Annotated in this window: 51 protein-coding genes and 1 pseudogene (2 of these 52 running past the window's edge); 29 read left to right on the top strand and 23 right to left on the bottom strand. The window is 58.7% G+C overall.

Annotated elements, in window-relative coordinates; genetic code table 11:
* From FW764_RS02525 to FW764_RS02460, 14 genes are all read left to right on the top strand, one after another.
* On the top strand, nt 1-83 hold the final stretch of the coding sequence (locus FW764_RS02525; RefSeq protein WP_010210870.1) for an NAD(+) kinase. It extends 808 nt beyond the left edge of the window; the window shows 83 of its 891 coding nt (coding positions 809-891); the start codon falls outside the window, past its left edge; the stop codon is at nt 81-83.
* On the top strand, nt 83-1,054 hold the full coding sequence (locus FW764_RS02520; RefSeq protein WP_446432598.1) for a metallophosphoesterase: 972 nt from the start codon (nt 83-85) through the stop codon (nt 1,052-1,054). The genes FW764_RS02525 and FW764_RS02520 overlap by 1 nt, the downstream gene beginning before the upstream one ends.
* Before the next feature lie 38 nt (nt 1,055-1,092).
* Nucleotides 1,093-2,442: an ATP-binding protein gene (locus FW764_RS02515; RefSeq protein ID WP_446432597.1), complete on the top strand. Its 1,350-nt coding sequence runs from the start codon at nt 1,093-1,095 to the stop codon at nt 2,440-2,442.
* Nucleotides 2,442-2,927 (top strand): hypothetical protein, encoded by a 486-nt coding sequence (locus tag FW764_RS02510; RefSeq protein WP_446432596.1) that lies wholly within the window; start codon nt 2,442-2,444, stop codon nt 2,925-2,927. The genes FW764_RS02515 and FW764_RS02510 overlap by 1 nt, the downstream gene beginning before the upstream one ends.
* Nucleotides 2,927-3,850 carry a tetratricopeptide repeat protein gene (locus FW764_RS02505; protein WP_446432595.1) on the top strand — a complete coding sequence of 308 codons (924 nt, stop codon included), beginning with the start codon at nt 2,927-2,929 and terminating at the stop codon, nt 3,848-3,850. The genes FW764_RS02510 and FW764_RS02505 overlap by 1 nt, the downstream gene beginning before the upstream one ends.
* A 79-nt stretch (nt 3,851-3,929) precedes the next feature.
* Nucleotides 3,930-4,190 carry a YeaC family protein gene (locus FW764_RS02500; protein WP_017138108.1) on the top strand — a complete coding sequence of 87 codons (261 nt, stop codon included), beginning with the start codon at nt 3,930-3,932 and terminating at the stop codon, nt 4,188-4,190.
* The gene (locus FW764_RS02495; protein ID WP_446432594.1) at nt 4,187-5,017 is read left to right on the top strand and encodes a DUF2797 domain-containing protein; all 831 of its coding nucleotides are present in this window, start codon (nt 4,187-4,189) and stop codon (nt 5,015-5,017) included. The genes FW764_RS02500 and FW764_RS02495 overlap by 4 nt, the downstream gene beginning before the upstream one ends.
* Before the next feature lie 13 nt (nt 5,018-5,030).
* Nucleotides 5,031-7,688, top strand: a complete 2,658-nt coding sequence (pepN, locus tag FW764_RS02490; RefSeq protein WP_446432593.1) for an aminopeptidase N — start codon at nt 5,031-5,033, stop codon at nt 7,686-7,688.
* Between the two features lie 115 nt (nt 7,689-7,803).
* A complete protein-coding gene (locus tag FW764_RS02485) occupies nt 7,804-7,956 on the top strand; it encodes a hypothetical protein (protein WP_446432592.1) in 153 nt (50 codons plus the stop codon).
* A 106-nt stretch (nt 7,957-8,062) separates the two neighbouring features.
* Nucleotides 8,063-8,287, top strand: a complete 225-nt coding sequence (locus FW764_RS02480; protein ID WP_446432591.1) for a hypothetical protein — start codon at nt 8,063-8,065, stop codon at nt 8,285-8,287.
* 119 nt (nt 8,288-8,406) lie between these two features.
* Complete coding sequence (locus FW764_RS02475; protein WP_446432590.1) at nt 8,407-9,123, top strand: helix-turn-helix transcriptional regulator; 717 nt, start codon at nt 8,407-8,409, stop codon at nt 9,121-9,123.
* A gap of 51 nt (nt 9,124-9,174) precedes the next feature.
* Nucleotides 9,175-9,513, top strand: a complete 339-nt coding sequence (locus FW764_RS02470) for a nuclear transport factor 2 family protein (protein WP_446432589.1) — start codon at nt 9,175-9,177, stop codon at nt 9,511-9,513.
* A 15-nt stretch (nt 9,514-9,528) separates the two neighbouring features.
* The gene (gene zapE, locus FW764_RS02465) at nt 9,529-10,635 is read left to right on the top strand and encodes a cell division protein ZapE (protein ID WP_446432588.1); all 1,107 of its coding nucleotides are present in this window, start codon (nt 9,529-9,531) and stop codon (nt 10,633-10,635) included.
* Nucleotides 10,636-10,799: 164 nt separating this feature from the next.
* Nucleotides 10,800-11,291, top strand: coding sequence for a GNAT family N-acetyltransferase (locus FW764_RS02460; protein WP_446432587.1), 492 nt, complete (start codon nt 10,800-10,802; stop codon nt 11,289-11,291).
* Between the two features lie 114 nt (nt 11,292-11,405).
* Here FW764_RS02460 and FW764_RS02455 read toward each other — a convergent pair whose 3' ends face one another.
* The 4 genes from FW764_RS02455 to FW764_RS02440 form a co-directional block, all read right to left on the bottom strand.
* Nucleotides 11,406-11,627 (bottom strand): hypothetical protein, encoded by a 222-nt coding sequence (locus FW764_RS02455; protein WP_446432586.1) that lies wholly within the window; start codon nt 11,625-11,627, stop codon nt 11,406-11,408.
* 141 nt (nt 11,628-11,768) lie between these two features.
* On the bottom strand, nt 11,769-14,009 hold the full coding sequence (locus FW764_RS02450; RefSeq protein WP_446432585.1) for a TonB-dependent siderophore receptor: 2,241 nt from the start codon (nt 14,007-14,009) through the stop codon (nt 11,769-11,771).
* 128 nt (nt 14,010-14,137) lie between these two features.
* Entirely contained in the window at nt 14,138-15,880 is a 1,743-nt protein-coding gene (locus tag FW764_RS02445; RefSeq protein WP_446432584.1) for a phosphoethanolamine transferase CptA, read from the bottom strand.
* Between the two features lie 151 nt (nt 15,881-16,031).
* Nucleotides 16,032-16,208 carry a DUF6026 family protein gene (locus FW764_RS02440; protein ID WP_156795351.1) on the bottom strand — a complete coding sequence of 59 codons (177 nt, stop codon included), beginning with the start codon at nt 16,206-16,208 and terminating at the stop codon, nt 16,032-16,034.
* A 269-nt stretch (nt 16,209-16,477) separates the two neighbouring features.
* On the opposite strand from FW764_RS02440, the gene gnd reads away from it, so the two are divergent.
* Genes gnd through FW764_RS02425 form a run of 3 tightly spaced genes read left to right on the top strand, consistent with a single transcriptional unit; the run spans nt 16,478 to nt 19,802 of the window.
* Nucleotides 16,478-17,461 carry a phosphogluconate dehydrogenase (NAD(+)-dependent, decarboxylating) gene (gnd, locus tag FW764_RS02435; RefSeq protein WP_446432583.1) on the top strand — a complete coding sequence of 328 codons (984 nt, stop codon included), beginning with the start codon at nt 16,478-16,480 and terminating at the stop codon, nt 17,459-17,461.
* Nucleotides 17,458-18,981, top strand: a complete 1,524-nt coding sequence (gene zwf / locus FW764_RS02430) for a glucose-6-phosphate dehydrogenase (protein ID WP_446432582.1) — start codon at nt 17,458-17,460, stop codon at nt 18,979-18,981. The genes gnd and zwf overlap by 4 nt, the downstream gene beginning before the upstream one ends.
* Nucleotides 18,978-19,802, top strand: coding sequence for a Cof-type HAD-IIB family hydrolase (locus FW764_RS02425; protein ID WP_446432581.1), 825 nt, complete (start codon nt 18,978-18,980; stop codon nt 19,800-19,802). The genes zwf and FW764_RS02425 overlap by 4 nt, the downstream gene beginning before the upstream one ends.
* Nucleotides 19,803-19,892: 90 nt before the next feature.
* Here the strand turns inward: FW764_RS02425 and FW764_RS02420 are convergent, their stop codons facing one another.
* On the bottom strand, nt 19,893-20,153 hold the full coding sequence (locus FW764_RS02420) for a hypothetical protein (protein ID WP_446432580.1): 261 nt from the start codon (nt 20,151-20,153) through the stop codon (nt 19,893-19,895).
* A gap of 345 nt (nt 20,154-20,498) precedes the next feature.
* Between FW764_RS02420 and FW764_RS02415 the strand changes: the two genes are divergently transcribed.
* On the top strand, nt 20,499-21,824 hold the full coding sequence (locus FW764_RS02415; RefSeq protein ID WP_446432579.1) for a sigma 54-interacting transcriptional regulator: 1,326 nt from the start codon (nt 20,499-20,501) through the stop codon (nt 21,822-21,824).
* A gap of 117 nt (nt 21,825-21,941) precedes the next feature.
* Here FW764_RS02415 and FW764_RS02410 read toward each other — a convergent pair whose 3' ends face one another.
* The 7 genes from FW764_RS02410 to FW764_RS02380 form a co-directional block, all read right to left on the bottom strand.
* Nucleotides 21,942-23,252 (bottom strand): hypothetical protein, encoded by a 1,311-nt coding sequence (locus FW764_RS02410; RefSeq protein ID WP_446432578.1) that lies wholly within the window; start codon nt 23,250-23,252, stop codon nt 21,942-21,944.
* Nucleotides 23,253-23,301: 49 nt separating this feature from the next.
* The gene (locus FW764_RS02405) at nt 23,302-24,051 is read right to left on the bottom strand and encodes a hypothetical protein (protein WP_446432577.1); all 750 of its coding nucleotides are present in this window, start codon (nt 24,049-24,051) and stop codon (nt 23,302-23,304) included.
* 37 nt (nt 24,052-24,088) lie between these two features.
* Complete coding sequence (locus tag FW764_RS02400) at nt 24,089-24,766, bottom strand: C39 family peptidase (RefSeq protein WP_446432576.1); 678 nt, start codon at nt 24,764-24,766, stop codon at nt 24,089-24,091.
* 62 nt (nt 24,767-24,828) lie between these two features.
* On the bottom strand, nt 24,829-25,524 hold the full coding sequence (locus FW764_RS02395; RefSeq protein WP_446432575.1) for a heme utilization protein: 696 nt from the start codon (nt 25,522-25,524) through the stop codon (nt 24,829-24,831).
* Between the two features lie 67 nt (nt 25,525-25,591).
* The gene (locus tag FW764_RS02390; protein WP_446432574.1) at nt 25,592-26,155 is read right to left on the bottom strand and encodes an adhesin; all 564 of its coding nucleotides are present in this window, start codon (nt 26,153-26,155) and stop codon (nt 25,592-25,594) included.
* Complete coding sequence (locus FW764_RS02385) at nt 26,152-26,610, bottom strand: hypothetical protein (RefSeq protein ID WP_446432573.1); 459 nt, start codon at nt 26,608-26,610, stop codon at nt 26,152-26,154. Before FW764_RS02385 ends, FW764_RS02390 begins: the two co-directional genes overlap by 4 nt.
* A gap of 316 nt (nt 26,611-26,926) precedes the next feature.
* Entirely contained in the window at nt 26,927-27,922 is a 996-nt protein-coding gene (locus FW764_RS02380; protein WP_446432572.1) for a FecR family protein, read from the bottom strand.
* Nucleotides 27,923-28,074: 152 nt separating this feature from the next.
* On the opposite strand from FW764_RS02380, the gene FW764_RS02375 reads away from it, so the two are divergent.
* Nucleotides 28,075-28,344 (top strand): PepSY domain-containing protein, encoded by a 270-nt coding sequence (locus FW764_RS02375; RefSeq protein WP_446432571.1) that lies wholly within the window; start codon nt 28,075-28,077, stop codon nt 28,342-28,344.
* A gap of 19 nt (nt 28,345-28,363) precedes the next feature.
* Here FW764_RS02375 and FW764_RS02370 read toward each other — a convergent pair whose 3' ends face one another.
* On the bottom strand, nt 28,364-33,508 hold the full coding sequence (locus FW764_RS02370; protein WP_446432570.1) for a dermonecrotic toxin domain-containing protein: 5,145 nt from the start codon (nt 33,506-33,508) through the stop codon (nt 28,364-28,366).
* Nucleotides 33,509-33,677: 169 nt separating this feature from the next.
* Here FW764_RS02370 and FW764_RS02365 point away from each other — a divergent pair, with 169 nt between their 5' ends.
* Nucleotides 33,678-34,715: an Ldh family oxidoreductase gene (locus tag FW764_RS02365; RefSeq protein WP_446432569.1), complete on the top strand. Its 1,038-nt coding sequence runs from the start codon at nt 33,678-33,680 to the stop codon at nt 34,713-34,715.
* A gap of 32 nt (nt 34,716-34,747) precedes the next feature.
* On the opposite strand, the gene FW764_RS02360 is transcribed toward FW764_RS02365, so the two are convergent.
* A complete protein-coding gene (locus FW764_RS02360) occupies nt 34,748-35,068 on the bottom strand; it encodes a DUF883 family protein (protein WP_016979401.1) in 321 nt (106 codons plus the stop codon).
* A gap of 163 nt (nt 35,069-35,231) precedes the next feature.
* Here FW764_RS02360 and FW764_RS02355 point away from each other — a divergent pair, with 163 nt between their 5' ends.
* On the top strand, nt 35,232-35,486 hold the full coding sequence (locus tag FW764_RS02355; RefSeq protein ID WP_083358674.1) for a hypothetical protein: 255 nt from the start codon (nt 35,232-35,234) through the stop codon (nt 35,484-35,486).
* Here the strand turns inward: FW764_RS02355 and FW764_RS02350 are convergent.
* Nucleotides 35,479-36,378, bottom strand: coding sequence for a LysR substrate-binding domain-containing protein (locus FW764_RS02350; RefSeq protein ID WP_446432568.1), 900 nt, complete (start codon nt 36,376-36,378; stop codon nt 35,479-35,481). The genes FW764_RS02355 and FW764_RS02350 overlap by 8 nt on opposite strands.
* 90 nt (nt 36,379-36,468) lie before the next feature.
* Between FW764_RS02350 and FW764_RS02345 the strand changes: the two genes are divergently transcribed.
* The gene (locus FW764_RS02345; protein WP_446432567.1) at nt 36,469-37,395 is read left to right on the top strand and encodes a carbon-nitrogen hydrolase family protein; all 927 of its coding nucleotides are present in this window, start codon (nt 36,469-36,471) and stop codon (nt 37,393-37,395) included.
* Nucleotides 37,396-37,440: 45 nt separating this feature from the next.
* On the opposite strand, the gene FW764_RS02340 is transcribed toward FW764_RS02345, so the two are convergent.
* Genes FW764_RS02340 through FW764_RS02330 form a run of 3 tightly spaced genes read right to left on the bottom strand, consistent with a single transcriptional unit; the run spans nt 37,441 to nt 39,900 of the window.
* On the bottom strand, nt 37,441-37,992 hold the full coding sequence (locus FW764_RS02340) for a GNAT family N-acetyltransferase (protein WP_446432566.1): 552 nt from the start codon (nt 37,990-37,992) through the stop codon (nt 37,441-37,443).
* A 5-nt stretch (nt 37,993-37,997) separates the two neighbouring features.
* Nucleotides 37,998-38,459, bottom strand: a complete 462-nt coding sequence (locus tag FW764_RS02335) for an LEA type 2 family protein (protein WP_446432565.1) — start codon at nt 38,457-38,459, stop codon at nt 37,998-38,000.
* Between the two features lie 13 nt (nt 38,460-38,472).
* A complete protein-coding gene (locus FW764_RS02330) occupies nt 38,473-39,900 on the bottom strand; it encodes a nucleobase:cation symporter-2 family protein (protein ID WP_446432564.1) in 1,428 nt (475 codons plus the stop codon).
* A 153-nt stretch (nt 39,901-40,053) separates the two neighbouring features.
* On the opposite strand from FW764_RS02330, the gene FW764_RS02325 reads away from it, so the two are divergent.
* Both FW764_RS02325 and FW764_RS02320 read left to right on the top strand, forming a co-directional pair.
* Nucleotides 40,054-40,221, top strand: a complete 168-nt coding sequence (locus tag FW764_RS02325; RefSeq protein WP_446432563.1) for a hypothetical protein — start codon at nt 40,054-40,056, stop codon at nt 40,219-40,221.
* A gap of 22 nt (nt 40,222-40,243) precedes the next feature.
* Nucleotides 40,244-40,447: pseudogene (locus tag FW764_RS02320) on the top strand (methyl-accepting chemotaxis protein); the annotation flags it as partial.
* Nucleotides 40,448-40,546: 99 nt separating this feature from the next.
* Here FW764_RS02320 and FW764_RS02315 read toward each other — a convergent pair.
* Together FW764_RS02315 and FW764_RS02310 are read right to left on the bottom strand one after the other, a co-directional pair.
* A complete protein-coding gene (locus tag FW764_RS02315; protein WP_446432562.1) occupies nt 40,547-42,244 on the bottom strand; it encodes a M10 family metallopeptidase C-terminal domain-containing protein in 1,698 nt (565 codons plus the stop codon).
* A 366-nt stretch (nt 42,245-42,610) separates the two neighbouring features.
* Nucleotides 42,611-43,726, bottom strand: coding sequence for a Gfo/Idh/MocA family protein (locus FW764_RS02310; protein ID WP_446432561.1), 1,116 nt, complete (start codon nt 43,724-43,726; stop codon nt 42,611-42,613).
* Nucleotides 43,727-44,084: 358 nt separating this feature from the next.
* Here FW764_RS02310 and FW764_RS02305 point away from each other — a divergent pair, with 358 nt between their 5' ends.
* Together FW764_RS02305 and FW764_RS02300 are read left to right on the top strand one after the other, a co-directional pair.
* The gene (locus FW764_RS02305; RefSeq protein WP_446432629.1) at nt 44,085-45,119 is read left to right on the top strand and encodes a WD40/YVTN/BNR-like repeat-containing protein; all 1,035 of its coding nucleotides are present in this window, start codon (nt 44,085-44,087) and stop codon (nt 45,117-45,119) included.
* A 16-nt stretch (nt 45,120-45,135) separates the two neighbouring features.
* A complete protein-coding gene (locus tag FW764_RS02300) occupies nt 45,136-47,511 on the top strand; it encodes an efflux RND transporter permease subunit (protein ID WP_446432560.1) in 2,376 nt (791 codons plus the stop codon).
* A 62-nt stretch (nt 47,512-47,573) separates the two neighbouring features.
* Here FW764_RS02300 and FW764_RS02295 read toward each other — a convergent pair whose 3' ends face one another.
* Nucleotides 47,574-52,052 (bottom strand): dermonecrotic toxin domain-containing protein, encoded by a 4,479-nt coding sequence (locus tag FW764_RS02295; RefSeq protein ID WP_446432559.1) that lies wholly within the window; start codon nt 52,050-52,052, stop codon nt 47,574-47,576.
* A gap of 874 nt (nt 52,053-52,926) precedes the next feature.
* On the opposite strand from FW764_RS02295, the gene FW764_RS02290 reads away from it, so the two are divergent.
* From FW764_RS02290 to FW764_RS02280, 3 genes are all read left to right on the top strand, one after another.
* Nucleotides 52,927-53,223 (top strand): DUF5629 family protein, encoded by a 297-nt coding sequence (locus FW764_RS02290; RefSeq protein WP_446432558.1) that lies wholly within the window; start codon nt 52,927-52,929, stop codon nt 53,221-53,223.
* On the top strand, nt 53,210-54,385 hold the full coding sequence (locus tag FW764_RS02285) for a lactonase family protein (RefSeq protein WP_446432557.1): 1,176 nt from the start codon (nt 53,210-53,212) through the stop codon (nt 54,383-54,385). Before FW764_RS02290 ends, FW764_RS02285 begins: the two co-directional genes overlap by 14 nt.
* 155 nt (nt 54,386-54,540) lie before the next feature.
* Nucleotides 54,541-54,720 carry a hypothetical protein gene (locus FW764_RS02280; protein WP_135310086.1) on the top strand — a complete coding sequence of 60 codons (180 nt, stop codon included), beginning with the start codon at nt 54,541-54,543 and terminating at the stop codon, nt 54,718-54,720.
* 63 nt (nt 54,721-54,783) lie between these two features.
* Here the strand turns inward: FW764_RS02280 and FW764_RS02275 are convergent, their stop codons facing one another.
* Together FW764_RS02275 and FW764_RS02270 are read right to left on the bottom strand one after the other, a co-directional pair.
* Complete coding sequence (locus FW764_RS02275) at nt 54,784-55,383, bottom strand: glutathione S-transferase (RefSeq protein ID WP_446432556.1); 600 nt, start codon at nt 55,381-55,383, stop codon at nt 54,784-54,786.
* Nucleotides 55,380-57,671, bottom strand: partial view of an AAA family ATPase gene (locus FW764_RS02270; protein WP_446432555.1) — the 3' portion only. Its footprint extends 1,347 nt past the window's final position; 2,292 of the gene's 3,639 nt are visible here — the last part of the coding sequence; its start codon lies beyond the right edge, outside the window — the gene reads right to left on this strand; its stop codon occupies nt 55,380-55,382. Before FW764_RS02270 ends, FW764_RS02275 begins: the two co-directional genes overlap by 4 nt.

The raw sequence follows: 57,671 nt of genomic DNA, 5'->3' as shown, positions 1-57,671 counted from the left end.
TCCACCCGCTGGATCACAACTACTACGAAGTGTGCCGCACCAAGCTGGGCTGGGGCAGCCGCTTGGGGGGTGGAGGCGACTGATGCTCGATCCCGCGCGCAGCTACGACTTGATTGGTGACGTGCACGGTTGCGCTCATACCCTTGAGCATTTGCTCGAACGGCTGGGCTACCACAAACAGGCTGGCACCTGGCGCCATCCGTCGCGAATGGCGGTGTTCCTCGGCGATATCATCGACCGTGGCCCACGCATTCGCGAGGCACTGCATATCGTCCACGACATGGCCGAGGCAGGCCAGGCGCTGTGCATCATGGGCAACCACGAGTTCAACGCGCTGGGCTGGAGCACACCCGCGCCGCCGGGCAGCGGCAAGCAGTTCGTGCGCGAGCACAACCCACGCCATGCGCGGTTGATCCACGAAACCTTGACCCAATTCGAACAGCACCCGGCTGACTGGCACGATTTTCTCGGCTGGTTCTATGACATGCCGCTGTTTGTCGACGCCGGGCGTTTTCGTGTGGTGCATGCGTGTTGGGACGAGGGCTTTATCCAGCCGCTGCGCGCGACGTTCCCGGATGGTTGCATCGACCAGCACTTCCTGCAGGCCGCCGCCGTGCCGGGCAGTTTCGCCTGCAACGCCTTCGACCGTCTGCTGCGTGGCACCGACATGCGCCTGCCGGATGGCTTGACGCTGACCGGCGGCGATGGACTGACGCGCTCATTCTTCCGCACCAAATTCTGGGAAGACGACCCGAAAACCTACGGCGACATCGTGTTCCAGCCCGATGCACTGCCGGAGCCGGTGGCGCGTACGCCACTGTCGTCGACTGAAAAAAACTCCCTGCTGCGCTATGGCGTCGACGAGCCGTTGCTGTTCGTCGGGCATTACTGGCGTAGCGGCAAACCGGCACCGATCCGCCCGAACCTGGCCTGCCTGGACTACAGCGCCGTGCTGTACGGCAAGCTGGTGGCCTACCGGCTGGATCAGGAAACCCAGCTGGATCCGCGCAAGTTTATGTGGGTCGATGTTGAGCGGTCGCAGGTGATCACATGAGCCTGCGCGTACCGTCACTGAACTTTTAAGGAAGCACCATGGATGATTCGACGTTCGACCAGTTGGAGGCCGCGCTGTCTGCGGCGCCCGGCAATGTCGCGCTGCTGACGCTGCTGCTCGGCGCCAGCCTTGAGCGCGGCGAGCATGAGCGCGGGCTTAAACTGCTGCCGGCCGACCTTGAACAGTGGGCCGACGCCGCGGCCCTTAAACTGGCCGCAGCGCAATTGTGTCTTGCCGCCGGCGATGCTGCGCGAGCCTTGCAACTGATTGAGGGCGAAGACCCTGCCGCGCGCCTGCTCAAGGCGCGCGCGCTGGCAGCGCTGGAGCGGCTCAAGGAGGCCCAGGTTGAATACCGCGCGGCGGTAGCCGCCAATCCGGCGCTGGAAGACATGGCGCTGTGGCGCCGGTTGAATGTGTCGGTGCTGGATTTTCCGGCAGCCGAAGGGCGGCCGCGTCTGCGCGTGATTTCCAATGACGATACTGACCAGAGCGAAGTGGTGCGCCTGCTGGTGCCGGAAAAGGAAACCCTGACCTTTGATGATATCGGTGGGCTGGATGAGCTGAAAAAGACCATCCACAAAAAGATCATCCTGCCGTATCAGAAACCCGGGCTGTTCCAGCGCTTTCGCAAAAAGGTCGGCGGCGGCGTGCTGCTGTACGGTCCACCCGGCTGCGGCAAGACGTTGTTGGCCCGTGCTACGGCCGGGGAGTGCAAGGCGACGTTTTTCAATGTGGCCATCTCCGATGTGCTGGACATGTACATCGGCGAGTCCGAGCGCAAGTTGCACGCGTTGTTCGAGCAGGCACGGGCACAGGCGCCTGCGGTGATGTTCTTCGATGAAGTCGAGGCGCTCGGCGGCAAACGTTCCAATACCCGCGAGTCGACGTCGTCAAAACTGGTCAGCCAGTTCCTGTCCGAGATGGACGGATTTAGCAATGACAACCACGGGGTGTTGATCCTCGCCGCGACCAACGTGCCGTGGTCGGTGGATTCGGCATTCCGTCGTCCCGGTCGCTTTGACCGCGTCCTGTTTGTACCGCCGCCGGACCGTGCGGCGCGCGAAAGCATGCTCCAGGTAATGATGAAAGGGCGGCCCATGGCCGATGACATTGACTTTGCCTTCCTGGCCAAGAACACCTCGGGCTTCTCGGGCGCGGACCTCAGCGAGTTGGTGGAAACCGCCGCCGATGAGGCGATTGAAGCCTCGATCGAGAGTGGCACCGAGCAGTCGATTTGCGACCGTCATTTCAAGGCTGCGTTGAAAGAAGTACGCGCCACCACCCTGGAATGGTTGACCACGGCGCGCAACTACGCGCGATATGCTAATGAAGGCAATCAATATGACGAGGTGTTGGCCTTCCTCGACAAACACGGGAAGGGTCGCTGATGGCGCAGTACGGTGGTTACCGCATCGAAGATGAACCGCGCCCGGGCGCCTTGGCCAAGTGGGCGGTTTCGCCGCTCTGGCCATTGCTGGGCCTGATGCTGGGCGGTGCCTGGCTGGGTTTACCATGGTTCGTGTTCAACTCGATTGCCGTGGGCAGCCCGACGCGCGTGCGCGAGTGGGTCCTGGCCGGTGTGGCACTGGTGGGCAGCGTGGTGATCGGGTTCGGCTTGCTGCAATTGGTAGGCTTTGGCTTTATCCAGTCCCAGGCCCAGATCCAATATGCCTTGTTGGTGCTGGTCGTATGGAAATTGAGCATTGGTTACCTGTTGTATATGCAGCAGAACGCGACCATCGAGATTTACCAGTACTACGGCGGCGTCCTTAGCCGTTTTGGTCTGCCATTGGCGTTGATTGGTGGCTTTGTGCTCAAGAGCATGGTGGTCAAGTGGGTGCCGAGCACCCTTTGGTATCTGGTGGTGAGCTGATGAATACCGATTACCTGCTGCAATTGGCCTATCAGCGCCTACAGGCTGATCACAATGACGGCGCCATCGATGCATTGCGCCAGCTGCTGGCCAGCGATCCGCATTCGGCTGAAGCCCACGCATTGCTGGCGATCTGCTTGATGAACATGCGGCGCGTGCATGCGGCTAAACGTGAAGTGCAACTGGCACTGGCGGCCGATGCGCAGATGCCGCTTGCCCACTACGCGGCCGCCCAAGTGGCGATTGCCCTGCGCAAATTCAGTCTGGCCCAGGAGCATCTGACCCAACTGCTGGATATGGAACCGCTCAACCCCATCAATTACCGCTGCCTGGCCGAGCTATATCAGTTGACCGGCCGCCTGGCGCAGAGTCGCGAGCCGTTAGAAAAAGCCCTCGAGCTGGCCCCTGACGATGCGTCCAATCTGGTCGCCATGGCGCAGTTTCATCGTGCCAGCGGCCATTGGGACCAGGCGCATCAATTCGCGCGCCAGGCGTTGCAGGCCGATCCGAGTAATGCGGGCGCGGTGGTGGTGCTTGGGCATTTGCTGCTGCGCGAAGGCGATATCAATGGCGCCCGCGACCATGCCATCTGGGCCCTGCAGGAAAACGCCACGAATGTCGCGGCGTTGCACCTGCTGACGGCAGTAAAAGCCCGCAGCAATGTGTTTCTCGGTGCCTGGTGGCGCTTCAACAGCTGGATGAACGAGCGCAGCGCCACCCGCGCTATTGTCCTGCTGCTGTTTATGTTCGTGGTCTATCGTGTGGTGGTCATCACCCTGGCGACCCAGGGTTACCCGCAAGTGGCCCAGATGATTGACTGGGTGTGGCTGGCGTTTGCGGCCTATACCTTCGCGGCACCGCAGATCTTCCGGCGCTTGCTGGAAAAGGAGCTGGCCCAGGTCAAGCTGTCCAAGGAATTCTGACGCGCCGGTATCGAGCCCGGCCGTCAATTGTCATTACTGTATTCGCTGAACCAGCGACCGTTATAAAGAGGTGCTGCACATGTCGTCCTTTGCTGAAATGATCGAAAACATCACCCCGGACATCTACGAAAGCCTCAAGCTCGCCGTGGAAATCGGCAAGTGGTCCGATGGCCGCAAGCTCACCGCCGAGCAGCGTGAACTGTCCCTGCAAGCGGTAATCGCCTGGGAAATCCAGAACCTGCCCGAAGAGCAGCGTACCGGCTATATGGGCCCGCAGGAATGCGCGTCGAAGTCGGCGCCAGTGCCGAATATCCTGTTCAAGTCGGATGCGATCCATTGATTGAAATTGGTCGCGGTGCAGTCAGCAAAATGTCGGCGCAACTCGGTGAGCCGACCGTTCAATATGCGTTTCGTCTGGGCGATACCGAAGTGCCGGTCAACCCGTTGATCGGCACTCATGTGCGCCTGGAATACCTCGGCGCCATCCATTGCAGCCATTGCGGCCGCAAGACCAAAACCAGTTTCAGCCAGGGTTACTGCTACCCGTGCATGACCAAACTGGCCCAGTGTGACCTGTGCATCATGAGCCCCGAGCGTTGCCATTACGACGCCGGCACCTGCCGTGATCCGGGTTGGGGCGAAACATTCTGCATGACCGACCATGTGGTGTACCTGGCCAACTCTTCAGGCATCAAGGTCGGCATCACCCGTGCCACCCAATTGCCGACCCGTTGGTTGGACCAGGGCGCCAGCCAGGCGCTGCCGATCATGCGTGTTGCGACTCGTCAGCAATCGGGTTTCGTCGAAGACCTGTTCCGCAGCCAAGTGGCCGACAAGACCAACTGGCGCGCGCTGCTAAAGGGTGACGCACAATCGGTGGACCTTGCGCAGGTGCGCGATCAGCTGTTCGCCTCGTGCGCAGACGGCCTGCTGAGTTTGCAGGAACGCTTTGGCCTGCAGGCCATCCAACCGGTAACCGACATCGAACCGCTCGAAATCCGTTACCCGGTGGAGCAGTATCCCGCCAAGATCGTCAGCTTCAACCTGGACAAGAACCCGATTGCCGAAGGCACGCTGCTGGGGATCAAGGGCCAATACCTGATCTTCGACACCGGCGTTATCAACATTCGTAAGTACACGGCCTACCAGCTCGCCGTGCATCAGTAAAAGGATGCCACCCATGCGTACCGAACAACCGAAGATGATTTACCTGAAGGACTATCAGGCGCCGGATTACCTGATCGAAGAGACGCACCTGACCTTCGAGTTGTTCGAGGACCACAGCCTGGTCCACGCGCAGCTGGTGCTGCGCCGTAACCCCGAGCGGGGCGCTGGTTTGCCGCCGCTGGTGCTCGATGGCCAGCAGCTTGAGCTGTTGTCCGTGAACCTGGGCGACCGCGAACTGAGCGAAAACGACTACCAACTGACTGACAGCCACCTGACCCTGCACCCGACCAGCGCCACCTTCACGGTCGACACCAGCGTGCGTATTCACCCGGAAACCAACACCGCCCTGGAAGGCTTGTACAAATCCAGCGGCATGTTCTGCACCCAGTGCGAGGCCGAAGGGTTCCGCAAGATCACCTATTACCTCGACCGCCCGGACGTGATGAGCACGTTCACCACCACGGTGATCGCCGAGCAACACCGCTACCCCGTGCTGCTGTCCAACGGCAACCCGATTGCCAGCGGCCCAGGTGAAGACGGCCGCCACTGGGCGACTTGGGAAGACCCGTTCAAGAAACCCGCTTACCTGTTCGCGCTGGTCGCCGGTGATTTGTGGTGCGTTGAAGACACCTTCACCACCATGACCCAGCGTGAAGTCGCATTGCGCATTTATGTCGAGCCGGAAAATATCGACAAATGCCAGCACGCCATGAACAGCCTGAAAAAATCCATGCGCTGGGACGAAGAGACCTACGGCCGCGAGTATGACCTCGACATTTTCATGATCGTGGCGGTCAACGATTTCAACATGGGGGCCATGGAGAACAAGGGCCTCAATATCTTCAACTCCAGCGCCGTGCTGGCCCGCGCCGAAACCGCCACCGACGCCGCGCACCAGCGGGTCGAGGCCATTGTTGCCCACGAATACTTCCACAACTGGTCGGGCAACCGCGTGACCTGCCGCGACTGGTTCCAGCTGTCGTTGAAGGAAGGCTTCACCGTGTTTCGTGATTCCGGCTTTTCCGCCGACATGAACTCGGCCACGGTCAAGCGCATCCAGGATGTAGCGTACTTGCGTACTCACCAGTTCGCCGAAGACGCAGGTCCCATGGCGCACGCCGTGCGCCCGGACAGCTTCATCGAAATCTCCAATTTCTACACCCTGACCGTTTATGAAAAAGGCTCGGAAGTGGTCGGCATGATCCACACCTTGCTCGGCGCCGACGGCTTCCGCAAAGGCAGCGACCTGTACTTTGAGCGTCATGACGGCCAGGCCGTGACCTGTGATGATTTCATCAAGGCCATGGAAGACGCGAATGGTGCCGACCTGACCCAGTTCAAGCGCTGGTACAGCCAGGCCGGTACGCCACGCCTGGCGGTAAGCGAGTCCTACGACGCCGCAGCCAAGACCTACAGCCTTACCTTCCGCCAGAGCTGCCCGCAAACCCCGGACAAGGTTGAAAAACTGCCGTTTGTGATTCCGGTTGAGCTGGGCCTGCTGGACACGCAGGGCGCCGGTGTCGCCCTGCGCCTTGCCGGTGAAGCAACTGCTGGCGGTACGTCTCGGGTGATTTCGGTGACCGAGGCCGAGCAGACCTTCACCTTCGTTGATATCGCCGAACAGCCGTTGCCGTCCTTGCTGCGTGGTTTCTCGGCGCCAGTGAAACTGAGCTTCCCGTACAACCGCGATCAACTGATGTTCCTGATGCAGCACGACAGCGACGGCTTCAATCGCTGGGATGCTGGCCAACAACTGTCGGTGCAGGTGTTGCAGGAACTGATCGGCCAGTATCAGGCCGGGCAGCCGCTGAAGCTTGATCAGCGCCTGATCGACGCGCTGCGCACAGTGCTCAGCGATGAAAGCCTGGATCAGGCGATGGTCGCTGAAATGCTGTCGTTGCCGAGTGAAGCCTACTTGACCGAGATCAGCGAAGTGGCGGATGTCGACGCCATCCACGCAGCCCGTGAGTTTGCGCGCAAGCAATTGGCCGACAACCTCTACGAATCGCTGTGGCTGCGCTACCAGGCCAATCGCGAGCTGTCAGAGCAGACGCCCTACGTGGCGGAGGCTGAGCACTTTGCACGGCGTGCCTTGCAGAACATCGCCCTGTCGTACCTGATGCTCAGCGGCAAGCCTGAGGTGCTGACGGCGACGCTGGACCAATTCGATACCAGCGACAACATGACCGAGCGTCTGACCGCGCTGGCGGTATTGGTGAATTCGCCATTCGAGGCCGAGAAGGGCAAGGCGCTTGCGGTGTTTGCCGAAAACTTCAAGGACAACCCTTTGGTCATGGACCAGTGGTTCAGCGTACAGGCCGGCAGCAGCTTGCCGGGCGGGCTGGTGCGGGTCAAAGCGTTGATGGAACACCCGGCGTTCAACATCAAGAACCCGAACAAGGTGCGTGCACTCGTCGGCGCGTTTGCCGGACAGAACCTGATCAACTTCCACGCTGCGGATGGCTCGGGTTACCGTTTTCTCGCGGACCTGGTGATCCAGCTGAACGGGTTCAACCCGCAGATTGCCTCGCGCCAGTTGGCGCCATTGACTCGCTGGCGCAAATACGACACTGCGCGCCAGGCCTTGATGAAGGCGCAGTTGGAGCGCATTCGTGCCTGCGGTGAGCTGTCGACTGATGTGTTCGAGGTGGTCAGCAAAAGCCTTGCCTAAAAAGAGCTCTTGAAAAAACGGCCTACGGGCTAATGCCGATCAGTTAAGCCTTCTTGCTTGACCTTTGGCCGCAAGAAATCAAAATCCGATGCCTGTACTGGCATCGGATTTTTTTATGCATCTCGCTCGAGCCCTGGAACTGACTCATAACATCGCCTCCACTCCCAACGCCATTAAGGGATTGGATTCCTTGCTCGACCCTTCTCTGGTCGAGCAGGCACTTGAACAGGCAGGCGTGGCGACCCTGTGCAAGCGGCGTTTGCCCTAGGAAATGATGCTTTGGTGCGTGATCTCCATGGCGCCCAATTACTGGGTTACAACTTGTTGCGCTATCAGAGGCTGGAAATGAGTCGTCACTGTCGAGGAATTTACCCATGCGAAATGACTTTACCGCGTCCACCTGGGCGATCCTCGGGTTTATCAACAGCGTCTGGGCTGATCGTTCCGGGAACATCTTCAAACACCTGGCCGAGCTTCATGCTTTAGCCATGCATTATGCCCAGCCTCATCGACGGGAGGAGCGCGTTTATCCTTGTGCTATCAGACTCAAATCGCCGAACTCTCCCATCAGAAAGAAAAATGCCAGTCAGCTTGACTGACTGGTATTAGGCCTACGGGCCGTTTTTTTAGCTTCCGACAAGGGCTTCACTGCTGACATTTCCTGACAGTGCGCTCTGCTAAGCTGCCGCACATTTTACTTTCTTCAGGCGGGAACGAAGTGTCGCGTACGACTCGTTTACTGACGTTGCTCCAGGCCCTGCGAGGCAAAAAACGCCCGGTGACCGCCGCTGTTCTTGCGGCGCAACTGGAAGTGTCCGAGCGCACGCTGTACCGAGACATTGCCGAATTGACCGCCTTGGGCGCACCTATATTTGGCGAAGCGGGGGTGGGGTATGTAATGCGCAGCGGTTTGTTTCTGCCGCCATTGATGCTGAACGCCGAGGAAACCGAAGCGATTGTGCTCGGTTTGCGCTATGTGGACCAGCGTGGCGATGATGTGCTGAGTCGCGCTGCCGCCAACGCGTTGGCGAAAATAGCTGACGTGCTCGATCCTGCTGCTCAGGAGGCGTTGCGCAACCCGACGCTGCTGCCCGGTCCGCCCGGTTTCGGCTACCCGGAAAACCGTGTGCCGCTTAACGTGTTTCGCGACGCCATCCGCAACCAGTCCAAGCTGCATATCGACTACGCCGACGCCAGCCAAACCCAGAGCCAGCGCCTGATCTGGCCGTTGGCCCTGGGTTTTCTGAATGAGGTGCGCGTGATTGTGGCGTGGTGCGAATTACGCGGGGCCTATCGCACCTTTCGCACCGACCGCGTGGCCGCCGCCGACGCCCAGGGCGAACGTTATCCGGGGCGCCGCAGCGACTGGCTGCGGGCTTGGCGCAAAGTGATGGAACAGAATGAGTCCGGGCCGTTTACTCCTGACAAAAACTGACACGTTCCTGGCTTAGCATAGCGTTACAAATCACTGACAAGGAGCTGTGCCATGTCGAGCATGCCTGAACTGGCCCCGGCCATTGTGGCTTACATCGCTGCGACCAATACCTGTGATACCTCGGCCATTGCCCGTTGTTTTGCCGACGATGCGAATGTGTTCGATGAAGGCGAGCATCAAGTCGGTACGACCGCTATTGCCCGTTGGATAGAGGACACGGGGCGTCGTTACCAGCCACGGGTCGAAGTGCTCAATGTGCAGCTGCGTACCGGTAAGGTATTGGTCAGCAATGTGGTGTCCGGCAATTTCCCCGGCAGCCCGCTGGAGCTGCGCTACACGTTTCGCCTGAACGAGCAGGGTAAGATTTCACGCCTGGATATCTCCCTGTAGGCCATACTGGCGCGCATGACTTTCGACTCGCCTCTCGCCGCTTACCAACACGCCATCGCCCAGCAAGGTTTCGTCCCCGACGATGCCCAGCGCCGGGCGGTGCAAGCCTTGCAACACTGCCACGAAGCCTTGCACCAGGGTCGTTCACCGATCACCGGTGTTTACCTGTGGGGCCCGGTGGGGCGAGGTAAAACCTGGTTGATGGACCGGTTCTATCAAAGCCTGCGGGTGCCCGCGCGGCGCCAGCATTTCCATCACTTCATGGGCTGGGTGCATCAGCGCTCATTTCAGCTCAGCGGTATCCAAGACCCGCTGCAGGCCTTGGCCCGGGAGCTCGCTCGGGAAGTGCGTGTGTTGTGTTTCGACGAGCTGTTCGTGAATGACATCGGTGACGCGATTATCCTCGGCCGCTTATTCCAGGTAATGTTCGAGGAGGGTGTGGTGATGGTCTGCACCTCGAATCAGCCACCCGACCAGCTCTACGCCGGTGGCTTCAACCGCGAGCGCTTCGTGCCGGGCATCGCGGCGATCCAGAAGCATATGCAGGTGGTGGCGGTAGACGGCGTTGAGGATCACCGTTTGCACCCTGGCGCCGGTGTGCAGCGCTATTGGGTGAAGCAGCCGGGTGCACTCGCTACAGTGTTCAAGCAGTTGAGTGAAGGACAGTCGGTGAGCTATGGCCCGGTCAATGTCGGCTTTCGCGCGATTGTGGCAGTGCAGGCCAGCGACACGGTGTTTTGGTGTCGCTACTGTGATCTGTGCGAGCAGCCGCTGGCTGCCATGGACTTCATGCTGTTGTGCGACCGCTTCGATGCCATCGTGCTGGGTGAAGTGCCTGATTTGAGCGCACAAAAACGCCCCGCGCGCATCGCCCGTGGCACCGAAGATGCAGCCCAGCGCGTGGTGGCCGGTGATCGCGAGTTGCCGGAACTGTCGGTGCACGATGACAGTGTGCGGCGCTTCATCGCGCTGGTGGACGAGTGCTACGACCGCAAAGTGCCGTTGTTTATCGAGGCTCAAGTACCGCTGCAAAACCTCTACACCGAGGGCTATCTGGAGTTTGCATTCCGGCGTACCCTCAGCCGTTTGCAGGAGATGCAACTGCAGCGTTTCGGCGCGTAGGACACATCTATGAACCCGCCTGATGGCAGTCGTTGGCGCACTAAACCTTCGTGCTTTCAGTCGGGCATTTGTAGTTAATCTCCTTCATCTACTGCCGACTACGCGCTTACAATCGTTCCTTGTAAAGGGAGCTGATTCCCTTGTGGTCGTTATTGAGGAAGGAAATGGACACCCCAGACATCCTGGTGCTGCAAGCCAGCTACACCAACCCCGTGCATGCCGAGGCGATCGGCCTGGTGCTCAACCATTACGCCGAAGACCCGATGGGCGGCGGTCACACGTTGCCTGCCGACCTGCTGCAGCAACTGCCTGCCGAACTGGCCAAGCGCCCCCACGCTTTCAGCGTACTGGCGTTTGTCAACGGTGAGCCTGCAGGGCTGGTCAATTGCTTTGAAGGGTTCTCGACGTTCGCCTGCCGCCCGCTGGTCAACGTTCACGACGTGGTGGTGATGAATCAGTTTCGTGGCCTGGGGTTGAGTCAGAAAATGCTGCATAAGGTCGAGGAAATCGCTCGTCAGCGTGGTTGCTGCAAGATCACCCTAGAGGTGCTTGAGGGCAATGACGTGGCTCAGGCGGCGTATCGAAAGTTCGGTTTTGATGATTCGATCTTTGACCCGGCCCACGGGCGCATGCTGTTTTGGAATAAGCCGCTTTAGTCGCCGTACTTAATAAAGTTAGCGCAAAAAAAAGGCGCCATTAAATGGCGCCAAGTTAACCTTTGCCAACGGAGCGGAATGGCACAGGGGGATACGGATTAACTAACTATTAAATCAGCTGTTCGGTTGTGGCTCTGCGCTGGATTGTTCAGCCGTTACGGACTTCACGTTCTTGCCGTCGGCAATCGCTGTTGGGTCAGTGGTGCCGTGGGTCTTTTGCTGAATGAACGTGAAGTCGTTGTAGAACTGCTTAGAGCGCTCTGAGCCGCCTTCTGCAAAGGCGGCAACGGAGGTCAGGGTCATCAGGCTGGCAAGCATCAAGGTTGAGAGTTTCATGGCAGTGTTCCCATTAAGAGTGATAGGTGACTGATCGCTCCGTGATCCGATTCGTAGGGCGACTATGGCGCTATCTTATTAAGTGGGAATTAACGTGGAAGTGCCGCGAAGTTAACGTTTCTGTTAACTTCGGGTTTGTGGTTATAGCCGCCAATCCAAGGCGAGCGTGAGGGAACGTGGGTCGCCCCAATACACACCATTATAAAAACCGACACGCTCGTAATATTTTTTATCGAATAGATTATTGATGTTGATCGAGGCAGACACATGTTCGTCGAACTGATAGCGCGACATCAGGTTGACTACGGTGTAGGCCTGTTGAGTGATCTTCGTGCGCGTGGTGATCAGGCGGCCTTCAGCATTCCGCGTGCCGGTTGGCCGGTTGCTGAATTCATAGATGTCGCTCTGCCAATTCACTGCGCCGCCCACGGTCAGATTGTGCCATTCGCCCGGCAGTCGGTAGGCGCTGGAGAGCTTCAGCAGGTTAAGCGGCTGCTCGGTATTGTTGCGCTTGCCCGAGCCTTTCAACGCGTGGGTGTAGGTGTAGCCCGCAGTCACATTCCAATCGGGCATGATTTCACCGGCGGCTTCCAGCTCGAAACCTTTTACCTTGTTACCTTTGCCACCGGATTTGTAGTACTCCTCGCCCGTGATCGGGTTTGGCCGTACTGAGTCGTCCAGCTCTGCCACGTTGTCCTGGGTGCTCCAGAAGTACGCTGCTGCCAGGTTCAAACGCTCGTCCAACACGCTGCCCTTGAGGCCGACTTCATAGTTACTGCCCACTACAGGTTCCAGGTATTGCTTGCTGGCATCCCGCTTGCCCTGGGGCTTGAAGATATCGGTGTAACTTGCATAAACGGTGTATTGCGGCGTTATGTCGTAAAGCAGCCCAGCGTAGGGCGTCCACATATCGTTGTGGGTCTGGCGGGTCTTGTTGGCCTTGGTCAGTTGGTCGTTGGCATCATAGGCGGGTTCTGCGTTCTCCAGTTCCCAGCTGCCGTAACGGCTGCCGAGCACGGCGTGCAAACGCTCTGTCAGGCTCAGGCGCGTCGCCAGGTAGCCGGCTTTCTGCTGTTTTTTGCTGTGTTCACCCTTGAGCCCCGTGACGGTGTCGGGGAATTTGCCGATCCCGCCCATGTGTTTCCAGTCTGCAATGGTGCCGTACCCGGCAGGTGTATCGCCTCGGCGCATGAACGGCGAAACATCCCGTTGCGCGGCCTCGCCATACCCCATCATCAACTCGTGTTCACGGCCCAGCAGGCGGTAGCTGCCGGCAAGATTGAGGTCGATTGCCTCCATCCTGGAGGTGCCGAGCATATGACTGGACCAGGCGTACATACCGCTGCGATCCGCATTCGGGAAACCCTCGCCGCCGTAGTACACCTTACCGTCGGTGTCGCTTTGCCGATGGGTATAGGCTGCCTTCAGGTGCCAGTCACCTGCGAGCCGATGGTCCAGCGTCGCGAAGGTGGTCTTGTCCGTCAGCGGCCAGGAACTCCAATCGGCCGCCATGTTGGTGGAGCGTGACAGCTTGGCCTTGCCGCCCTGGCTGTTCCAGTAGGGCACGGTGCCCCAGGAAGTGCCTTGCACATGCTTGTCCTGGTAATCAAAGCCTACAGCCAGCACGGTATCGTCTGAAAGATCGCCCTCCAGAATGCCGTAGCCGACAGACCGCTGTAGCCCATAGTTGTCACGGAATGACTGGCTGTCGCGGTAGGCCAACACGGTGCGCCCGCGCAGTCGCCCGTCAAATGCCAGCGGGCCGCCCACATCCACGTAGCTGTAGTAGTTGTCATGGCTGCCACCGCTCACGCCGGTTTTTGCCTGCCATTGAGCGGTGGGGCGTTTGCGTACCATATTGACGGTGGCCGAGGGGTCGCCCGCACCGGTAGTTAAGCCCGTGGCGCCGCGTACCACTTCGATGTGGTCGTAGATGATGGTGTCTGAGTCCGACTTCATATAGCCGAAGGTATTGAGCATCCCGTCAATCTGGTAGTTGGTGATGGCGTAGCCACGGGACGAATAATAGACGCGGTCGGAGTCGTAGTGCTGGACGTTGACGCCGGTGGTCTGGCGTAACACCTCGGTCAGGGTATTGAGGTTGAAGTCATCCATTTGCTGACGGGTGATCACCGACACTGACTGCGGAGTTTCCTTGATGGACAGGTTGAGCTTGGTGGCGGTGCTCATCGACCCGGTGGTGTAGGCCCCGGTGTGCTCGGTGGCGGTGCCCAGGCCTTCGGCAGTGATGCTGGTAGCACCCAACTCAAGGGCTTTGGTCGGCGGGTGTTCGGGGGCGGTTTCGGCCAGCAGCACCGGGCTCAGAGCGGCGCCGAACAGGCCGAGGGTGAGGGTCATGGAACGCTTAAAAGGCGCTAACATTGCGGCAGACTCCTTGTCGTCTTTGAGGTCACCCGAAAAGGGATGGCCATGGCTCAAAGACGAAAGGAGGCGCGGAACTTTAGGCTTAAACGAGAATGATTGTTATCTTTGTGTTGCTGCGGCCCTTGTTACTTGGCCACTACTTCGGAGGCGCTCGGCTTTTTCGGCTTGAGCATGCTGAAATCAATCAAGCCTTTTTTCTGGCCTACGTAGGGGTCGCCAATCAGCAGCGGTCGCGGCTTGAAGCTGGCATTGACCAGGCTCTTGCTACGGTCCCATTCATCGAAACTCAAACCGGCCAAGTCAGCCCAAGTATGAATCAACTGAGAACTGATGGAGGCGCGTTGCAAGTCGCTGGCAAAGCTCCAGTCGTGGGTTTCACGCCACTTTGGTGAGGCATAAGCCATGAACGGAATCGTGTACATCGGTGCGGTCGGCTTGCCTTCATTACGCCCAAGGGTACTGTGGCCGACCGAGTCGTACACGTCCTCGCCATGGTCCGACAGGTAGAGCAGGAAGCCATTCGGGTCGGTCTTGGCGTAGTCCTTGATCAGGCTCGATACCACGAAGTCGTTGTACAGCACCGCGTTGTCGTAGCTGTTGTAGATCGGTAGCTGTTCATCGCTGATGCCGGCCGGTACGCCCTGGCGGTCGGTGAACTTGTCGAACGTTGGTGGGTAGCGGTACTGATAGCTCATGTGGGTGCCCAGCAGGTGCACCACGATGAACTTGCGCTCGGTGGGGTCGGCCAGCGCCTTGGCAAACGGCGCAAGCACGTCGCCGTCGTATTGGCGGGCGTTCTGGTTGCGGTTGTTATTGAGGTAAACCTGCTCGTCGGCCTGCTCGGAAAAAGTCGTGAGCATGGTGTTGCGCTTGGTCATTGTCTGCTGGTTGGTGATCCAGTAGGTCTTATAGCCCGCCTGTTTCATCACACTGACAATTGATGGCGTCTTGAGGTACAGGTCCGGGTTCTCTTCGTCGGCGAAGGTCAGTACCTGTTGTAGCGCCTCAATGGTGTAGGGCCGCGGAGTAATGACGTTATTGAACACTGCCAGTTGGTCGCGCAGCTTGTCCAATTCAGGGGTGGTGTTGCGCGGGTAGCCGTAGAGGCTCATGCGCTGGCGGTTGGTGGATTCGCCGATCACCAGCACCAGAGTGGACGGCTGGCCGGCCATGGTGTCCTTGAGGTTCTTCAAGGGCGGGATCTTGCTGGCACTGGTCAGCATGCCTTGCATGCTATTGAGCTGTTCGGTGTAGCGGCGGTAGGCGACGATCATCTGCCAAGGCACCGCAGGTTCGACGCGGCTTTCGAAGCCGTCGATGGCCAACTCCATGGTCGGGTTGGTCGCAATCTGTTTAACCAGCGGGTAACCGACAACGGCCAATACGATGGCGGTCGCTGCCAGTATCGCCTGCCCGCGCGGCAGGTATACCGGACGCAGACGGGACCACAGGAAAACCGCGAGGGCGGTATGGGCGATAAATGCCAGCACAATCCACCAGGCGAAATATTGCGTCGCGTATTCTCCGGCTTCAGAGATGTTCGACTCGAACATGATGAAGATGACGCTTTGCGAAAATTCTTGCTGGTAGATGAAGAAGTAACCCAGGCTGGCCATGGAGCAGGCCCACAGCACCACACCGATCAAGGCAGCAAGCACGCGTGTTTGGCGGGGGAAAAGCAACATCGGCGCCAACCAGAATGCACTCAGGAAGAACGCCTGGCGAAAGCCACTGAAACCGGAGGTTCCGGTCAATTGGATCAGGAGCTGGGTGATGCCTGAGAAATACCAGAAAAACAGAAACAACCAGCCAAGGCCCGCCCAATCAAAACCCTTCGCAGACGTGGTGCTGCGTTTGAACATCGCCATCCAGCGCTCCAACCCGATAATTACCAGTCGTCACGCAGGAGTGCGCGCAACAGCGGGCTACCACACGTGGGCGGCCCTATTCGGCGGGAGTATCGGGAGGAGAGTGTGAAAACTTCGTGAGTTATTCCTGAACGGTTTGTTCAGCTCACGTTCAGCAAAGGGCGGGCTGGGTGCCGGATGCTTGGCTGATTTGGGCTTGCAAGTGTGAGCGCAGGCGCAAGACTTCCTGTTGAAGCTGATCGCGCTCGTCTTTCAATTGGCGCAACTCATCGCGACGGATGCTGACGTAGAGGGTCTGTGGCGGGCGGGTCATCTGTGCTGTGCTCATTGCTTACCTCGCAAATAGCCGGTAGATCGCGATGCCGGAACGTTTTGAAGACGGTTCTGGCAACAGTCAGCGCAATTCTGAATTCTTTTTCGATTCAATGGAACTTTTTTATTTTTTATGGTCGCTGTGACTTTTTCGGCAGTGATGCTGAAACGATGGCTACTTTTTTGTCATGAAACTACCCGGATCCGCTCTGGACTAACCCTCATTAGCCTCATTGCGCTATAAACTATGCCACACATTTATTTAGTAGTTAGGAGCATCAGCACATGCAACTGGGGATTATCGGACTAGGCCGCATGGGCGGTAACATTGCGCGGCGCCTGATGCTCAATGGGCATACCACCGTTGTATACGACCGTAACGAAGCATTCGTAAAAGGCTTGAGCGAGGAGGGCGCCACCGGCGTTGCCGACTTGAAAGCCTTGGTAGCCGGGCTGCAAAAGCCACGTGCCGTGTGGGTGATGTTACCGGCAGGCGACCCTACCGAAAACACCGTCAATGAATTGGGTGAGCTGCTGGAAGACGGTGACGTAATCATCGACGGCGGCAACACCAACTATAAGGACGACGTGCGTCGTGCCAAGGCCCTGTCGGAAAAAGGCTTGCACTATGTCGACGTCGGCACTTCAGGCGGCGTCTGGGGCCTTGAGCGCGGCTATTGCATGATGATTGGTGGCGACGCCGAGACCGTGCAGCGCCTCGACCCGATCTTCGCCAGCCTGGCTCCGGGCCTGGGCACTATCCCACGCACCAAGGACCGCTCCGCTGCGGCTGATACGCGTGCCGAGCATGGCTACATTCATGCGGGTCCGGCCGGTTCCGGGCATTTCGTGAAGATGATTCACAACGGCATCGAGTACGGGATGATGCAGGCGTTTGCCGAAGGTTTTGACATTCTCAAGACCAAAAACTCGGAGAACCTGCCGGAAGATCAGCGCTTCGATCTCAACGTCGCCGATATTGCCGAAGTCTGGCGTCGAGGCAGCGTGGTCTCGTCGTGGTTGCTGGACCTGACCGCCGACGCCTTGGCCACAGACCCTAAACTGGACGGTTACTCCGGCTCCGTGGCTGACAGTGGCGAAGGCCGCTGGACCATCGAAGCGGCTATGGAGCAAGCGGTGCCGGTACCTGTGCTGTCCACTTCGTTGTTCGCGCGCTTCCGTTCCCGCCAGCAGAGCACCTACGGTGACAAAATGCTGTCTGCCATGCGCTTCGGCTTTGGCGGCCATGTGGAGACTTCCAAAAAATGACCGTTAACGGCAAGAAACCTAAGGCCGAACCCGCTCCACCGACCACGCTGTTTCTATTTGGCGCCCATGGCGACCTGGTCAAGCGCCTGCTGATGCCGGCGCTGTACAACCTGAGTCGTGATGGCTTGCTGGGTAACGGCCTGCGCATTGTTGGCGTTGATCACAACGCCATCAGTGACGCTGACTTTGCCAAGAAACTCGAGGACTTCATTCGTACCGAGGCCGCGAGCAAGGTCAAGGGCAATGCCGATAACGCTTTGGACCCTGAGCTGTGGGCACAGTTGGCCAAAGGCATCAGCTACGTCGAGGGTGATTTCCTCGACGACAGCACGTATGCGGCGATCGGCAAGAAGATCGCCGACAGCGGCACCGCAAACGCAGTGTTCTACCTGGCCACCGCACCGCGCTTTTTCAGTGAAGTGGTACAGCGCCTCGGTAGCGCCGGTTTGCTTAACGAAACCGACGATGGCTTCCGCCGTGTGGTGATCGAGAAACCGTTTGGCGCCGACCTGGCGACTGCCGAAGCGCTGAACGCGTGCCTGCTCAAGGTGATGAGCGAGAAGCAGATCTATCGCATCGACCATTATCTGGGCAAGGAGACGGTGCAGAACATTCTGATCAGCCGTTTCTCCAACGTGCTGTTCGAAGCGTTCTGGAATAACCACTACATCGATCACGTGCAGATCACCGCGGCAGAGACCGTCGGCGTGGAAACCCGGGGCAATTTCTTCGAAAAAACCGGTACCCTGCGCGACATGGTGCCCAACCACCTGTTCCAGTTACTGGCGATGGTGGCTATGGAACCGCCGGCGGCATTTGGCGCCGATGCGGTGCGTGGCGAGAAGGCCAAGGTCGTCGGGGCCATCCGGCCTTGGTCCTTGGAGGATGCGCGGGCCAACTCGGTACGCGGCCAGTACACGGCAGGTCAAATCGGTGGCAAACAGCTTCCCGGTTACCGCGAAGAGGCCAATGTCGCACCCGATAGCAGCACCGAGACGTTTGTTGCCTTGAAGGTGATGATCGACAACTGGCGCTGGGTCGGCGTGCCGTTCTACCTGCGCACTGGCAAACGCATGAGCATTCGCGACACTGCAATCGTGATCTGCTTCAAGCCCGCACCCTACGCGCAGTTTCGCGACACCGAAGTGGATGAGCTCAGGCCCACCTATCTCAAGATCCAGATCCAACCGAATGAAGGCATGTGGTTCGACCTGCTGGCCAAAAAGCCTGGGCCGACGCTGGAGATGGCCAATATCGAGCTGGGTTTTGACTACAAAGACTTCTTCGAGATGCAGCCGTCGACGGGTTACGAAACCCTGATCTACGACTGCATGACCGGTGATCAGACCCTGTTCCAGCGCGCCGATAACATAGAGAACGGCTGGCGTGCTGTGCAGCCGTTCCTTGATGCCTGGAAAGAGGACGACGGTATCCAGGCCTACAAGGCCGGTGAAGATGGACCCGCAGCTGCCGATGCCTTGTTGGCCCGCGATGGCCGCACCTGGCATAGCCTCGGATGAGTGACGCCGCGATCCATCCCATCCGGTTTGTCTTGAGTGATATGGACGGTACGCTGTTGCGCGCCGATCACACGCCCAGTCAGCGCACTATCGATACGGTGCGCGCACTGCGTGATGCAGGGGTGTTTTTCAGCCTGGCCAGCGGGCGACCGCCCAAGGCCATGATGCACATGGTCGAGGCGTTCGGCATCGATGTACCGGTGGCGGGTTTTAACGGCGGTACGTTGGTCAATCCCGATGGCAGCATACTGCTGGCACATCATCTGCCGGCAGAAGCGGCGTTGGTGACCTTGGCGCTATTTTCCGCAGAGCCGGACGTAGAGGTCTGGCTGTTTGCCGGCGGTGAATGGCTGCGACGTGATCCACCGGGGCCGATGGTTGCCGTCGAAGCGGCCGGCCTGGGGTACGGGCCACTGGTTGTGGAGAGTTTTGAGCCGTATCTGGATCGGGTCGACAAGATCGTCGCGGCCAGTCGCAACGCGCCGTTGCTGGTCGAGCTGGAGGCGCAATTGCAGCCTAAAGTGCAGGGGCAGGCCCATGTGTCACGGTCGCAACCGATTTACCTCGATGTGACGGCGATGCTGGCCAACAAAGGCGATGCATTGAAATCCCTGGCAGCTCACCTCGGGGTGCCGCTGGAACAGACGGCTGCCATTGGCGATGGCGGTAACGACCCGGCGATGTTTCACGTGGCGGGTCTATCGATTGCCATGGGCCAGGCTGAAGAAGCCGTCAAGCGCCAAGCCAGTGTTGTCACCGATAGCAATATCGACGACGGCGCTGCGCAAGCCATTGAACGGTTTATTCTCGCGGCCCACTAACAGTGCCATGTTGAATCGACACTGCGCTGGCACCGAACTTCCGATCATTGTTTCTGCTTGCGGGCAATGATCGGAAGTTGTTATGTCAACTTACTTCGGCATTGCCCACGACTGCAACTTATGGCCCTCTTTGTCGAGTTCGGCGCGTGCCTGTAACAACAAATCTTCCAACTGCGCCGGGTCGGTATAGGCACTCGAAGACAGCTGTTTGCTGCCGATACGGGTATTGGTGCGGTCGATGACGCTCAGGCTGAGGGCGCCGTTGCCATCGTGCCAGGCCACGCACTGGAAGGGCTGGAAAGCACGGTCTGCGATCAAAAGAGCTTCGTTGATGCGGAGCGGGGCGTTCATGTGGGTCTTCTCTCTAAAATGCCCATTCAAGTGAGTGCCGTTGGTTGGGCGGGCCAAACGGTGAGTTACTTGTACTGATGCACGATGGCGGGGTACGGGTCACATGTTAAAGCGAGAATTTTCAACTTTCCGTGATTAACGTCATGTAAGCGGCTGTTTTGATAGCGGTATGACGTTTTGCCGCAGCGCGACTTTTCTGCCGACATCCCCCCGGAAGTGGCTTTCTGCCAACACTTATAGCGAAACGGTACAAGGCACGCGTCAATACCTTGCTAGTGTTAGCGCCAGGCTTCACAAACCCTTGTTTCTAAATAACTTTAATAATTCTGGCGCCAAGGAATAGTCATGGTTGTTACACCTGTCCAACGACGCCTGCTGGTGGTTGATCCGTGTGAAGACTGCCATGCGCTATTGCCCGGGCTACGCGCTGCCGGGTGGCAAGTGGACAGCTGTGCGCTCGGCGCAGTGGGTGACAGATCCTGTGATGTGGGCTTGCTGCGTTTGCAGCCCGAGCACCTTGAGCGCCCCGAAGCGGTCAAGGAGTTGATCAGCCGCAGCGGTACTGAATGGATCGCCGTGCTCAGTCAGGATGTTGTACGCCTGCAAAATGTCGGTGACTTTGTGTGCGAGTGGTTTTTCGACTTCCACACGTTACCGTTTGATGTCGCACGCGTGCAGGTCACGCTGGGGCGTGCGTTCGGCATGGCGCGCCTGCGCGGCAAAGGCTACGCGCTGGTTGACGAGCCCGAACATGAGTTGCTCGGCGACAGCCGACCGATCCGTGAAATGCGCAAACTGCTGGCCAAGCTTGCGCCTACCGAATCCCCGGTACTGATTCGCGGGGCCAGCGGCACCGGCAAAGAGCTGGTAGCCAAAACCCTGCATCGCAAATCTCAGCGGCATGCCAAGCCTTTTGTTGCGATCAACTGCGGGGCCATTCCCGAACACTTGATCCAGTCCGAACTGTTCGGCCATGAAAAAGGCGCGTTTACTGGCGCGCACCAGCGCAAGGTCGGGCGCATCGAGGCGGCCCATGGAGGTACGCTGTTTCTCGATGAAATCGGCGATTTGCCGATGGAGCTGCAAGCCAACCTGCTGCGATTTCTGCAGGAGAAACAGATCGAGCGCGTCGGCGGCAGCCAGCCCATCCCGGTAGATGTGCGGGTGTTGGCGGCAACCCACGTCGACCTGGAAGTGGCGGTTGCGAAGGGCGCCTTCCGCGAAGACCTGTACTACCGGCTCAATGTTTTGCAGGTGATCACCGCCCCGTTGCGCGAGCGCCATGGCGACGTAGCGATGCTGGCCAATCACTTTTCGCGTTTTTACAGCCGGGAAACCGGCCGCCGCCCGCGCAGTTTCAGCGAAGATGCACTGGTGGCCATGGGGCAACACCCGTGGCCCGGCAATGTGCGCGAATTGGCCAACCGCGTGCGCCGTGGCCTGGTGCTGGCGGAAGGGCGTCAGATCGAGGCCGTTGATCTGGGATTGCAAGGCGAGCAGGCAATCGCGCCGCCGATGGCTACACTGGAAGATTACAAGCACCGCGCCGAACGTCAGGCGCTGTGCGATGTGCTCAACCGGCACAGCGACAACCTGAGTGTCGCGGCCCGTGTGTTGGGGGTGTCCCGGCCGACGTTCTACCGGTTGCTGCACAAACACCAGATCCGCTAGGGCGGGTAAACCGAAAAGCCCCGCAACGACCTTTATCGTCGCGGGGCTTTTCGCTGTGGCGAGCGTGCTTGTCGAATCGTCGCACCGCCCGTGTAGGGCTGCGAAGCAGCCCCTCCATCAGAAGTAATACGGAAACTTCAGACTGAAGGTAAAGTCCGGCGCATCATCCGTCATCCCAATCGACAGGTTCGGCACAATTGTCAGGTTATCCGACGCTGCAATCGTCATACCTACGTTGAAATAACCGGCGTTCGCATCGCTGGAAACCACCGATTGCCAATCCTGGCCGCTTTGCTTGACCCGGCTCTTGCGTTGCACCAGGTCGGTCACTGAGAACGACATACTCATCTTCTCGTTGAGGGCGAAAGCGACGCCTACACCGAGTTGGAAGCTGTCACCCAGGCTAATTTTGCCGGGGATCTTCTGGTTGACGTTAGGGCTGATATCGCTGAACGAATCCTCGAAGTTATGGGTATAGGACAGCGAACCGAACAGCACGGCCGGGTCGAAGGTCTTGACCAGGGAAATGCCAGGCGTCACCGACCACACACCGTTACCCGTGGGCAGGCTCTCCGGTACGGCGAGGTTATCGTTGCCAGGTTGCGCGATCAGCTTGATGCCATACGGGTCTTGGCCGGTAGGGGCCTTGACGCGTACCGACACCACCGCATCCGGCAGGTTGGCACTCTCGTCGAGAAACTTGTACGCAATGCCGAAGTTAACATCGCCGATGGTCGGGTCGCGGGTGACCGAGCCTTCCGAGGTGGCGTTGGAGTTGCCGCCGGCGCCCCCCGATTGGTAAGTCGATTCGCGGTACACCACCGGCACGTTCAGGTCGAATTGCCAACGGTTGTCCAGGTTGTAGCGGCCGGTGAGGTCCAGGGTCCAACTGTCTGACTTGATCCGATCGAGGTTGATGTTGCCAAGGAAGATCGAGTCCAGTGCCAGAAAACCGTTAAGCGACAACTGGCGCGCGTCGTAGCGCGAATAGCTGATGCCGGTTTCAAAGCTGAACTTGCCGTTGCCGAAGAAGCCACTCGCCTCGTTGTACAAGTTGCTCACACTTTGTGCCGGGGCTGAGTCGTCCTTGAGGCTTTGCCCGTATGAACTGCCCCCCCCAGCACCGCCGGAGGCCGCCGCCGCGCCGACACCGCGTGTATTACCGGCCACCGTGGTGCCGCCTTTCTGGAAGTCTGCAGGTGATTTGGCCAAGCGTTTCGGGGCAGGTGTGGCGGGCTGGTCTTCTACTTGTCGTACGCGTTGCTCAAGTACGGCCAGTGCTTTTTGCTGCACTTCATAGCGTTGCTTGAGCGCCATCAATTCCTGTTTCAAACTTTCAATATCGGTATCCTGCGCGGCATAAAGCACGGAGGCGGGGAGGAGCGTACTCAAACAAACCACGGCACGTAACGATAACGATCGATGCATGAAATAAGCCGTCCCTTTCTAATGCGTAAGTGTCGTGGCTCAGCGTAGTTCAATAACCGGCAGGGCGTAGGCCTTTGAGTTGATCAAGATTCAGGTTCTGCGTGACGTTGTTCAACCCGTTGTTGCCCAAGACCACATTGAGCTGGGTCAGGTTGTTCACGAAATTGCTGTTACCTTGAATAACAGTGCCTTGCAGGACGTTGCCACCGCCGATTTGCTGCACCACATTGCCCTGGTTGTTATTGGCCTGGAGTGCCATTTGCAGCCCGCCATTATTGGCCGTCACGGTGACCTGGCCCGCCGCAGTGCCACCGGTAATCGGCTGGCCTGCCATCAATGCTTGCCCGGATTGCACGTAGTTGGCGGGTGCCAAGCCGTTTTTGTTGACGTTAATATCGACGCCATTGGTGGCGGTGTTGCCATCACCGGCGGCCCGCACGCTTTGCACTACGCCCTGGCCGCTGCCCAGGCCGGCGCCACCCAAGACGGTCCCGGTGCCGTCAGGCTGCTTGTTCACGCCGCTGCCATTGTTGCCGGTAATCTGCACGTAGAACTGCGGGGTAATGGTGGAGGCGTTGACCTGCATATTTGCCGTGCCGGTGACGGTCGCACCGGTGGCGTTGGTCCAGGTGCTGCTCATTACAATGCCGAAGCTGACAATCCGTCCAGGCATCACATAGCGCCCGCGCAGGTCAGCCATTTCCGAGTCCTTGAGTTCGATCGGCTTGAACGCCGACGAAGCATAAACGGGTGCTGAGGCTGCCAGACAGATGACCGCCAGCCAACGGAGAGTGTTCATCGTTTGCTCCTGGAGCGTCCTGCTCCTTATTGCGCTTCTAGAAGAAGTCGCTCTGGATGAAGCCGAAGTCCATCAATTCACTGTCGCGTACCGGGCTGAACGCGTTCAGCTGGTTCTTGGCGGTCAGCGGGGTGCGCGGAGTGAGCAGGGCGTTGGCCTTGTCATAACCCTCGCCGATCACTGCGAACACAATGCCGTTCCAGCCGTTGACGAAATCGTCTTTGGCATAGCGCTTGTTGCCCAGCACCGGGTCGCCGATATAGACCCAGTCCTTGTCGGCACGCTGCAGCACCACGAAGTGCTTGTAGCCGCGAATCTCCAGCAGTACGACGACGGGCACTTTCACGGTAATCAGCACCTCAGGCGTAATCCGGTAGCCCTTGGCGCGCATGTGGATGCTCTCCAAATAGCGCTTCATGTCGAGCATCGAAAAGCCTTGAGTACGTACCAGGTCCTGGTTGGCGTTGACCAGCATGCCCTTGATCACGTGGTCTTCATCCACGTCCATCCAATAGGCTTGGCGCAGGATGGTCGCCAGTGCGGCGGCGCCGCAGCTGAAATCGGTTTTCTGTTCCACCAGGTTGGCGAATTTGCGCTCGCGAATGCTCTCGACCTTTTTGTACATCAACCCACCGCCGGGCATGGCGATTGCCACTTGCCCTGCCCATGTCGAGCCGGTGAATGCGAGCAGAAGGACGAAGGCAACGAGGCGCATGATCGTATGACCTGTTGGACACTGGAAATAAAAAGGGCCTTGTTGCCAAGGCCCTATCTGGATCAGAAGCGAGTGATTGCTACGTTGTTCTGACCTTGGTTGTTGCTGCCCGACAGAACGTTGGAGTTCGAGACGCCCGAGCTGTAGTTCATTGAGTTGTTCACGCTGGCGTTGTTCACGACAGGTTTGGTGCTCCAGCCGTGGCCGCTGCTCAGGTTGAGAGTCAGGTTGCCCGACACGTCTTGCACGCCAGTGACACTTGCAGCACCGCTGTCGCCATTGCCAGAGGCAATTGCAACGCTGTTGCTGGCTTGGTTGGAGGTGCCCGAGGCAGCGTTCAGCTGGATGATGCCCGAAGCATGGTTGCCGCTGTCGTTGAGCGAAGCGTTGTTTTTGGTGCCGCTGTTGACCACCAGGTTGCCGGTGTTCGATTGAGCGGTGCCGGTGCTGGCGAACACGAAGTCCGCATCGCCGGAAACGATGGCGACATCGTTTTTGCCTTGGTTGTTGTCACCGCTCAACACGTTGCCGTTGGCCACGCCACTGATGTGGTTGTAGGAATCATTGGCCGAAGCGTTGTTTTTGGTCTTGTCGTTGAGCACCACGTTGCCATGGTTGCTTTGACCATCCAGTGTAGTGGCGGCAGCCGTGGTTGGCGCAGGCTGTGGACGATAGGTAGGTTGATCCGCTTGAGCAGCAACAGCCATGAGCGCAGCGAGAGCGAAAGCCAGTGGTTTAAGAGCCATTGTAGGTTTCATGGTGTATCTCCTTGCTTCTAATTAGTTGGTTAAGTGTTGGTACGGTCTAACGATCGACTCAGCTCTATCAGTTGAGTCGTACATTCAGGGTGTTAGCCACTCGGTTCCCCACCCCGGCGCTCTGGTTGACCTGAACCACTCCACGGCTGCCGGTGAAGGCCTGGTCGCTGGTAACGACCTGGCGGCTGCCAGTGATAGGGGTCAACCCTGAGTCGGTTGCAAGCGCAACGTTCTGTTGCGACATGACGCTGTCGTCGATGCTCTGCGGGCCAGCGCTGACGCTGATTCGCACGGCATTGATCATCTGATTCTGGGCTCCGGCGGACTGATTGACGCTCAGTGCACCGTTGCCACTGCTGAAAGAGTTGCCCTGGATCGCGGCTTTGGCGTTCAGGGTGCGGTCGGCCGCAGCGCCGCTGATTTTTTGCGTGAGCGCGACGTTCGTCTGCGTGTTGTTGCCCGTGGTGATGGCGACGTTGTTGCTCAGCTGTTGTTGGTCGCCGGCAGCCTGGTTGATCGTGACAACGCCGTTGTATTGCTTGCCTGCGTTATCGATGGTCGCGCTGTTGTTACTGTCGGCCATCGCAGCAGTGCAACTGAGCGCGGCAAGAAGCAGCCAGGCGCGATTCATTTCATTGCCCCCCCGACCATGCCGCTGATGTTATTCAGCGGGGCGAGGCCGTTGGATATCGCGCCGTTTACCGTGCCGGCGATACCGCCGCCGCTGCCGCTATGGCCCGCCGCACTGACTGCACCGAGGCTGTTGGCGCTACCGATAGTGTTCAAACCGGTGATGTCGCCGTTGGGCATGATGCTGCGCGTAATGCTGGAGCCGCTGCTGATACCGGCAATGTCGTTGTCACTGAGCTCATTACTGGAGGCGCGGAAAATTTGCGCAGATGGGTTGGCATTGACGGTGGTGGGGTAGGGGTCGGTGCCGCGTGCACGGCCTATGGCGTAAGGCTGAACTTGACGCTCAATCACGATCACACCCTCACCTGCCGCGAGCACTGGAAGGCTCACGCTGGCACTTAATGCACCGCTGATCAGCAGGAGGCTCAATGAACCTGGATTGTGTGTGTCCACGGCAATGTTCCTTATTCTTCGCGCTGACCCTAAACAGCGCTGTAAGGGAAAGAGCAGAACGCGTGCCGCTTTTAGTTTTTTGTTGATATTCAGTTAGTTGCGATTAATGCGAGGCGAAGTAATGGCCAGGGTGTTTCAGGCTTGAGACAGTCGCCAAACGGTTGTCTATGTCCAGCCTCACCTATCAGGTGTTTCTGCGATGTAACAGTACGTGTGACAACGCCATGAATCCGCACCGGGTGGGCCGTTCAGGCGAGGGCGGTGTTTCAAAAATGGACACATTGGGCGCAGACATTCCCGCTTGTGCAGCTCGGGCTTAGCCCTTAGGCACTTTGTGCGGGATGGAATTGAGTACGGGGTTGCCGTCCTGGTTCTGGGTCAGATAGACCGGCAAGACCTTGGGCAGGGAGGGGACGAGGTTGTTGACCTCATTGATGTTGTAGATACCGCCGATGCGAATCGCCCCAGTACTGGCGTCCGCCAGCATCACTGGTTTGCTCAGGTAACGGTTGATCAGTGGCAGAGCGTCGGCCAGGGCCAGGTTGTCGAGTACCAGCCTGCCCTGACGCCATGCCAGTGACGAATCATCGGTTTTGAACGCAGTGATTTGCGGGCTTACGTCACCCGGATGGTAACTGGCTTGCATGCCTTGCCTAAGCGGCACGCTGCTGTGCAGCGTGTCGCTGGCAATCTGCACAGAACCTTCAAGCAGCATCACCCGGACCTGATCCTCATACTTCCAGACATTGAACTGGGTGCCGGTAACCCGAACCTGTCCTTCACCCGCCTTGACGATAAACGGGTGCTTGCTGTCATGAGTGACCTTGAAAAACGCTTCGCCTTTTTTCAACGTTACTCGGCGCTGGTCCTTGTAGTTGCTGTAGATCAGTTCAGTGCCCAGGTTCAGCTCCACCTGGCTGCCGTCCCCGAGTGTGACTTTACGCAGGCCATTGACGGCGTCGAAATGCTCGTAGGCGTTTGGCAACCACCCCGCTTCCCAGCCGGTAAAGGCCGCAATCGGCAACGCGGCGAGGCAGACAGCGGCGGCCACGGCATAGGTACGCGAGCGGCTGCGCGGCTTGAACGGCAACACCACCGGCGCAGGCTCGCTGCGGGGCAAGTGGTCGGCGACGTCCCAGATTTCCAGCATGGCCGCATATTCAAAGGCGTGCAGCGGATCGGCATCGTGCCATTGCGCAAACGCCTGACGCTCGACCGCCGTGCAATCACTCGCATGCAGGCGCATGCACCAATGCGCGGCGGCGTCGGTGATGGCGTCATATTCGGCTTCTGAAAGGGACTCTTCGCTCATTAACTCATCCTGATTCCGAACATTCTAACCTCCCGAGGCAGACTGCGAGAACAGCCATCATGGCGATTGCGCATCAATTGGAACTTATTCTCGTTTGGGAATATCAGAAATCACAGGACATGAGTCCATCATTCCCACAATGGAGTACGAACATGCTGAAGAAAACCTTAGCCGCCCTGTGTGCAACCACCGCTTTACTCAGTGCTGGCGCAGCCTTGGCAGATAAACCAGGTGCGGGCTGGATTACCATCGAAAAGGCCATTGAGACCGCAAAGGTCAAGGCTGGGTATGTCGAGGTTTACAGCGCCGAAGCCGACGACAACGGCTATTGGGAAGTCAAAGGCCGTAAGTCCGATGGCACTGTTTATGAGGCGCGCATCGACGGCGCCTCGGGCAATATCCTGCGTGATCAGAAAGACTGACGGGCCTGCCGGGGGCCGCTCAGGCCCCCGGATCCAAGACGCGGCCCAGTTGGGTAATCAGGTAGGTCGCTGAGTCGGCGTTGGCCAGAATCGTGTCAATGCGCTTATCGGCGTCGCTCATGAACAGCTGCCGGGCCGCATTCAGGTCCTTGGCGCCAGTGGTGCTGAGGACTTTTCGTTTGGCGTTAGCGGTCGAGGTATCAGGCCCGTAGTCTTCCCAGGTCGCAGAGTAGTCATCCCAAGCCTTGAACAGCTTGGTCGCGGGCGTCAACGTGGACAGAGCAGTTCTGTGCACATCCTCCAACGATGTGCGCATTAACTGTGCGCCGGGTTTGGCCGCGTCAATCAGGTCAGGGAACGGTCGCATGGCGTCGAGGTAGACGATGTCTTCGGTGCCAGGCTTCAGGTGCGTCAACTCATGAATCAGGACGCTGGCCCTGGCGTGGGCCGATATGTCGAAGGGGGCATTCAAGCGGTTCTGATAAATATCCAAATTTGGATCAAAAAACCGATTGAGCAAGTACAGTTTGCGATCGATATCATCGGGGTTAACAAAGGCGAATTGTGTTGATGCATTGTGGCGGCTGCTCCCGCTGACAAAGCGGTTGGAGTCCGGGCCGGTCAAGGTGGGGTCGCTTAATTGTTCGAGTATGGCGTCGACGACTTTCTCGATTCTGGTGACCTGATCCGGGCTAAGGGTGATGACGCCGAACATCTCGCCAAAAAACAGCCCCAACCGGCTATTGGGGTCGCGCAGCGTTGAAAAGTGAGCGAGGTTGCGCTTGCACGTCACGGCGTAATAAGTCGCCACGTTCAACGCTTCATTGATGACTTGAGCTTTCCAGGGTGACAGGGCGGCAATCGCCCTAATGCCCGTCGCTTCAATATTGATCGCCGCACGTAAGTCGATTCGCGCCCGCAGGCGCGACAGGGCCTTGCCGAAGCGAGGGTTATGACGGCTCAGGTCCAACACCCATTTGCCCTGGTCATTGCGGCCCACATAAGGCCCCGCCTCTGTGTCGTTGGCGAGCCTCCAGTGTTCTGCGGTCTTCTTGACTGAATACACCTTGCCCGCCAGCGCCACATAGTCTTTGGCGGTCGCTTTGTCCTGGTAAACATGGCTGGAGGTACTCTGCTCAAGGTCGTTCAGCGCGACGGTATGATCCTCGAACGGCTGCAACCCGGTACGCGAGGGTGCGGTAATCGCCAGAGTGGCAAGGGTTGTCGCTGTGGGCAGTTTTGGGTCAGACAGGTCGCCCACCGCCACTTCTTCGGCGCTGGGGGGTGGGCTTGCGCTGCCTTCAAGTTCACCGCGCAGCATGGCTATTTGCGCCATGCCTGCGATGAAGTCCTTCAGTGCGGACTTCCATCGGTGCAGCTGCAGCGCCTCGGCTGAGCGCTTGAACAGTTTGTAACTGCGCCAAACCACTAACGGATAAGCGAGTTTTCCAGCCATAAACTGCACTGCGGTGGGAATCTCCTTGCCGAACAGGCTGATCACTCTGTCCCAGAGCGCCTTGGCGCCGTGCTCGAATTGGCAGCCCAACATTTTGAGCAGGCACTGCGTGTTTTCGCTGAACAGATAGTGCAGCAGGTTGCCTGGCACTGCCGCAGACGCGAGACTGATCTCGGAGGGGCGGTGACGCTGGTTTTTCAGCAAATTGCGGTAAGTGGCTTGATGAGGTGCTTCCAAGTGCTTGATCACCCATTCCTGGAGCTCTCCCGGCCTCTGTAATTCATCCAGAAGCGCGTGCTCGCTCGCGTATTCCTTAAACGTATGGTTCTCACTGTAGGGCGCATACAGCACCAAAGGACCAGCGTCGCTAGGCTCAGGACCGATCAGGTACATGCCCAACACCTTGACGGTGGCAGCACCTTCGGTCGCAATCAACTCCAGCGGGCGAAGCACTGCCTTTGCACCGCCGAGCGAGGCGCGCGCCAATGCGTCGGGCATGTCAAACGCCTGCTGGATCAGGCTCAAAGCCTGCGCTGAAAGGCGCTCTTGCAGTTTCAGTTGGTGAGCATATTGCAGCGCCTGCCAAGGCAATTGTTGGCAATACCGGCGGCGGCGGTTGCGCGCTTCCTCCGATTGGGCGTTTAGTTCGCTCTGCAACAGCGTCTGGTAGGCGGTTTTCAGATCCAGCTGTCGGACCATTTGGACCACCGCACTGGCATCCAGCGTCGCCGGCAGGGGGGCTGCGTTGCGCGAACGTGGGCGGATGTCTTCGGCGTCCAGGTTGGGCCAGTGCCGCAAGGCAAAGTCGGTCAGGCTGTAGACATGGACATCGAGCGCCTCATGGACGGGAATCAGGATGTCTTCGGGGTCCAGGGGCTGGTCGGGAAAACGCGCTTTGAGCAGCGCCAGCAGCGCTGTGGCCGTGTGTTCTCGGATCGGCTTAATGCCATGCAAGTAGTCTTTTTCGTCGGGGGCGTTGTTGTGGTATTGCTCAAGCAGTTCCGCTTGGTGGATCTGGTCCCGGGCTGACGCCATGCCCAGCCAGACGGGCAGAGCCTGTTGGTTGATCATGCTGCTCGCCAGCGTCATGGCCCGGATGAGGTTGGTAGGCGCCGCCTGCTCCATGACCCCGTCCAGACGGTCTTGCAAGGCCCGAGCAGGCAACCTCATGGACAGCAGGTGATCGACGCCGTCCATGATGTGATCGCTGTAGGTTTTCAGGCGATCATTCAGCAAGTTTTCGTCAATGCGTCGCAGGGGGCCTAATCGATAAACCTGATGCGGCACGCGCAAGAAGCTTGGCAGGTTTTCCAGCAGGTCCAGGCGTCTGACCGGATGCGCCAGGCGCTGTGTCATCTCATCGCGCAAGGTTTGAATCGAGGTAAACGTCTCATAGCCATGCCGAGGTGTCCAAAGCACGGCGTGGCCCGAGCGCTGCGGGTCGATGCCGCCACGTTCAGTCAGTACAAACAGGTTGGCAAGCGCCTGGGGAGCCTCGGACGTGTCCTTGCTCAGTGTCAATGTGTAGGCATCCGGCAAAAAACCGTTGAGGCCATGGCGGGTCAGGCGCGCCAGGCTGTCAGGCCTGAGTACGGTATCGAGCACTTCCTGGCTGCGGGGCGCCAGCGTCTTGCCCAGCCGCCTCAGTTCGGCTTCGCTGCGTAAGGCCAGGAGCATTGATTGCGCGTGTTTAGCGTGGGTATTGTCGAGAAACAGGCGTGGCAGCTCGCGCATGTCGTGATTGACAAACCCGCTCATCACGCTATCAATGACCGCGTTGAATATTTTCAGGGTGATGTTGTGCAGTTGCTGGGCGGCCCCCTGCTCACGCTTACTGTAGAACCCGGTTCTGGACGAGGTAGGAACAGCTGGCGCTTCAAGGGCCAGGTGCTCGATGAAGTGCTCGACCATATTCAGCGAGGACAGTGGCAGGCGCTCCTCTCGCTCCATGGCATGGGAGGCGTAAGTGTTGACGTAAACCTCATCGGCCTTGAGCTCCAGTTGGCGTGCCTGCAACTGTACGTTCAGGGCAAGGGTGGCCATGCTGCGTAAAGTCGGATGCGTTGGCCGTTCGGCGGCCAGCGCGTCTGCGGCGGCCTTCAGTTGCTGCAGGTGCTGCTTGGCGCGCTCTGCCTTGACCGTCGAGGGGCGGTCATTGATGCTCGTGACGGGGCGGACAGTCCAGCGCCCCGACGTCTCCAGGGACGCTAGTCGATTATCCAGCATGGTGCGCACGTCCAGGGCGCTGTCGAGCAGGGCGGCCAGATCAACTTGACCATCGCTGCGACGGTACAGCGCCAAGGCGTGGTTCATATTGCTGATTTGCTTGCGCGCAATGTCTTCGACCATGCCTGAAAAAACGCCAGCGGTGACCGGCCTCGTCGCGATGTTTATCTGGTCCCTGCCGATAAACGTGTTGCGCTCATCCAAGGACAGAAAGTTGAGTAGCTCGTCTTCGTGGCCAGCGGCCTTGAGCATGCTCAATAAAGCCGCTTTCAGACCATCCATGTCTGCTAACACCTGCAACCCGCGCGATTGCGTATACAGGTACGCGTGGCTCTCGTTGATCATCAGCGTGCTGGCCAACTCCACGTAGTGCTGGTAAGGCGCATAGATACGCACTTTTTCCACACTGAGTTTCGCCGCGTAGGCGCTGCGCGCGCCCTGGTCACTGAGGAACATGGCCTGGAGCATGTGACATTCGTCGGCGCTGATGACCTGTGTCTGGCGCTTGAGCAAAATATCCACGCGAAACTTCTCGGCCATGACCTGCGCGAAAAAATCCAGGCGTGAATTGCCGCTGTTGATCTCTTCGTTCCAATAGGTCTGCAGCAAGCTCTCCAGCAGTTTTGCCAGGGTGCTCGACGTCTGTTCGATCAGCGTTTCCCAATGCTGCTGATCTTGTTCTAGCTGGGGTTGGGTGAACGCAGCCGTGACATGCTTTGGGTTCAGGAACTCGCGGGTTTGCCCCGAAGGCCAGGTGTGCCTCACATAAAACTGCAAGAGCGCTGCGCTTAATGGCAGGGACTCGACCCAGCGTCGAGTACGCTCGCCCGGGTCTTGCACATAACAGTTCACCCGCGTATCGCGTTGGTCCAGGCCTGGGAAGTAAGTGTGCGCCATGATGCCAAGCAATGTGTCGAGCATGCTCGGCAAGGTAGGCGTCTTTTGCAACTGCTCAAGCATCGCTTGCACATTGGCCTGCTGGCAGGCTTGGAGCGTCTTCTCCTGGTCCTCCATGACGCCGCCCTCGACGGTCGCAGTGGTCAATGTCAAGGTTGTGCCGAAGGGTAAAGCGTCACGCTCGGCGATCGACAGGAAGCTCATCAACTCGACGCGTTGACCCGAGTCCGCCAACTGCTCGCTTAGCTCGGTGAGGAGCAACGCGTGACTGTCAGAGACCTGAATACCGCCATAGGGCGTGTAGAGCAGGGCCTTGGCGCCGTCCGGGGTAGGGCTGATCAAGAACGCGCCGGCGAGCGCAATCGGGGTTTGGCCCGCCACGTTCATCAGCACCTTCTCGACGTGCATCGGGTAGCTTTGCTTGCGGGTGTCCTGGCGGGCGGTATTGGTGGCGTAATACAGAGTATGCAGCCAGTCGAGGTCCTTGACGGTCAGCCCCAGCTCACGCTCGCGCTCGCTGGGTGTTTTTCTACTCAAGGGCAGCAGGAATTCGTCAAAAAAATACGCCGGGGTTACGCGGACCATAGTCTGTCTCCAGAGTGCATAGACGTTGACAGGGTAAGTACGCGCCCGTGGCAATCTGGGGTAAATAATCAGCCCCCGTGCAAGTTGACAGCAGAGGCCTTGCGTGGTGTTTAATCGGGGCCTGAATATCCATTCGTTGCCCCTTCCAATCATAAAAACGGAGCTTCAAATGTCTGCGCAGTCTCCGACAGTTGCCAAGGCTTCAACCGCAATCGGGTTCTCTGAGCTGGTGGTATTGCTCCAACAGGTCTTCGTCAGGCACGGCACCTCGCCAGAGGTGGCGGCCATCCTGGCGCACAACTGCGCCAGCGCCGAACGCGATGGCGCCCATAGCCATGGTATTTTCCGTATCCCCGGTTATCTCAGCACCCTGGCCAGTGGCTGGGTCAATGGCGAGGCGGTGCCGGTGGTCACCGACGTCGCTTCCGGTTTTGTGCGGGTCGATGCCTGCAATGGCTTCGCCCAACCGGCGCTTGCGGCCGCCCGCACGTTACTGGTGAAAAAGGCCCGCAGTGCGGGTATCGCACTGCTGGCTATTCACAACTCGCATCACTTCGCTGCGTTGTGGCCGGATGTTGAGCCGTTCGCCGAAGAAGGCCTGGTGGCCCTCAGCGTGGTTAACAGCATGACCTGCGTCGTGCCCCATGGTGCCGATCGCCCGCTGTTCGGCACCAACCCGATTGCGTTTGCCGCACCCCGGGCAGACGGCGCGCCCATCGTGTTCGACCTTGCCACCAGCGCCATCGCCCATGGCGACGTGCAGATTGCCGCGCGCAACGGTGAGCGCCTGCCGCCGGGCATGGGTGTCGATAGCCTGGGCCAGCCGACCCAGGACCCCAAGGCCATTCTCGAAGGCGGTGCGCTGTTGCCGTTTGGCGGGCATAAGGGTTCGGCGCTGTCGATGATGGTCGAGCTGCTGGCAGCGGCGCTGACGGGAGGTAACTTTTCGTTTGAGTTCAATTGGTCGGATCATCCGGGTGCACGCACACCCTGGACCGGTCAGTTGCTGATCCTGATCGACCCGAGCAAGACCGCCGGGCAAAACTTTGCCGAGCGCAGCCAGGAACTGGTGCGGCAGATGCATGCGGCGGGGTTGCGGCGGTTGCCAGGTGATAGGCGCCATCGCACGCGGGCGAGGTCGCAGGAAATCGGCATTGAGATTGAAGCGCAGGATCTTCAGCAACTGCAGGCACTGGCCGAAGGTTAAGTGGGGCTGCTGCAAGCAACAGCCCCTATGGCTCAGTTGCGGCGGCCGAGCAACAGGCCGACCACCAGGCCAAAGCCAGCGGAGATGGCCACGGTCTGCCATGGGTGGCCACCGATATAGGTTTCGGTGGCATCTACCACAGGCTTGCTGCGTTCACGCACGTTGGATACCGAGTCCAGCGCTTGCTTGAGCTTGATGGCAACCTGTTCGCGCAAGGTTTCACCTTCCTCGCCTACCAGGGAGGCGCTGCTCTTGAGCAATTTGTCCGATTCTTCGATCAACGCCGTCAGTTCACTGAAAGCTTGATCCTTGATTTGATCTTCGACAGCTTGGGCGGCAGTTTTGCGGGCCATTGTGTGACTCCTTGCAGGTGAATGTGACAGTGAACAATGGAGTAGTGGGCGGTGAGAAAAGTTGCAGTTTTTTTGCGTGGGCGTGGAGAGGCGCAAAATCCGGATCAGGAACTTTCGACCTACAGTGTAAGATGTCACCTATTTGTGCAGCAGGTAATTCAACATGAGCTTCAATCTGGCCAACAAAACGCTCGCCGAACGCGCTGAGCTGGAAGATGAAAAGTCCCGCCTCTATGACCTGTGGCAGACCAACCTGGGCAAGGCCAAGGGCGAAGCGGCGCGGTTGTTCGGCGAGCGCTCCAAGCGCAAGGGCAAATGGGCCGAGTGGGTGCGCGCCGAGCTTGATGGCATGTCGCCGCCGGAGTTTTCCAGCATGGTGCGCAGCGAAGTCAACAAGCTGATGGCCGCCGCTAAATAAAGCACGTTACGATCGCCTCGCGAACTTTAAGCAACAACGGGTCGAGCTGGGTCTGAGTGCGCCAGCCCAGTTCCACCGGGTAACGCGCCAGCGCCAGCGGGCACGGCAGCACGCGCAAGCCGGTGATCTGCGCAATGGCCTCGGCGGCATGTCCGGGTATCGTCGCCACTGCCTGGCTGCCCTTGAGCAAAAACGGCAGAGCGGCAAAGTGGCTCGTGGACGCACACACCTCGCGGCTCAACCCTTGCGCCGCCAGGCCTTCATCGGTAATCCCGATGAACCCGCCCGACGACACCAGAACATGTTCACGGGTAACAAATTCCTCCAGGCTGAGGCCTTCCTGGCCTGGCGCCAGGCTGCCCGGGTCCACCAGGCAGCGATAATCACCTTCTCCCAAGACCTGTCGACTTAACCGGCTTTGTGCAAACCCGCCCGCGGTAATCGCCAGGTCAAGGGTGCGGTCGAGCAGGGCGCCAGCGACGATCTGGCTGTGGGTCTGGCGGAATATCACGCGGAGTTTCGGCGCCCGCTGCGCAATTTCCTCTATCAGACGACGGCCATGCGCAATCTCGAAATCATCGGATAAACCCAGTACCACCGAGCGGCCTTGATAGTGCGGGTTGTCCGGATTGACCATCGCCAGGCTCTGCCGACAGCGGTCCAGCGCCTCGCTGATTACGGGTTTCAACTGGTTGGCGCGCAAGGTCGGTGCAAGCCCACGGCCGGTGCGTACGAACAATGGGTCACCATATACGTCGCGCAAACGCCGCAGGCCGGCGCTGATCGCTGATTGGGTGACGCCCAGGCGCAGCGCTGCACGACTGGCGCTGGACTCATCGTGCAGGGCTTCGAAGGTTTTCAGCAGGTTCAGGTCAACCTGGGCGATATTCATATGACTCATATCACTTAGCGCTGAGGTGGGCTTTATTCATGATCGACGCTGGCGCGAGAATGGGCAACCCCTTATTTCGGAGTGCTTTTAATGCCCATTTCTACCGTGGCGGCGTTGCAAATTGGTTCCTTACCTGGCGGCAAACAGCCAACCCTGGCGCAAATTCTGACCTACGAGGACGAAATTCGGCGCAGCGGTGCGCAACTGGTGGTCATGCCCGAGGCCTTGCTTGGCGGCTATCCCAAGGGCGAGAGCTTCGGCACGCAGCTGGGCTATCGCCTGCCTGAAGGTCGCGAAGCCTTTGCGCGCTACTTCTCCAACGCTATCGATGTGCCTGGGGCCGAGACCGACGCGTTGGCCGGCCTGTCCGCACGGACCGGCGCAAGTCTGGTGCTCGGTGTGATCGAGCGCAGTGGCAGCACGTTGTATTGCACCGTGCTGTACTTCGAGCCCGCTGGCGGACTGGCCGCCAAGCACCGCAAATTAATGCCCACCGGCACTGAACGGCTTATCTGGGGTAAGGGCGATGGCTCGACCCTGCCGGTGATCGACACCGCGGTAGGTCGCCTCGGCGGCGCGGTGTGCTGGGAAAACATGATGCCGCTGCTGCGCACGGCGATGTACGCCAAGGGTGTGGAAGTCTGGTGCGCACCCACGGTGGATGAGCGCGAGATGTGGCAAGTGAGCATGCGCCATATTGCCCATGAAGGCCGTTGTTTCGTAGTGAGCGCCTGCCAGGTGCAGGCATCGCCCGAGGCCTTGGGTGTGCAGGTTGCTAATTGGCCCTCAGACCGCGCGTTGATCGCCGGCGGCAGTGTGATTGTCGGGCCGATGGGCGACATTCTGGCCGGGCCGCTGGTGGGAGAGGCCGGATTATTGACCGCGCAGATCAACACCGATGATTTGGTGCGCGCGCGGTATGACTATGATGCGGTGGGGCATTACGCGCGGCCGGATATCTTTGAACTGGTGGTGGATGAGCGCCAAAAGCCGGGCGTACGCTCTATCACTGACTGAATGCGGTTAAACAAGTGGGAGGGGACTTGCTCCCACATTGGATCTTTATAGTTTGCAGGATTTGAGTTGCAGCCATTCCTCGCGGGTCATCTCCCAAATGTCTCGCAGGAAGCTGCCTTCGACAAATTGCCCCTCATCCGTCCTGATCAAGCGCATGCCGGTGCGCTCGGATATCCGCCGCGACCCCACGTTAGGCGCCGCCTTGGGCACGCGCATCAGCGGGCGCTTGAGCACCTCAAACCAGTATTCGGTTACCGCCGCACAGGCTTCGGTCATCAAGCCCTGGCCTTGCCATTGCGGCCCTAGCCAGAAGCCACGGTTGTCATCCTCCTGGTCCATCAGGCTGATATTGCCGATTAACTGTTCCGGCGCACTGGTGAGGCGTATCGACCAATGCCATTGTTCGCCACGGGCCATGGCCGGCAAGGCAACCTGTTCCAAGTAGCGGCGAGCGCCGTCGGCCGGGTACGGCCAGGGCACCTCGGCGTTGAGGTAGCGCACCACTTCCCACTGCGCAAATTGTTGCTGGATAGCCTCGGCGTCCGCCAGTGTCAGCGGGCGTAGGATCAGTTTTGCGGTGAACAAAGTCGGCTGCATGGGCTTTACCAGTTCGCCGTGTTCGGTAGGTTTAACGTGCCGCGGTCGACAAAGCGCATTGTGCCGAACAGCCCTCCCGCCAGTTTGCCGCGCAGTACGTAGGGCAGGTTGTTCAAACTCTGGGTCTGGCTCAGGCCCAAGGTTTGACGCAACACCGAAAACGCCGAAACGCTGACGGGCACTGTCAGCACCGTTTCGGCAAAGCGTGGGATGCTTCCGCTCTGATCACTCACCCCTGAGGCCAACGGCCGGCCATTGACGTCCAGGTCCAGGGCCACGCCGCTATAGTCGATCGCCGTTTCATTGGGGTTTTGCACCCGCAGTTTCACGGCGAAACGTACTTCCAGGTCTTGGCTTTGCAGCGGTTCGATGCCCACCACCGTAATGTTCACAGGGTCGCGGTTGGGGAACAGCGCGCAGGCGCTCAAGGTCAGCAGCAGTAACGATAGAACCATGAGCTTGCGCATAAAAAAGGTGCTCCTATTTCGTGACGTCCGGATCCTGCATGACCTTGAGGGTAGAGGACTCCGGATCAAATTCATCTTCTTCCAGCTCTATGAACGCTTCGGGCAAGAAAATGTTCAGCAGGATTGCACAGAACGCACCCACGGTGATCGGCGACTCGAAGATGTTGTGCAGTGCCTTAGGCAGGTCGCGTAACACTTCCGGCACGGCGGCCACGCCCAGGCCCATGCCCAGCGAGATCGCCACGATCAGCACGTTCCGCCGGTGCAGCCCGGCTTCTGCAAGGATCTTGATCCCAGCCACGGCCACGGTGCCGAACATGATCAGGGTGGCGCCGCCGAGTACCGGCTTGGGCATCAATTGCAGCACCGCGCCGATCATTGGGAACAGCCCCAACAGCACCAGCAGGCCAGCGATAAAGTACGCCACGTAGCGGCTGGCCACGCCGGTCAGTTGGATCACCCCATTGTTCTGCGCGAAGGTCACCATCGGCAGGCTGTTGAATGTCGCCGCCATCGCCGAGTTCAGGCCATCGGCCAGCAGGCCCGATTTGATGCGCTTGATATACAGCGGGCCTTTGACCGGCTGTTGAGAAATCATCGAGTTGGCGGTCAAATCACCGGCGGCTTCCAGCGGCGAAATCAGGAAAATCACCGCCACCGGGATAAACGCAACCCAGTCGAACGAGAACCCGTACTTGAACGGCACCGGCACGCTGATCAGCGGCACTTGAGGCAGTGACGCGAGGTCGACGCGACCCATCCACCAAGCCAACACAAAACCCAGGGTCAAACCGATCACGATTGAACCCAGACGCAGGAACGGGTTGCTGAAGCGGTTGAGGGCTACAATGGTCAGCAGCACAAGCGCCGCCAGGCCCATATTGCTCGCCGCACCCAAGTCGCTGGAACCAAAGCCGCCAGCCATGTCGGTGACCGCCACCTTGATCAGCGACAGTCCCATCAAGGTAATGATGGTGCCGGTCACCACCGGGGTGATCAATTTGCGCAGTTTGCCGATGAACTGACTCAACACCACTTCGATAAACGCCGCGAAAAAACAGATGCCGAAAATCGTCGAGAGGATTTCATCGGTACCGCCGCCACGGGCTTTAACCATGAAGCCGGCGCTGAGGATCACGCTGATAAACGAGAAGCTGGTGCCTTGCAAACACAGTAAACCCGAACCGATTGGGCCGAAGGTGCGCGCCTGCACGAAGGTGCCCAGGCCCGATACGAACAGCGCCATGCTCACCAGGTACGGCACTTCGCTCTCCAGGCCCAACACACCGCCGACGATCAAGGTGGGGGTGATGATGCCAACGAAACTGGCGAGTACATGTTGCAACGCGGCAAAAATCGCCGCAGTGAAGTGCGGGCGATCTTCCAGGCCGTAGATCAGGTCGGATTTATAGCGGGGGCGAGGGGGTTGAGCGTCAGACAAAATACAGGCCCGGTAGGGAAAGGGGGGCGCAGGATGCCAGAAAGTGCGGGCTGCCAGAAGTGTGTAAAAATATTTCGAAACATCCTGCATAAATTTCACACACCTGTCGATACCGTAGGTAAGCCCGGCCGATTTGTGAGGTACTTAGGCAGCTTGACCGAAAACGTTCTGCGTCTGCGTATTCTGTCTTTCCGGATATTGGTTAACCGCGAGCCCGGCGCCCTGGATGAGGCCAAGACACGCATTGGCGTACTTGTGGACAAGGTCAAGCAGGCCCAGAGTGCTTATGCGGTCATGCCGGCAGGTACGGAAGAGGCGTGACCATGTGGTGGAAACCGTCGGCGCGATCCAGACCATGACCCAGGACGTACAAAACACCTCGGTGATGATCGAAGGCCTGGCGACTCAAGGCCGTGACATTGGCAAGGTACTCGACGTGATCCGCGCGATTGCCGAACAGACCAAACTGTTGGCGCTCAACGCAGCGATTGAAGCGGCACGTGCCGGTGAAGCCGGGCGTGGGTTTGCGGTGGTGGCCGAGGAAATGGCCCGCGCCTGGCGGTGGATTTGAATGGGAGGGTGGCGCGGTTTGTTATCTGACGCCTAAGTGCACAGGAGCGACAGTGCGCCGTTCCCGCCTTGGCGTTTAGAGATCGCTGCCTGACTGGAAGTTGACGCCAATTATATCTTCGCTTCTGATGGACTTCGTACTTCTAACCAGAAAGTCGGTTCTGCGATCGCCCGTCATATCAATGCCGATGTAGTACCTCTGGGTTGCCGGATTGAGCGCAAGAACAGTGTCGCCAACGCGACCGGTGTATGCAGCGACGTGGTTAAACTTTACGCGTGTATTATTGCTCATGTTACTCACGTCGATTTTGTCCTTGCCGGTGGTAAAGTTTTTGAGCAAGTGCGAGTTGCGATAACCCGAATCGGAGACGGCATCATAGTTAAAAGTTTTATAGGCGGGTAGGCTTGGTTTTGGCCTGGACGGTGTGATAGGAAGTTTTGCGTGGGCGCCGGTCAATAGGTCGCCTGGTTTCAGGGGGGTCTTGCTTAGAATCATTAATACAGTGTTGGCGCCATCGCCCACATTTAGAACTAACCTGTGCAACTTAGTCTTTTGGTCGTAGTCCAGCATCAACTCGCCTTTCTGATTGGCCATCGTACCGTGCTCGCCGGGGGGCGCGACGGTAATATTTAATTTAGAAATTCCAGCTGCTTTCAATATTCCAGAAATATCAAGTTTGTCGACGCCACTGACGAAGTCCAGCAGTATGTCTGGTCTTTTCGCAGAGGAGTCGCTGACCCTGTCGTATACAAACGTGTCAGCACCGCCGCCGCCGTAGAGTTTGTCGCCCCCAGCCCCTCCGGTTATGCGATTGCGAAACGAGTTACCTATAATTAGATCGTGCCCGGAACCGCCGATGGCGTTTTCCACAACAACGCCCTTGGCGATAGACACATTGCCTTCCCTGCCGCCTACGTTCGAAAGCTGCTCGGCGTTCAGGTTGATCTTCTGGTTTTGCTTGAAGCCAGAAAAGTCCAAAGTGTCATTTCCGCCGTTATCCCACACGCAGAAGGCCACCAGGTCATCGGAGGAGGTCAAGCTATAGTAATCGCGCTCAGAATTGGAGTTGAAGCCGTAAGTGGTATCACCCGTGCGGGTCTTATCGTTGGTGCCGTAGAGACTCTCCCCTGCGGTAATGTCATGCATCATTGGGGTGGATGCGCTATCCGAGACGCTGACCCCATTCTCGTCGCGGGGCCGCCAAAAATGGGTGTTGTAGGACATGGCCGTATGGGTTTTGTTGTTTTCGGGGTGCTTTCCGGTCGGATGCCCGAGCCCCAGGCTATGACCGATTTCGTGAACCATTGAAGAGTTCAAAGGTGAATTCTTGTCGCCCAAGCCGATTGCGATGGTCATGGTGCCACCGTAATCAGTGGGCAAGTTGGCGTAACCGCCGACGCCGTTATTGCCATGAACGACCACCATGGCGTCGGCGTCTTTTGCATTCTCGATGAATTTGACCTTAATGACGTCCTCCCACGCCTTGAGTGAACTTCTGAAGGCTTTTTTCCTGGCGTCGCTGAACGCCAGCGCTCCACTGCTTTTAAGCCAGGACTCTTGAGGGTCGGACGCGTTAAAGAATTTGTAGCCGACGGTTATTTGGCCATCGCCATTTCTATCCTTGATTCTATAGTTTTCACGGGTGAGTTGTGTTGCGATATCGCCTGCAAAGGAAGAACGTGGCAGGTCGTGTTTGATGGGGGACGATGGATGATCTAAGTTGTGCTGAGAGGCGTAATAAGGTGCAGGCGTGTTTGTTCGAATGATGGACATGGGAATCCCTGGAAAGGTGGCGGTAGTGCAAACGCTAATGGGGGAGAAGCGATAAAATAAACGTTTCGCCAAGGAGTACCAATGGGCGGTATATGTCTATGTGTGACGTAGAGTTATAGTTGTGGGATAGACGCGTAATTGCCATATTACGGTTTTACGAAGGGAGTAGGATAAGTGCTGTCAGTGCGTCGGATTTAATTGCATGGGCTAAGCGGAAAGTTACTCGATTAAATAAGTTGGCCCCGTATTGTATTAACCACCCATGGCGCATGACCAAAGGGCGTGCCGCTGGCCAAGGGCGCTGTGCCCATGTTTGGCGGCGGACACGTGAGGTGAACGCCAACCAAGTCGAGGGCCGCCTGTATTCTAAAACTCGCTGATGTTGACCCATCGCTCTTGCAGTGCGGCCAAGCGTATAGCGGTTGCCAGGCGTTCGACGGCCCAGGCGCCCTCAAAGTCGGTGCCATCTGTGCCTTGCCCGGCCAGAGCCATGATCAACTCGTGCACTTCCAGGGTCTTCAACTCGTTGTAACCCAGTTGATGCCCGGCGGCCGGGCTGAAGGCGGCATAGCCGGGCAGGGCGGGACCCGCCAGCAAGCGCTGAAAGCCGTCTTGGCCGGCGCGGCACACGCGCAGTTCATTCAATCGTTCCTGATCGAAGGCCAGCGTGCCCTGAGTGCCACTGATTTCAAAACTCAGGTGGTTCTTGTAGCCATGCTTGAGCCAACTGCTGCTCACCGTACCGCGCGCGCCATTGGCGAATCGCAGCAGGGCATGCACCTGATCATCTACCGCGATGGGTTTCAGGTCGCTGCCGCCTTTGACGGCCGGGCGTCTGGTGTGCACGGTCTGGGTGTCGGCGCACACGCTGTGCACATCGCCCACCAAGTAGCACGCCATCGACAACAGATGGCTGCCCAGATCCGCCAGGGCGCCCCCGGCATGTTCCACTTCGCAGCGCCACGACCAAGGCGAGGCCGGGTCGGCCATGAAATCTTCGCTGAACTCGCCCTGGAAACTGATGATCTCGCCCAGGTCGCCATTGGCAATCATCTGCCGTGCCAGGCCGATCATCGGGTTGTGCTGATAGTTATAGCCGACGCGCGTCACCACTCCAGCCGCACTCGCGGCACGGCGCATGGCGTCGGCCTGCTGCAGGCTGACGGCCAGCGGCTTCTCGCAATACACCGCCTTGCCCGCCGCAATCGCCGCCATGGCCATTGGGTAGTGCAAGTGGTTGGGGGTGGTGATGGCCACCACATCTACCTTAGGGTCGTTGATCAACGCCTGCCAGTCGCCATGGGCCTGGGCAAACCCCCAGGCCGTCGCGCAGCGTTGGGCACGTCCGGTGTCGGCATCGGCCAGGGCGGCCAACTTGAGGTGTACCGGCAGTTCGAATACCGCGCGGGCATTGTTGAACGCCAGGGCGTGGGCGCGCCCCATGAAGCCCGTGCCGATCAGGCCGATTCCGAGTTCACGCATAGCGGTGGTCCTTTGAATTATTGTTTTCAAGAGGCTTATTAATGGAATAAAAATTCACACAATTCAAGATATGGAATAAAAATTCATTATTGCAGTGCTCCGCGTAGGACTGCCGCAGGGCAGCGTGGGAATGATCATCGGACGATCATCAAGCGCAGTAATGCAAGCATATTCAGCCCATGGCCAAAAGCCGCCAGTTAACAAAAGATAACGTAGCGCCGATTGTCAGACGATTCGAAACCCCGATAGGATGGCCCCTGCTTCCTTCAGGCGCTCTAGATTGCAGGTTTCAGAGCCCGGGAAGGCGAGACGACCTAACAATAATAAAACGGGAGAAAGGTCTATGAGTGAGCCTGTCATGGGTTGGGTTGTTTGCCGCCCGCGCGCCGCACGCAGGGTTGCGATGCTGGCCACAGCGCTCTCGCTGCTTGGGGTGTTGTCGGCCCCCGTGCTGGCAGCCGGCGATACCCGCGTGCAACCGGTGTTTGCGATTGAATCCCCCAAGGCCGCCAAAGGCCTGATGATCGATGTGGTCCACGCAGGCAAGCGCTTGGTAGCGGTCGGTGATCGTGGGCATATCCTCTATTCCGATGACCAGGGCAGCACCTGGACCCAAGCCAAAGTGCCGACCCGGCAATTGCTCACGGCCGTGTTTTTCGTCGATGACAAACAAGGTTGGGCCGTGGGCCATGACGCACAAATCCTTGCCAGCTCCGACGGCGGCGCCACTTGGACCCAGCAATATCAAGACCTCAAGCGCGAAGCGCCGTTGCTCGACATCTGGTTCAAGGACGCCGAGCATGGCTTGGCCGTGGGCGCCTACGGTGCGTTGATCGAAACCACTGACGGCGGCAAAACCTGGGAGGATGTCAGCACCCGCCTCGACAACGAAGATCAGTTCCACCTCAATGCCATCGCCTACGTTAAAGACGCTGGCCTGTTTATCGTCGGCGAGCAGGGCAGCATGTTCCGCTCCCGCGACGACGGCCAGACCTGGGAAAAACTTGAAGGCCCGTACGAAGGCTCGCTGTTTGGCGTGATCAGCACCGCTCAACCGCAAACGCTGTTGGCCTATGGACTGCGCGGCAATCTTTACCGCTCCACGGATTTCGGCAGCACCTGGGAACAGGTCGAACTGAACGCAACGCGCGGTGCCTTGGAGTTCGGTTTGTCGGGCGCCACCTTGCTTGACGACGGTTCGCTGGTGGTGGTCGGCAACGGCGGCAGCGTGGTGGTCAGCCACGACGACGGGCAGACCTTCAGCGTGTTCAATCGCCCGGATCGCATTTCACTCTCGGCGGTCACGGCGGCAGGCAACGGCAACTTGATTCTGGTCGGGCAGGGTGGCGTTCGCGTCGCCACGGCCAGTGGCGCTGAACGCGTAAAACAATAATAAGGGCGGGGAAAGAATGAGCAGTCATCACAACGATAAAGCGACCTTTCTTGAGCGCCTGATCTTCAACAACCGCCCGGCAGTGATTGTTATCTGCCTGCTGGTGAGCATTTTTCTTTTCTGGCAGGCGACGTTGATTCGCCCGTCCACCAGCTTTGAAAAGATGATCCCGCTTAAGCATCCCTTCATCGAAAAGATGATGGAACACCGCAACGACCTGGCCAACCTGGGTAACACGGTGCGTATCTCGGTGGAGGCCAAGGACGGTGACATCTTTACGAAGGAATACATGGAGACCCTGCGCCAGATCAACGACGAGGTGTTCTACATCTCCGGTGTCGACCGCTCGGGCCTTAAGTCGCTGTGGAGCCCCAGCGTGCGCTGGACTGAAGTCACCGAAGAAGGCTTTGCCGGCGGCGAAGTGATCCCGCAAAGCTACAACGGCTCACCGGAAAGCCTCGACCAACTGCGCAACAATGTACTCAAGTCCGGCCAGGTCGGGCGCCTGGTGGCCAACGACTTCAAGTCCAGCATCGTCGACATCCCGCTGCTGGAGTCCTACCCGGACCCACAAGACCAGGGCAAGTTGCTGGCTCTGGACTACCGCAAATTCTCCCATGAACTGGAAGACAAAATCCGCGACAAGTTCGAAGCGCAGAACCCCAACGTCAAGATCCACATCGTCGGCTTTGCGAAGAAGGTCGGCGACCTGATTGACGGCCTGGTGATGGTGGTGATGTTCTTCGGCATCGCGTTTGTGATCACCCTGATTCTGTTGCTGTGGTTCACCAACTGCCTGCGCAGCACCGTCGCGGTGCTGAGCACCACGTTGGTGGCGGTGGTCTGGCAACTCGGCTTGATGCACTTTTTCGGTTTCGGCCTCGATCCGTATTCCATGCTGGTGCCGTTCCTGATCTTTGCCATCGGTATTTCCCACGGAGTGCAGAAGATTAACGGTATCGCCCTGCAATCGAGTGAGGCGGACAACGCACTGACGGCGGCCCGCCGCACGTTCCGGCAACTGTTCTTGCCGGGTATGATCGCCATTCTCGCCGACGCCGTGGGCTTCATCACGTTGCTGATCATCGACATCGGTGTGATCCGCGAGCTGGCCATCGGTGCCTCGATCGGCGTGGCGGTGATTGTGTTCACTAACTTGATCCTGCTGCCGGTGGCAATTTCCTATGTCGGCATCAGCAAACGCGCCATCGCCAAGAGCAAGAAGGACGCGCACCGCGAACATCCGTTCTGGCGCCTGCTGTCCAAATTCGCCAGCGCCAAAGTCGCGCCGGTCTCTATCCTGCTGGCGCTGATCGCCTTCGGTGGCGGCCTCTGGTACAGCCAGAACCTGAAGATCGGCGACCTCGACCAAGGCGCACCGGAACTGCGCCCGGACTCGCGCTACAACAAAGACAATAACTTCATCATCCGCAACTACTCCACCAGCTCCGACGTGCTGGTGGTGATGGTCAAGACCCGTGCCGAAGGCTGCTCGCGCTACGAAGCCATGGCGCCCATCGACCAGTTGATGTGGAAGATGCAGAACACCGAAGGCGTGCAGTCGGCGATCTCGTTGGTAACCGTGTCCAAGCAGATGATCAAGGGCATGAACGAGGGCAACCTGAAGTGGGAAACCCTGTCGCGCAACCCCGACGTGCTGAACAACTCCATCGCCCGCGCCGACGGCCTGTACAACAACAATTGCTCGGTGGCGCCGGTGTTGGTGTTTCTTAACGACCACAAGGCCGAAACCCTCGACCGCGCGGTGCATGCGGTGCAGGACTTCGCCAAGGAGAACAATAGGGACGGCCTGGAATTCATCCTCGCCGCCGGTAATGCCGGGATCGAAGCGGCGACCAACGAGGTGATCAAAGAGTCTGAGTTGACCATTCTGATTCTGGTGTACCTGTGCGTGGCAACCATGTGCATGATCACCTTCCGCTCTTGGGCGGCAACCCTGTGCATCGTGTTGCCTCTGGTACTGACTTCGGTGCTGGGCAACGCGCTAATGGCGTTCATGGGCATCGGCGTCAAGGTCGCGACTTTGCCGGTGGTCGCTTTGGGCGTGGGGATTGGCGTGGACTACGGTATCTACATCTACAGCCGCCTTGAAAGCTTCCTGCGCGCCGGTTTGCCGCTGCAAGAGGCGTATTACCAGACGCTCAAGTCAACCGGCAAAGCCGTGTTGTTTACTGGCCTGTGCCTGGCCATCGGCGTGTGCACCTGGATCTTCTCGGCCATCAAGTTCCAGGCTGACATGGGCTTGATGCTGACTTTCATGCTGCTGTGGAACATGTTCGGTGCACTGTGGCTGTTGCCGGCGTTGGCACGCTTCCTGATCAAACCGGAGAAGTTGGCGGGGCAGAAGGGCAATTCGTTGTTCGCGCATTAAGCCAATGAAGAGAAAGCCGCACAATGTGCGGCTTTTTTGCATCGGGTGTCAGCTCAATAGTTTCACAACTTCAGAAACAACCTTTCATCCAGCGGCGGTGTGATCCTGGCTTTGATTATTTTTTCCACAACCCCGTTGCTGCCGGCTTCGGCAATCAAGTCCTTTTGGGTTTTGGTGCGTTGGGACGGGATTTTCAGATGCGCGGCCCGGTGGTCAGCCCGTGGCCAGTTTTTTTCCGGATAGTGGAAGTGCGCATACCACACCACGTCGATTTTGCCTTTTTTGCGGACAGCGTATTCGGTGAAGACGTCACCGCTTTTGGTCGGGATATCCCGTCGTACCAGGTTGATGTCGACAAAACCATGGCGCCATAAGAAATCGACATTTTCTGCAGTCGGCGGCTGGACCATGTAGCCGTCTGCCGCATGTCGGCGTGCCTTTTGCAGCATTTCATCGGCGGCGGCTCGCCATCGTGTAGCCAGTGCGGCGGTTTCCGGCCTGGCACCGTGGCTGGCTTCGATCTGCTGCGCCATCGCCTCAAGTTGATGGGCTTTCGTTTCCAGCATGTCGTTCCAATCCTTGGGGTAGACGGTGTCCCGTCGCAGGGGGTCGTCAAGCTTACGTTTCTGGAACAGAATCGTCTGCTCGCTGCGGGTGGCGGCCTCCATCAACTGTTGTGCCTCGCTTTTATAGCTGGCCAAGGATTTTGGTGGTGTGACTTGGAGCGGTTGTACGGGCTGCCCTTGAACGATTTTCACCCACCCACGCTCACCGGGATGTTCGCCGTAGCTCGCGATCGGTTGCCCGCTTTGGGGGTCGAGCACATCGATGATGTTAATAGGTTGACCAGCCTGTGGTGCGCGTAATGTGCCGATCAAGGTCTCCTTATGTTCAGTCTTGAAGACGCGTTGATTTTGCGGTTTCGCCCGTTGTTCGTTGCGCGGGGGCGGGGGTGGAATAAGAAACTGCTCCTCTTTGACGCCCTCGAGCAACTCGGCTTGCGCGTCGGCGATGAGGTCATTGAGCGCTTCAGTGAAACGCTGCTGGTACTCGGTCCGAAAGAGCGCTGGGTGTTCCTCCTGCATCAGGAGACTGTCGCTCAATACCTGTTTGAATTTAGTAAGAATGGTTGTGAGCGTGGCATTTCGTTCGCTCAAGGTGTAGCCGTTGAATTGGCGTAGATTCTTGAAGGCCGCTATTTCGGTTCTCAGGTTCTCCGTCAGGAATCGCTTCAACTGGGGATCGGCAGCCCCTGCACTGCGGGCGTCCCATGTAGTGATCAGTAGTTTCAGATAGGACATTCTGTTCAGTTTTGTTGTGATTATCCTGGCGGCAAGGGGGTCGTCGTATCGCTCTGTGATGTATTCCCCGGCGGCCTTACTGCCAAAAGGGGAATCATTCTTCCACTGATCAAACAGGGAACTGACAGCCTGCTTCGACGCCAACAGCGCTTTGTTGGCCTCATAAGCCAAGTCGGTCACTTCCATCATTTCATCGTAAGCCACCCTGGAGCCGCTGTTGGTCAGGCTTGTCAACTCTTCCAACGAGGCGCCGGTCACGCCGTGCTGGCGGGCGTCGTTGGCCAAGCTGTTGTAAACGTTTTCTACTTCAGTCAGGGCATGCAGCGTGCGTTGGTATTCCTCTGAGCGGTTCTGTTTGAATTTGGACAGGTCGTCGACCCCGCCGATTTTCTTGGGCTCAATGGCTTTAATGGTTTTTTCACTGGCGGCCAGAAGGGCTTCTGTCATCGGCTTGAGCGCCTCAAGTTGTTGATCCAGGTTGCTCTTGAGCGCATGGGTGGCCTGCTGCTGTTCCCAATAGGAAATTAAGAATCGATGTGCTGAGGCCTCGTTTCTTGTCAGGTTGCGAAGCGTCTTGAGTTTTTTTCGAGCGGTATCGTACTCGGCAAGTTTCTCCTTGACTCTTCCCACTGCCGCGCCAAATGCTAGTGAAACCTTCTTACTTACCTTCAGACTGCGCCGATAGTTAGTCTCCGCCAGGGACATGTCTTGCATGCTTTTCGCGACCGTATCCTGCGGGTTGGTGGCTCTCGGCATACCGCCCTTGAGCTTGGGCGCAACGTCAAATCCCCAGGTGCCTTGGGCGTCGCGTTTGATGGGTGGGGCCGTGCGCGCCTTGTTTTTTTCATCAATGACGTAGGGGCCGTCCAAGTCTACTGCCACGCGGAACCAATCATCGCCGACAGTGACGTAAAGCCGGTCATTGGACAGGTACAAGCCTCTTTTAATACCTTCGGTTATCGGGGAACCGGCAGCTTCCGGCGCCGCCACCTTGAACGAATCTATGTGTGCAAGCAGGCTGGGTGTTAACCCGCGAGGGCTAGACAATCGGATATCAATGGCCGTGTTGTCGCCACCAAAGCTGCCGGAGGTGGGCGCCGTTGGGTCCTGCCGGATATCGGCGTGGTTAAGGCTGGGTTCACTGCTGTCGCGGGCGCGCGGCCCGGCGCCTTCGGCGTTCGAGGCTTTCTTGAAGGGTTCAAAAGAGTGTGCCGGTTTGCCGGGTTCTGAAGCGGGTGCATGAGTCAGTGTCAGGCTCAGATTGATCAGCAAATCGATCACCGCCGCAGACGGGTTCGGGTCGTTTTGTGTGGAAAGCCGCTTGATGTCTTCTTCGCTATTGGCCAGTTGCAGCAACCAGCCTGCCATCGCGCCTGGCCCACGTAATACCGGCAGCAGGGTGTTGAACAGCAGCCAGCCCAGTTCCTTGTGGGAGGCCCAGCGGCTTTCAGCATCAGAGGTGGATTGGCCTTCCGCCAGGGTGACCAGGCTATTGGCATTGGAATGAAACAAATGCTTCATCAGGTCACCGTTGAGCAGTGCCTGGCGTAGCGTGGTGGCGTCGGCGTAACCGTCTGTGGCCAGAGTCGTGGGTTTGGGCGTGGTGGGCGGGTCGAACTCATTGAACACGGAATAGCGCGCAATATTCGGCGTGAGAAAACCGCCGTTGCCATAGACTGCTCGGACTTTGTCGTTCGGTAACCACGCCAGAACGCTCTCTTGTAAGGGCCCCGTCTGGCGGATGGCTTCCAGCAGCGCGCCGCGGCTGGCGAATTCAAGCAACGCCGGTTTCAGTTGGGGGCGATAGATAATATGCGGGCCGCCGCTGGGGTCCAACGGTTCGATCAGAAACATGTTCTCGGCCACGTCCGGGGTGGCGCCGGGCTTGCGCACAAATGCCAAGGGCCGCACGGTGATGTCTTGTCCGTCCACCTGTTTGCTGCCCGCTTCGGGTTGGCAGATCGCGTCGATAAATCGATAGCCCTGCGTGGTAATGCCGGACTCGCCCTTGAGCTTGAGTTCCAATGCCTGCATGGCGAGTTGAATGGGCACTTGTTCGACGAAACGGGTGGTGCGGTCACGGGCCGGCTGCGTGTCACTGAGCAGCTGCTGTTTGAGCAACTGTGGGTACTGGCCGCCGACATCAACCTTGTTGATCAGGTTCTTAAGCATTTGCGGCATGTGCGCATCGCTGACCCGTTGCCCGCGCAAGTGAACTTCCATTTCGCCCTTGGGCAAGCCCGCGAGGTTTTCCAGGGCCATGTCGACCAGGCTCATTTTCACCCGCTCGATGTAGCCGCTGCCCAGGTTACCCACCGCGACCTTGAACACCACTTCCACGTCGTTCGCTGTATAGCCTTTGCCAGCCAATTGCAGGTCCAGCTGTTGCTGAGCGAAAGTGCGGATATCGGGCACACCGTCCAGGAATGTCCGACCTTTGTTGCGCTGCACGCTGCCGGCCAGCGCGAGTGCGTGACGCCGGTAGGTGTCGCGTTCAGCTTCGCTGGCGTTATTGAGCCAACCCGGCAGTTTGTCACGCAGCCGTCCAAGCTTGGCAGCATCGGGGGTATAAGCGCCCACAAACCAGGGGCTGGGGTCGCTTGCCCGCGAGAATGTCTGTTCCAGCTCATCAAGCGTGCCCGACGACGGAACAGGAATGGAAGCGACGTTTTCCACCATGGCATTGAGCAGGACCGCCGCTTGTGTATCGAAAATGTCGGCGTCGGGCTCCCGGCGTTTCCAGCTCAATGTGTCGAAGACAAATGCCGTCTCCAGGTTTCGCCCCCAGGCTTTGTCGAATGCTTCCAGTGAGTCATACGGTGTGACCACTCCGGCCGGGGTCGTGTGCAGTACCTGCGTTCGGCCGCCAACCTCTCGGGTGATCAGCATGTCCGGGCTGAGCTGTGTGGATGCATTGCCGTGGCGGCGCACGGCGCATTCCAGCATGAATACTTTGGCTGCGGTGGCGCCTTTTACACGCCGCCGTTGCGTCTGATCCGGGTAGGTTACGACCTGATCGAGGGTCTCGCGTTGTTCGTCAGTGAGCCCGGACTGTTTCAAGGCACTGGTTCTCAGGGAATCGCTGAGCGTGTTACTGAGCCATAGCCAGCGGTTCGCGTCGGCATCGATGGCGCTACGGTCGCTATTGGCAGTGCCGGTGAAGTGGCGAAGCAGTGCCTGTTCGAATCCGTTCTTGAAGGTGGTGCGCAGGCTGCGGATGATCAGTTCAATGGCCTGCATGTCTATGCCTGGCACCAGCGCTCCCGCCAACGGCTCGGGCTTGAGCCGATGGCCCGTGGTTTGATCGATCAACGTGCATGCCAGTGAGTGCTTGTCGGTAAAGTCCAGTTCGCCGTCGGTGGTCAAGTGCTTCAGGGCCACATCCACCAAAGGGGTCAAGCGGTATTGTGGTGGGTTGCTTGAGAACGGTGCGGCCAACGATGTGTGTTCGGGGTTGAAAACCAGGGTGGGGTACAGTTTTTTGATGGCGTCGCTGAGCAAGCCCGATATTACCGTGCGTAGTGTGGGGCGCCCGGCGAATTGATGGGCGACCGCGTTGGCGGTGATATTGGATAAGCTCGACGCGGTATTGGGTTGGGACGAAGAAACAGCAGGCACCGCAGATAACCGGGCTGCGGTCAGTACGGCTTCACGCGTGCGTCTTTGTACCGGTTCGTCCAGCGCTTTCTGGGGCGCAGGCTTGGTATGGGCGTCGAGAGTCGCTACGGACGCTTCGACCGGTTGGCGGGTCGGGCGAAGTGGCAGTACGGGGCGCAAAGCGCTGTTGAAAAGTCCGGGAGAGTGGTTTCCATGGATCATCGTATCGCTTCCTTGTCGTAGAAAGTGTGCTCGCCGTCCGGATTTGGTCCTGGGCGCGTGATGTGAACAGGTGAGCGGGAAACTAACGACCAGCGCTTTTCAGTGAAATGGAAAATGGGTAATCAGCTGTTTCAGCTGAGGGTTTATCTGCGGCAACTGTTGATGATGCGCACGTCTGGGTAGGGCGCGGCAATTATGGCTGCATGTAAACGCAGCGCAGGGTTGACGGCAGAGCCTTAGGCCGATGCAACAATTTGACCTATCATGAGGTCTTTCCTCTTGATGATTGATGGTTATGACTGCCGACACCGCGACCTTGCTCGACGCTTTTAAAGACTGCCAGATGGTCGAAATTGATGGGCTGCACACATTCGATTTCAGCCAGGATGACCAGAAGTTACTGATCACTTGCATGGACGGTCGTGCCGAAAAGCGCTGGAGCTTCAGCCTGGAGCAAGTCAACGCTGCAGTCTTTGACCAACCTCTGCAAAGCTGGATCCTAACCGGCGACTCGGGCGAGCATCGCCTGGTCTGCATGAGCGGCGTCACCGGCAACAATAACGATGAGGGTGAAGCGGATGATGATGCGTAAATTCTGGCCTCTGCTGATGGCAGGCAGTGTCGGTGCGATGTCGGTGCAAGCCGCGCAGGTTGACACTTATGACCTGCTGGTGGGCAGTTACACGGCCGGCACCAGCGAAGGTATTTATCGCCTGCAATTCGACAGCCGTACGGGTCAGTTCAGCGGCAAGCCCGTGCTGGCGGCGAAGGCGGCCAACCCATCGTGGCTGACGATCTCCAAAGATCAGAAGCACCTGTTTGTGGTCAACGAGAACGGCCCGGGCCAAAAAGACCCGGTCGGCCGCGTCAGCAGCTACAGCATTGACCCGCAGAATCATCAGCTCAGCCTGATCAACCAAGTGCAGAGCCTGGGCAATGAGCCAACCCACTCCAGCCTCGCCGTTGACGGCCGTTACCTGTTTGTCGCCAACTATTCGGTACTGGAGGATCCGGGCGGTAGCCTCGCGGTATTGCCGGTTGACGCCAACGGCAAGCTGTCGGCGCCGGTGCAACTCAGCGGGCACCCGTCCAGCCGTGTGAACCCTGAGCGCCAGGCCTCCAACCATGTGCATTCGGTGGTGTCATCGCCTGACGGCCAATACGTGTTTGTGCAGGACCTGGGGGCCGACAAGGTATTTGCCTACCGCTACGATCCCGAGGCCAACCATGAATTGCCATTTACCCCGGCCGACCCAGCCTTCGTGCAGGCGCCACCGGGCAGCGGCCCGCGTCACTTGCTGTTCAGCGCTGATGGCAAGCATGCCTGGCTGACCACTGAGATGAGCGCACAGGTCGCGGTGTTCGATTACAACGACGGCAAGCTCACTCAAACCCAGCTTGTGGAGTTCGCCGCCGGGCAACCGGTGTCCGACAAAGCTGGCGCCGCGGTGCACGCGTCAAGTGATGGCAAGTTTCTCTACGTAAGCAACCGTGGCACCGCTAACCAGATACTGGTATTCAGCATCGACCCGGCCACTGCACACCTTAAGGAACTGCAGCGCCGCTCCGTGGAAGGCGACCATCCGCGTGAGTTCAGCCTCGACCCCAGCGGCAAATTCCTGCTGATCGCCAACCAGAAAAGCAATGAAATCGTAGTGGTCGAACGCGATCCGAAAACTGGCCTGCTGGGTAAAACCGTGCAGAAATTGCCGATCGATGCCCCCAGCGACCTCAAGTTCCTGGTGCGTCAATAAACCACAGGCCCCGCAGTGCGGGGCCTGTAACTTGGTATTAATTGTATTAATAGCGGCTACTGTTTCAAAGCATTTCTAAGGTTCGGCCCTCGGGCGTAAGTTTGGTTCCAAGGCCTTCCCGGCCACTCAATCAAACGAACACAAGGGTTACCGACATGAACTTGAACCTCTTCTCCATCATTGCCGCTTCCGCCGTTTCCGCCACCGTGGCATTACCCGCCGCTGCCAGCGTCGACGTTGCCGGCAAAAAATCCAGCACCAGCGCCTACACTCAGAAATACCTGCAACAAAGCGCCAACTTCTACGCCGCACTCGATCACAAAGCCCAGCACTGAGTGCCAGGCAACGCAGATCAAATGTGAGAACGAGCACACCCGCTCTCACATTTTGATTGGCGTCTAGCTTGCGGGTTTTGCCATCACTGCCATAAACAGAGGCGATTCCACAAAGCGCTGCAGCCAAGCTTGCAGCTGCTGATACGGCGTGCTGGCAAACCATTCCCGATCCACGTGCGCAAACTGCCGCACAAACGGCGCCAGTGCCACATCCGCCAGGCTCAAATGGTCAGCCAGCAAAAACGCCCGGTGCGCCAGCAAACCCTCCAGCTTCTGCAAAAATACCTCGCCCTCGGCCCGATAATGTTCCATCGGCTGCTGCGGGTAGCGATCAGCATACTTGTATCGATCCAATTGATGTTTGAACACCTGATCATTCTCGGTGATCAACGCCAGCACCTTTGGGTCACCGTGCAGCAACCAATTCTCAGGATCATGCTGCGCCAGTGCCCATTGCATGATGTCCAGGCTTTGCTCGATAACGCGGCCATCCGTGCTCAATACCGGCACCGTGCCCTTGGGCGACAGCGCCAGCATTTCGGGCGGCTTGGCTTTCAGACTGACCTCGACGATCTGCACGATCACGCCTGAATAGCGCAAGGCCAAGCGCGCCCGCATCGCATACGGACAGCGCCGAAACGAATACAGCAGCGTCTCGCTCACTTGACCTCCAAGGTGCTCAGGCCATTGCCCTGGCGCTTGACCTGGATCTGCACCGGGATGCGCTCGTGCATGTCCTGCACGTGGGAAATCACCGCCACCTTGCGGCCCTGGGCCTGCAAACCGTCCAACGCGTCCATCGCCAATTGCAGCGACTCGGGATCAAGGCTGCCAAAACCTTCGTCGATAAACAGCGACTCAATCTTCAACGTGCTGGACGCCATCGACGCCAGGCCCAAGGCCAGCGCCAGCGACACCAGAAAGGTTTCGCCACCGGATAACGAGTGTACCGAGCGCAGTTCATCGCCCATTTCCGTGTCCATCACCAACAGCCCAAGCATGCTGCCGCCGCGTTTGAGGCGGTAGCGGCGCACCAATTGGCGCAGTTGCACGTTGGCGTGGTGCACCAGCAAGTCGAGGTTGTAGGCCTGGGCGATCTTGCGGAAGGTATCGCCGGTGGCCGAGCCGATCAGCGCATTCAGGCGCGCCCAGCGCTGCCACTCTTCATAAGCCTTAGTGATCTGGTCGGCCAGCGCATGGTTGGCGTCCTGACGACGCTGGTCTTCGGCCTGGCGCGCGCGCAGTTCAGCGCAGTGTTTTTCGCCCTCGGCGAATTGCTGGTTGAGCGCGGCCAACGTGCTATCGAGTTGCTCGGCATCCAGGTTGCCGTTGTGCAAAGCCTGGTGCTCGGCAAGACGTTGCTCGCGCTCCTGCAGCAGCACCTTGGCCTGCTCAACGGCTTTTTCGCTGAGTTGCAGTTGCTGGCGCAGTTCGCTGATGTGGCTGTCATCCAAGGCCAGCAAGCGCGTGAGCCCGTCATCATCCAGTTCCGGGCGCAAGGCGCGCCATTCCCCCAAACGCTCGTCGAGGCTTTGCTGCTCGGTGGTCAGAGCCAGTTGGCGTTCCTGCTGGGCCTTGAGGTCGGCGGCCAATTGGATCAGGGCGTTGTGGATGGCTTGCAGTTGTTGATTGGCGTCGCTCTCGCTCTGGCGTGACTGCGCGACAGCCTGATCCAAGTGCTGTTGCCACTGTTCGGCGCTTATGTGATCGCCCAGCAGCGCCGTGAGTTTTTCCTGGGCAGCCTGTTGCTGCGTGGCCAACTCGGCAACTTGCAGGTGCAAGGCGTCCAGTTGCTGTTGGCGATGTTGCTGGTGGGTCTGTTCTTTCTCGATGGCCTGCTGGCGCTCTTGCTGCTCAGCCAGTTCATCACGTTGGTGGCCAAGCTGCTCAAGACGTTGGCTGACGTGCTGATCCAGCTGCATAAAGGTCGCGGCCGGTTCGCGGCGCAAACCGTCGATGGTCTCGGCGGGCACCAGGTTGGCGAAGGCCTTGAGTTCTTCGTCAAGGCGCTCACGGTCGCTGGACAGCTCGCGCTGCTGGTCCGCCAGCAATTGACGGGCTTGCTGACTTGCGTCCTGGGCGGCTTGCAGTTGCTGCTGCAAACGCCCGGCATTTTGCTGCAGGTTGAGCAGTGCGCCTTGGCGTTGTTCGTCCTGGGTAATGCTTTGCGTCAACTGCGCCAGTTGCTGGGCCAGCCAGGTGCTGCGCTTGGCGGCGTCTTGATTGAACAGCGAGGCGGCCAGCGGGTGCGCATCCAGGCTCGGTTTGAGCGCTTGTTGCTGCGTCGCCAGTTGCTCCTGCTGTTGCAGGAATTCCTTCTGCTGGGCGATCAAGCCGCCCACTTCGCCACGCAGCTCGGTGAGTTTTTCCTTGAGCAGGTCGACGGCTTTCTGTGCCGAGGCTTCTTCGTTTTCGTCATGCCGACCGAGGCTTTGCAGCAGGGCTTCAGGCTGGTGATACGGGTGCTCATGGCTGCCGCACACCGGGCAGGGTTGGTCATCCTGCAACTGCTCGCGCAATTCCTCCACGCTGGCACTGCGCGCCAGGCGCTGGCGTTCCAGCAACTGCTTGGTCACCGTCAGGGTTTGTTCGGCGACTGTCAGTTCGGCCTTGGTTTGCAGGCCGGCGTGGTTCAGTTGTTCGCGTTGCTGCTGCGCGTTCGCGAGCTTTTGTGTCAGGCTGGCGGCCTGTTGATCCAGCTGCTGTTGGTTATCCCACAGGCGCGTGAGGTCTTCAACGGCGCGGTGCTGCTTGCGATTGTCCTGCAGGAGGCTTGCGAGCAGTTGAATCTGTTCGGCGACGGCGTGTGGCTCGGCGCCGGCTTCCTGATACAGCAGGTCCAACGCGTCGCGTTGCTGGGTAAAGGTCTCGGCAGCGGCGGTGGCGCGCTGTTCGAGCTGCGGCAGTTCGCTTTGGCCCTTGTTCACGCGATTGCCGATCAACATCAACTG

It is taken from the genome of Pseudomonas sp. 1152_12 (genome assembly GCF_052850675.1).
Note: the sequence above shows the minus strand (reverse complement) of the source record. Positions and strands in the feature narration are given on the sequence as shown.

Coding starts and splice junctions, on each gene's coding strand:
- FW764_RS02510 (WP_446432596.1), top strand. CDS start 2,442: ATGGCGCAGTACGGTGGTTACCGCATCGAAGATGAACCGCGCCCGGGC.
- FW764_RS02365 (WP_446432569.1), top strand. CDS start 33,678: ATGTCTGCGCAGTCTCCGACAGTTGCCAAGGCTTCAACCGCAATCGGG.
- FW764_RS02375 (WP_446432571.1), top strand. CDS start 28,075: ATGCTGAAGAAAACCTTAGCCGCCCTGTGTGCAACCACCGCTTTACTC.
- FW764_RS02455 (WP_446432586.1), bottom strand. CDS start 11,627: ATGAAACTCTCAACCTTGATGCTTGCCAGCCTGATGACCCTGACCTCC.
- FW764_RS02400 (WP_446432576.1), bottom strand. CDS start 24,766: ATGCGCCTCGTTGCCTTCGTCCTTCTGCTCGCATTCACCGGCTCGACA.
- FW764_RS02380 (WP_446432572.1), bottom strand. CDS start 27,922: ATGAGCGAAGAGTCCCTTTCAGAAGCCGAATATGACGCCATCACCGAC.
- FW764_RS02485 (WP_446432592.1), top strand. CDS start 7,804: ATGCATCTCGCTCGAGCCCTGGAACTGACTCATAACATCGCCTCCACT.
- FW764_RS02470 (WP_446432589.1), top strand. CDS start 9,175: ATGTCGAGCATGCCTGAACTGGCCCCGGCCATTGTGGCTTACATCGCT.
- FW764_RS02480 (WP_446432591.1), top strand. CDS start 8,063: ATGCGAAATGACTTTACCGCGTCCACCTGGGCGATCCTCGGGTTTATC.
- zwf (WP_446432582.1), top strand. CDS start 17,458: ATGACCGTTAACGGCAAGAAACCTAAGGCCGAACCCGCTCCACCGACC.
- FW764_RS02350 (WP_446432568.1), bottom strand. CDS start 36,378: ATGAATATCGCCCAGGTTGACCTGAACCTGCTGAAAACCTTCGAAGCC.
- FW764_RS02285 (WP_446432557.1), top strand. CDS start 53,210: ATGATGATGCGTAAATTCTGGCCTCTGCTGATGGCAGGCAGTGTCGGT.
- FW764_RS02345 (WP_446432567.1), top strand. CDS start 36,469: ATGCCCATTTCTACCGTGGCGGCGTTGCAAATTGGTTCCTTACCTGGC.
- FW764_RS02425 (WP_446432581.1), top strand. CDS start 18,978: ATGAGTGACGCCGCGATCCATCCCATCCGGTTTGTCTTGAGTGATATG.
- FW764_RS02280 (WP_135310086.1), top strand. CDS start 54,541: ATGAACTTGAACCTCTTCTCCATCATTGCCGCTTCCGCCGTTTCCGCC.
- pepN (WP_446432593.1), top strand. CDS start 5,031: ATGCGTACCGAACAACCGAAGATGATTTACCTGAAGGACTATCAGGCG.
- FW764_RS02420 (WP_446432580.1), bottom strand. CDS start 20,153: ATGAACGCCCCGCTCCGCATCAACGAAGCTCTTTTGATCGCAGACCGT.
- FW764_RS02290 (WP_446432558.1), top strand. CDS start 52,927: ATGACTGCCGACACCGCGACCTTGCTCGACGCTTTTAAAGACTGCCAG.
- FW764_RS02500 (WP_017138108.1), top strand. CDS start 3,930: ATGTCGTCCTTTGCTGAAATGATCGAAAACATCACCCCGGACATCTAC.
- FW764_RS02405 (WP_446432577.1), bottom strand. CDS start 24,051: ATGAACACTCTCCGTTGGCTGGCGGTCATCTGTCTGGCAGCCTCAGCA.
- FW764_RS02395 (WP_446432575.1), bottom strand. CDS start 25,524: ATGAAACCTACAATGGCTCTTAAACCACTGGCTTTCGCTCTCGCTGCG.
- FW764_RS02515 (WP_446432597.1), top strand. CDS start 1,093: ATGGATGATTCGACGTTCGACCAGTTGGAGGCCGCGCTGTCTGCGGCG.
- FW764_RS02315 (WP_446432562.1), bottom strand. CDS start 42,244: ATGTCCATCATTCGAACAAACACGCCTGCACCTTATTACGCCTCTCAG.
- FW764_RS02505 (WP_446432595.1), top strand. CDS start 2,927: ATGAATACCGATTACCTGCTGCAATTGGCCTATCAGCGCCTACAGGCT.
- FW764_RS02360 (WP_016979401.1), bottom strand. CDS start 35,068: ATGGCCCGCAAAACTGCCGCCCAAGCTGTCGAAGATCAAATCAAGGAT.
- gnd (WP_446432583.1), top strand. CDS start 16,478: ATGCAACTGGGGATTATCGGACTAGGCCGCATGGGCGGTAACATTGCG.
- FW764_RS02370 (WP_446432570.1), bottom strand. CDS start 33,508: ATGGTCCGCGTAACCCCGGCGTATTTTTTTGACGAATTCCTGCTGCCC.
- FW764_RS02300 (WP_446432560.1), top strand. CDS start 45,136: ATGAGCAGTCATCACAACGATAAAGCGACCTTTCTTGAGCGCCTGATC.
- FW764_RS02355 (WP_083358674.1), top strand. CDS start 35,232: ATGAGCTTCAATCTGGCCAACAAAACGCTCGCCGAACGCGCTGAGCTG.
- FW764_RS02340 (WP_446432566.1), bottom strand. CDS start 37,992: ATGCAGCCGACTTTGTTCACCGCAAAACTGATCCTACGCCCGCTGACA.
- FW764_RS02410 (WP_446432578.1), bottom strand. CDS start 23,252: ATGCATCGATCGTTATCGTTACGTGCCGTGGTTTGTTTGAGTACGCTC.
- FW764_RS02335 (WP_446432565.1), bottom strand. CDS start 38,459: ATGCGCAAGCTCATGGTTCTATCGTTACTGCTGCTGACCTTGAGCGCC.
- zapE (WP_446432588.1), top strand. CDS start 9,529: ATGACTTTCGACTCGCCTCTCGCCGCTTACCAACACGCCATCGCCCAG.
- FW764_RS02305 (WP_446432629.1), top strand. CDS start 44,085: ATGGGTTGGGTTGTTTGCCGCCCGCGCGCCGCACGCAGGGTTGCGATG.
- FW764_RS02415 (WP_446432579.1), top strand. CDS start 20,499: ATGGTTGTTACACCTGTCCAACGACGCCTGCTGGTGGTTGATCCGTGT.
- FW764_RS02440 (WP_156795351.1), bottom strand. CDS start 16,208: ATGAGCACAGCACAGATGACCCGCCCGCCACAGACCCTCTACGTCAGC.
- FW764_RS02460 (WP_446432587.1), top strand. CDS start 10,800: ATGGACACCCCAGACATCCTGGTGCTGCAAGCCAGCTACACCAACCCC.
- FW764_RS02450 (WP_446432585.1), bottom strand. CDS start 14,009: ATGTTAGCGCCTTTTAAGCGTTCCATGACCCTCACCCTCGGCCTGTTC.
- FW764_RS02295 (WP_446432559.1), bottom strand. CDS start 52,052: ATGCAGGCCATTGAACTGATCATCCGCAGCCTGCGCACCACCTTCAAG.
- FW764_RS02310 (WP_446432561.1), bottom strand. CDS start 43,726: ATGCGTGAACTCGGAATCGGCCTGATCGGCACGGGCTTCATGGGGCGC.
- FW764_RS02445 (WP_446432584.1), bottom strand. CDS start 15,880: ATGGCGATGTTCAAACGCAGCACCACGTCTGCGAAGGGTTTTGATTGG.
- FW764_RS02390 (WP_446432574.1), bottom strand. CDS start 26,155: ATGAATCGCGCCTGGCTGCTTCTTGCCGCGCTCAGTTGCACTGCTGCG.
- FW764_RS02520 (WP_446432598.1), top strand. CDS start 83: ATGCTCGATCCCGCGCGCAGCTACGACTTGATTGGTGACGTGCACGGT.